The organism is Candidatus Nomurabacteria bacterium (assembly GCA_023898565.1).
In the GTDB taxonomy this organism is placed as follows: domain Bacteria; phylum Patescibacteriota; class Minisyncoccia; order Phycocordibacterales; family UBA918; genus OLB19.
The window spans coordinates 684836-742506 of record CP060228.1 but is presented as its reverse complement, the minus strand read 5'-3'; the positions used below and the strand labels follow the sequence as shown (position 1 = coordinate 742506).

At 47.0% G+C, this 57671-nt stretch carries 56 protein-coding genes and 1 tRNA gene (2 of these 57 running past the window's edge); 10 read left to right on the top strand and 47 right to left on the bottom strand.

Annotation, left to right across the window (positions count from 1 at the left end):
• From typA to H6780_03875, 14 genes are all read right to left on the bottom strand, one after another.
• Nucleotides 1-356 carry the start of a translational GTPase TypA gene (typA, locus tag H6780_03940; protein ID USN88610.1) on the bottom strand. The gene continues 1429 nt to the left of window position 1, outside the view, so 356 of the gene's 1785 nt are visible here — the first part of the coding sequence; its start codon is at nt 354-356; its stop codon lies off the left edge, out of view.
• 179 nt (nt 357-535) lie between these two features.
• Nucleotides 536-1189 (bottom strand): hypothetical protein, encoded by a 654-nt coding sequence (locus H6780_03935; protein USN88609.1) that lies wholly within the window; start codon nt 1187-1189, stop codon nt 536-538.
• Nucleotides 1190-1274: 85 nt separating this feature from the next.
• On the bottom strand, nt 1275-1871 hold the full coding sequence (locus tag H6780_03930; protein ID USN88608.1) for a hypothetical protein: 597 nt from the start codon (nt 1869-1871) through the stop codon (nt 1275-1277).
• A 158-nt stretch (nt 1872-2029) separates the two neighbouring features.
• The gene (locus H6780_03925; GenBank protein USN88607.1) at nt 2030-2542 is read right to left on the bottom strand and encodes a hypothetical protein; all 513 of its coding nucleotides are present in this window, start codon (nt 2540-2542) and stop codon (nt 2030-2032) included.
• 4 nt (nt 2543-2546) lie between these two features.
• A tRNA-Ser gene (locus tag H6780_03920) sits at nt 2547-2631 on the bottom strand.
• A gap of 30 nt (nt 2632-2661) precedes the next feature.
• Complete coding sequence (locus H6780_03915) at nt 2662-3672, bottom strand: DUF3137 domain-containing protein (protein USN88606.1); 1011 nt, start codon at nt 3670-3672, stop codon at nt 2662-2664.
• Nucleotides 3672-4568: a M48 family metalloprotease gene (locus H6780_03910; GenBank protein USN88605.1), complete on the bottom strand. Its 897-nt coding sequence runs from the start codon at nt 4566-4568 to the stop codon at nt 3672-3674. The genes H6780_03915 and H6780_03910 overlap by 1 nt, the downstream gene beginning before the upstream one ends.
• A gap of 29 nt (nt 4569-4597) precedes the next feature.
• Complete coding sequence (locus H6780_03905; GenBank protein ID USN88604.1) at nt 4598-4981, bottom strand: nucleoside triphosphate pyrophosphohydrolase; 384 nt, start codon at nt 4979-4981, stop codon at nt 4598-4600.
• Nucleotides 4982-5017: 36 nt separating this feature from the next.
• On the bottom strand, nt 5018-6748 hold the full coding sequence (locus tag H6780_03900; protein ID USN88603.1) for a DUF2207 domain-containing protein: 1731 nt from the start codon (nt 6746-6748) through the stop codon (nt 5018-5020).
• A 2-nt stretch (nt 6749-6750) separates the two neighbouring features.
• On the bottom strand, nt 6751-7326 hold the full coding sequence (locus tag H6780_03895; protein ID USN88602.1) for a LemA family protein: 576 nt from the start codon (nt 7324-7326) through the stop codon (nt 6751-6753).
• Nucleotides 7327-7423: 97 nt separating this feature from the next.
• The gene (locus H6780_03890) at nt 7424-10861 is read right to left on the bottom strand and encodes a hypothetical protein (protein ID USN88601.1); all 3438 of its coding nucleotides are present in this window, start codon (nt 10859-10861) and stop codon (nt 7424-7426) included.
• 117 nt (nt 10862-10978) lie between these two features.
• Nucleotides 10979-12790 (bottom strand): hypothetical protein, encoded by a 1812-nt coding sequence (locus tag H6780_03885; protein ID USN88600.1) that lies wholly within the window; start codon nt 12788-12790, stop codon nt 10979-10981.
• A gap of 335 nt (nt 12791-13125) precedes the next feature.
• Nucleotides 13126-14778 (bottom strand): chaperonin GroEL, encoded by a 1653-nt coding sequence (groL, locus tag H6780_03880; GenBank protein USN88599.1) that lies wholly within the window; start codon nt 14776-14778, stop codon nt 13126-13128.
• A 21-nt stretch (nt 14779-14799) separates the two neighbouring features.
• A complete protein-coding gene (locus tag H6780_03875) occupies nt 14800-15126 on the bottom strand; it encodes a co-chaperone GroES (protein USN88598.1) in 327 nt (108 codons plus the stop codon).
• A 164-nt stretch (nt 15127-15290) separates the two neighbouring features.
• Between H6780_03875 and H6780_03870 the strand changes: the two genes are divergently transcribed.
• The 6 genes from H6780_03870 to H6780_03845 all read left to right on the top strand — a co-directional run bounded on the left by H6780_03870 (nt 15291) and on the right by H6780_03845 (nt 21478).
• Nucleotides 15291-15665, top strand: coding sequence for a hypothetical protein (locus H6780_03870; protein ID USN88597.1), 375 nt, complete (start codon nt 15291-15293; stop codon nt 15663-15665).
• Nucleotides 15666-15746: 81 nt separating this feature from the next.
• Nucleotides 15747-15986 (top strand): preprotein translocase subunit SecG, encoded by a 240-nt coding sequence (gene secG / locus H6780_03865; GenBank protein USN88596.1) that lies wholly within the window; start codon nt 15747-15749, stop codon nt 15984-15986.
• A gap of 95 nt (nt 15987-16081) precedes the next feature.
• On the top strand, nt 16082-17821 hold the full coding sequence (locus tag H6780_03860; protein USN88595.1) for a peptide ABC transporter substrate-binding protein: 1740 nt from the start codon (nt 16082-16084) through the stop codon (nt 17819-17821).
• A 39-nt stretch (nt 17822-17860) separates the two neighbouring features.
• Nucleotides 17861-19834, top strand: coding sequence for a ribonuclease J (locus tag H6780_03855; GenBank protein USN88594.1), 1974 nt, complete (start codon nt 17861-17863; stop codon nt 19832-19834).
• A gap of 84 nt (nt 19835-19918) precedes the next feature.
• The gene (locus H6780_03850) at nt 19919-20197 is read left to right on the top strand and encodes a hypothetical protein (protein ID USN88593.1); all 279 of its coding nucleotides are present in this window, start codon (nt 19919-19921) and stop codon (nt 20195-20197) included.
• A gap of 75 nt (nt 20198-20272) precedes the next feature.
• The gene (locus H6780_03845) at nt 20273-21478 is read left to right on the top strand and encodes an MFS transporter (GenBank protein ID USN88592.1); all 1206 of its coding nucleotides are present in this window, start codon (nt 20273-20275) and stop codon (nt 21476-21478) included.
• On the opposite strand, the gene H6780_03840 is transcribed toward H6780_03845, so the two are convergent.
• The 16 genes from H6780_03840 to H6780_03765 all read right to left on the bottom strand — a co-directional run bounded on the left by H6780_03840 (nt 21479) and on the right by H6780_03765 (nt 37481).
• The gene (locus H6780_03840; protein USN88591.1) at nt 21479-22291 is read right to left on the bottom strand and encodes an A/G-specific adenine glycosylase; all 813 of its coding nucleotides are present in this window, start codon (nt 22289-22291) and stop codon (nt 21479-21481) included.
• Entirely contained in the window at nt 22291-23655 is a 1365-nt protein-coding gene (locus tag H6780_03835) for a deoxyribodipyrimidine photo-lyase (GenBank protein ID USN88590.1), read from the bottom strand. Before H6780_03835 ends, H6780_03840 begins: the two co-directional genes overlap by 1 nt.
• Before the next feature lies 1 nt (nt 23656).
• Nucleotides 23657-23884 (bottom strand): PspC domain-containing protein, encoded by a 228-nt coding sequence (locus H6780_03830; GenBank protein USN88589.1) that lies wholly within the window; start codon nt 23882-23884, stop codon nt 23657-23659.
• Between the two features lie 11 nt (nt 23885-23895).
• Entirely contained in the window at nt 23896-24582 is a 687-nt protein-coding gene (locus H6780_03825; protein USN88588.1) for an HAD family phosphatase, read from the bottom strand.
• 32 nt (nt 24583-24614) lie between these two features.
• On the bottom strand, nt 24615-25742 hold the full coding sequence (locus tag H6780_03820) for a hypothetical protein (GenBank protein USN88587.1): 1128 nt from the start codon (nt 25740-25742) through the stop codon (nt 24615-24617).
• A 6-nt stretch (nt 25743-25748) separates the two neighbouring features.
• Nucleotides 25749-26534: a DUF389 domain-containing protein gene (locus H6780_03815; protein USN88586.1), complete on the bottom strand. Its 786-nt coding sequence runs from the start codon at nt 26532-26534 to the stop codon at nt 25749-25751.
• A 360-nt stretch (nt 26535-26894) separates the two neighbouring features.
• On the bottom strand, nt 26895-28079 hold the full coding sequence (locus H6780_03810) for a trypsin-like peptidase domain-containing protein (GenBank protein ID USN88585.1): 1185 nt from the start codon (nt 28077-28079) through the stop codon (nt 26895-26897).
• Nucleotides 28080-28086: 7 nt separating this feature from the next.
• Nucleotides 28087-29106, bottom strand: coding sequence for a beta-galactosidase (locus H6780_03805; GenBank protein ID USN88584.1), 1020 nt, complete (start codon nt 29104-29106; stop codon nt 28087-28089).
• A 21-nt stretch (nt 29107-29127) separates the two neighbouring features.
• Complete coding sequence (locus tag H6780_03800; protein USN88583.1) at nt 29128-30060, bottom strand: EamA family transporter; 933 nt, start codon at nt 30058-30060, stop codon at nt 29128-29130.
• Nucleotides 30061-30067: 7 nt separating this feature from the next.
• Nucleotides 30068-31297, bottom strand: coding sequence for a glycoside hydrolase family 1 protein (locus H6780_03795; protein ID USN88582.1), 1230 nt, complete (start codon nt 31295-31297; stop codon nt 30068-30070).
• 21 nt (nt 31298-31318) lie between these two features.
• Entirely contained in the window at nt 31319-32491 is a 1173-nt protein-coding gene (locus H6780_03790) for a hypothetical protein (protein ID USN88581.1), read from the bottom strand.
• Between the two features lie 47 nt (nt 32492-32538).
• Complete coding sequence (locus H6780_03785) at nt 32539-33261, bottom strand: ribonuclease H-like domain-containing protein (protein USN88580.1); 723 nt, start codon at nt 33259-33261, stop codon at nt 32539-32541.
• Nucleotides 33262-33264: 3 nt separating this feature from the next.
• Nucleotides 33265-34044, bottom strand: a complete 780-nt coding sequence (locus tag H6780_03780) for a hypothetical protein (GenBank protein ID USN88579.1) — start codon at nt 34042-34044, stop codon at nt 33265-33267.
• 61 nt (nt 34045-34105) lie between these two features.
• Nucleotides 34106-35410: an ATP-grasp domain-containing protein gene (locus tag H6780_03775; protein USN88578.1), complete on the bottom strand. Its 1305-nt coding sequence runs from the start codon at nt 35408-35410 to the stop codon at nt 34106-34108.
• Nucleotides 35411-35556: 146 nt separating this feature from the next.
• Nucleotides 35557-36810, bottom strand: coding sequence for a hypothetical protein (locus H6780_03770; protein ID USN88577.1), 1254 nt, complete (start codon nt 36808-36810; stop codon nt 35557-35559).
• An 8-nt stretch (nt 36811-36818) separates the two neighbouring features.
• Nucleotides 36819-37481 (bottom strand): thioredoxin domain-containing protein, encoded by a 663-nt coding sequence (locus H6780_03765; GenBank protein USN88576.1) that lies wholly within the window; start codon nt 37479-37481, stop codon nt 36819-36821.
• 72 nt (nt 37482-37553) lie between these two features.
• Between H6780_03765 and H6780_03760 the strand changes: the two genes are divergently transcribed.
• The 3 genes from H6780_03760 to H6780_03750 are packed head-to-tail and all read left to right on the top strand — an operon-like array spanning nt 37554 to nt 41366.
• The gene (locus H6780_03760; GenBank protein ID USN88575.1) at nt 37554-40196 is read left to right on the top strand and encodes a cation-transporting P-type ATPase; all 2643 of its coding nucleotides are present in this window, start codon (nt 37554-37556) and stop codon (nt 40194-40196) included.
• Nucleotides 40197-40256: 60 nt separating this feature from the next.
• Nucleotides 40257-40988, top strand: coding sequence for a methyltransferase domain-containing protein (locus H6780_03755; GenBank protein USN88574.1), 732 nt, complete (start codon nt 40257-40259; stop codon nt 40986-40988).
• 24 nt (nt 40989-41012) lie between these two features.
• Nucleotides 41013-41366, top strand: a complete 354-nt coding sequence (locus tag H6780_03750) for a diacylglycerol kinase (GenBank protein ID USN88573.1) — start codon at nt 41013-41015, stop codon at nt 41364-41366.
• 51 nt (nt 41367-41417) lie between these two features.
• Here H6780_03750 and H6780_03745 read toward each other — a convergent pair whose 3' ends face one another.
• Complete coding sequence (locus H6780_03745; protein USN88572.1) at nt 41418-42050, bottom strand: hypothetical protein; 633 nt, start codon at nt 42048-42050, stop codon at nt 41418-41420.
• Nucleotides 42051-42149: 99 nt separating this feature from the next.
• Between H6780_03745 and H6780_03740 the strand changes: the two genes are divergently transcribed.
• A complete protein-coding gene (locus H6780_03740; protein ID USN88571.1) occupies nt 42150-43151 on the top strand; it encodes an endolytic transglycosylase MltG in 1002 nt (333 codons plus the stop codon).
• Here the strand turns inward: H6780_03740 and H6780_03735 are convergent.
• The 16 genes from H6780_03735 to H6780_03660 all read right to left on the bottom strand — a co-directional run.
• Nucleotides 43148-43696 (bottom strand): hypothetical protein, encoded by a 549-nt coding sequence (locus tag H6780_03735; GenBank protein USN88570.1) that lies wholly within the window; start codon nt 43694-43696, stop codon nt 43148-43150. The genes H6780_03740 and H6780_03735 overlap by 4 nt on opposite strands.
• Before the next feature lie 6 nt (nt 43697-43702).
• Nucleotides 43703-44494 (bottom strand): thioredoxin domain-containing protein, encoded by a 792-nt coding sequence (locus tag H6780_03730; protein USN88569.1) that lies wholly within the window; start codon nt 44492-44494, stop codon nt 43703-43705.
• A gap of 112 nt (nt 44495-44606) precedes the next feature.
• Nucleotides 44607-44972 carry a hypothetical protein gene (locus H6780_03725; protein USN89260.1) on the bottom strand — a complete coding sequence of 122 codons (366 nt, stop codon included), beginning with the start codon at nt 44970-44972 and terminating at the stop codon, nt 44607-44609.
• Between the two features lie 116 nt (nt 44973-45088).
• On the bottom strand, nt 45089-45289 hold the full coding sequence (locus tag H6780_03720) for a hypothetical protein (GenBank protein USN88568.1): 201 nt from the start codon (nt 45287-45289) through the stop codon (nt 45089-45091).
• 12 nt (nt 45290-45301) lie between these two features.
• Nucleotides 45302-46294: a ribosome small subunit-dependent GTPase A gene (rsgA, locus tag H6780_03715; GenBank protein ID USN88567.1), complete on the bottom strand. Its 993-nt coding sequence runs from the start codon at nt 46292-46294 to the stop codon at nt 45302-45304.
• 3 nt (nt 46295-46297) lie between these two features.
• Nucleotides 46298-48112 carry an arginine--tRNA ligase gene (argS, locus tag H6780_03710; GenBank protein USN88566.1) on the bottom strand — a complete coding sequence of 605 codons (1815 nt, stop codon included), beginning with the start codon at nt 48110-48112 and terminating at the stop codon, nt 46298-46300.
• A gap of 61 nt (nt 48113-48173) precedes the next feature.
• Nucleotides 48174-49001, bottom strand: a complete 828-nt coding sequence (locus H6780_03705; GenBank protein USN88565.1) for a hypothetical protein — start codon at nt 48999-49001, stop codon at nt 48174-48176.
• A 105-nt stretch (nt 49002-49106) separates the two neighbouring features.
• Complete coding sequence (locus H6780_03700; GenBank protein USN88564.1) at nt 49107-50198, bottom strand: hypothetical protein; 1092 nt, start codon at nt 50196-50198, stop codon at nt 49107-49109.
• Nucleotides 50199-50348: 150 nt separating this feature from the next.
• Nucleotides 50349-50981: a hypothetical protein gene (locus H6780_03695; protein USN88563.1), complete on the bottom strand. Its 633-nt coding sequence runs from the start codon at nt 50979-50981 to the stop codon at nt 50349-50351.
• Between the two features lie 68 nt (nt 50982-51049).
• Nucleotides 51050-52231 carry an ABC transporter permease gene (locus tag H6780_03690; protein ID USN88562.1) on the bottom strand — a complete coding sequence of 394 codons (1182 nt, stop codon included), beginning with the start codon at nt 52229-52231 and terminating at the stop codon, nt 51050-51052.
• A gap of 2 nt (nt 52232-52233) precedes the next feature.
• Nucleotides 52234-52938, bottom strand: coding sequence for an ABC transporter ATP-binding protein (locus tag H6780_03685; protein ID USN88561.1), 705 nt, complete (start codon nt 52936-52938; stop codon nt 52234-52236).
• A 14-nt stretch (nt 52939-52952) separates the two neighbouring features.
• Nucleotides 52953-54668 carry an HlyD family efflux transporter periplasmic adaptor subunit gene (locus H6780_03680; GenBank protein ID USN88560.1) on the bottom strand — a complete coding sequence of 572 codons (1716 nt, stop codon included), beginning with the start codon at nt 54666-54668 and terminating at the stop codon, nt 52953-52955.
• 150 nt (nt 54669-54818) lie between these two features.
• The gene (locus tag H6780_03675; GenBank protein USN88559.1) at nt 54819-56456 is read right to left on the bottom strand and encodes a multicopper oxidase family protein; all 1638 of its coding nucleotides are present in this window, start codon (nt 56454-56456) and stop codon (nt 54819-54821) included.
• A gap of 29 nt (nt 56457-56485) precedes the next feature.
• The gene (locus tag H6780_03670; protein USN88558.1) at nt 56486-56872 is read right to left on the bottom strand and encodes a hypothetical protein; all 387 of its coding nucleotides are present in this window, start codon (nt 56870-56872) and stop codon (nt 56486-56488) included.
• A 52-nt stretch (nt 56873-56924) separates the two neighbouring features.
• Nucleotides 56925-57173: a YdeI/OmpD-associated family protein gene (locus tag H6780_03665; GenBank protein USN88557.1), complete on the bottom strand. Its 249-nt coding sequence runs from the start codon at nt 57171-57173 to the stop codon at nt 56925-56927.
• A gap of 21 nt (nt 57174-57194) precedes the next feature.
• On the bottom strand, nt 57195-57671 hold the end of the coding sequence (locus H6780_03660; protein ID USN88556.1) for an aminoacetone oxidase family FAD-binding enzyme. 786 nt of this gene lie beyond the right edge of the window; only the last 477 of its 1263 coding nucleotides appear in the window; the start codon falls outside the window, past its right edge; the stop codon is at nt 57195-57197.

Below are 57671 nucleotides of genomic sequence, written 5' to 3'. Positions count from 1 at the left end.
ATCGGCTTAAGACCAAGCTCAAGTGACTTCTTGAGCACAAAACGAGTCTGCGGCATTGGGCCTTCCTGTGCGTCCACGACGAGCAGCACTGAGTCGATTGAGCGAAGTACACGCTCCACTTCAGAACCGAAGTCGGCGTGACCTGGCGTGTCCACGATGTTGATTTTGGTGTCCTTGTAGGTTACCGAGGTGTTTTTGGCATAAATGGTAATACCACGCTCCTTTTCAAGCGCATTACTATCCATAGAAGCTCCCTCTTCTCGGTTTCCGGCAAATTCCATGAGACCGTCGGTCAAGGTGGTCTTGCCATGGTCTACGTGGGCGATAATCGCAATATTACGAATTTCTTGTGACATAAAAATAAATACTAACAACGTCGTGGACTACTAAATGAGAAAGGCGGCGGCCCTTCGGGCCGCCGCCCACGAACATCGCTAGCATACTTACTTTATAGCGTTTTGTCTACATCTCACCAAGAAAAGCCAGGTTCGCAAAATAAAATAACACGAGTCCAGCTATGATTATAAGAATTGCTTTAAGCACGACTAATTTTGTTTCTAAACTTCCACGTGCGTTCAAAAATAATCAAGAGCATGATAATGCCAAATGGATAGTACAGGTACGAAGAAGTAAGTAGACGAACAAATGAATAGCCAAAATGAGACTGAATGGCATGGGCTCGATTCAAAGTAGCAAAATAGCCCAAATGATCAGATGTATCGCCCACCACCAACAAATACTTCCCTTCATTGACCGGCGTACTCACCTCCACTCGATAGGTTCCTGGCTCATACGCAAGCGTCAACACCTCACCATCAAGAAACGTTAGCCCGTATACACGATCTTTATGCGCTTGCCAGTTATTATTCCCGGCAATTTGTCGTGCAACTTCAGTCACGCCACTTCCGTCATCATTCTCACGAACAATCATCAGTGAAAACGCTCCGCCTGGAAGTATATTTGCAAGCGTTCGAAGCTGAAACGAAAGCTCAGTCGACTCTTCAAGAGTAAATTCATACATGATTGGAAAACTGTCCAACGTGCCCATGTGAACAACCTGACTATATTCGTTTGGTGTAATCTTAACCACATCATAAGGCTTCGCCACCTCTGTCGTGGCGACATCAAATGCAAAAGATGTGCCACTCAAAACAAGCCACACCAAAACTGCACCAATCATTATTTTCATATGACCTATCATACCAAACACAACAGGCGCCGTCAGGGCGCCTGTTTGCGTAACGTATGAATTATCGTTGTGAAGTATCTCTGTATCACCGCCACTTATCGTGGCGGTGATCCTCAATTCCTGCCTCATCAAAAATGGCTTGGATAGTTGCTCGATCATTTGACTGACGCGCAACCTGAAGCGCAGCCTGTTGATCGGCTGTAAACTCCGTAATGAGCGAATGACGTAAACGCACTGCATCTTCTCTTAGGTCAGACACAGGAGCGTCACTTAAAGAAGCAGTGTTTTTTGGTGCTTCCGCCAACTTTAGCTCGTGAGCTTCTTTGAATTGTACAAAATCTGCCTCTGATGTGACAATGTCAGCTAATGGCGAATCGGCAATGGCTGCTTTAAACGCTTCATAGTCACCTGCTTCAAGTGATGCAAAAATGGCTGCCTTTGCGCTGTGTGCGGCTTGGTACAAAGCTTGTAAGTCTTCAGCGGTAATGCCGGCTTTTGCTAATCGATTGCGAGCTTTTGTGTAATCTCCTGCCTGACGCAACTCTTGCGCCTCTTCTAGCGCCTCAACCTGTTCTTCGGTAAGTCCCGCCCGCGCATACACCTTCGGACTTGTGTATCCATAGATACCAGTAGTTGCAACCGCAAACGCTGCAATAGCAATAAGTAAGGATTTTGACTGCATAGTTATTTTCTAAATTTCAAATTATCAGTGTTTCAAACTGCAAGGATGCGACTTCCCTTGCCTCTATTACTACGCCAAAGGGTCCGCTAAGGTTTCAAATCGGCCGAATTCCAAAATGGAATTCGGCCGATTTGAAGATGTACGCAGCACTTCTCGTTTTATTTCCCTCGTTCGTAAAAATCCCAAACGGCTGCCAATGCTTGCCACAGTTGCCCATCACTATTGATATCTGTCCCACACGAATCGAGCGAAAACACCTCACCATCAAGAGTAATTTCATAAAGAATATCAATCCCATCTGTATACGAGCTACAAATTGCTGGCTCAATCTCTACAGACTCTTTCAGCAGAGCTTCTTTTGTGAGCGCTGTTCGCAGTCGTACCATCAGCTCGTGAGATAAAACCCCTTGTCTAATGATCTTCTCTGCACCAGCAGCTGGTGTATAAAGGTATCGATACGAACCATCATTTTGCACTTGAAATGATGGGCAGGTGTTGCGACAGCCGCCGTACACATCGGCCACAATTACAAACTTAGAAGCTTTCTCCACATCGGGTGTTTCAAGTTTTGTTGCCAATCCAGCCACATTAGAAATATAAAAATATCCACCCGCAATAAAGCCGATTAAAAAAGTAAATAAAATACTCAGTTTGTCTTCTCGTTTAATCATACGGCGGAAGAGACAGGATTTGAACCTGCGAGAGCTTGCGCTCAACACGCGTTCCAGGCGTGCGCCTTAAACCACTCGGCCACTCTTCCAGGCAAGCACATTCTACACCAACCTCATGATCATGCTACATCGTCAGCCAACACTAACCCGCGCCAAATCGGCCTGGCGAGTGTCTTGGCGTACTTTACAATCTCTGACAGCTTTGCTGACGCAGTACTAGCCTCGATACGTGTTTTCGCCTCTGGCAAAAGCAAATACAGCCGATCGTGCTTAATTGCTATCCGCATATTAAGCTTATGCTCTTGCCACCACTCATAGACATCCTGCATAACCTCAGGACTTAAAAACTCTCGAGCAGCTCGACCATCTGTACTCGCCACATGCAGCACTTGCTCAAAATCATTCCATTCCAACTCTGTGGTTTTCACCTTGCTCATACCCAGCACCACTGTCCAAAAACTTTGATGTGCAAAACCATGCCGGTCACCATCGGTAGAAATGTACGTCTCGGCTTGATGCTGTATTCCAAGCTTTGTAACCATCAACATACCTCTAAAGATTTCTGTCTCTACAGCATCGCGACCAGTACCGCCTTTCGGTTCACGCATACTTACCAATACTTCATGAAACTCAGTCTTCTGCTCTCCAGAAAACACTTCAAAAGAATCATCGGCTGTCACCCACAGTCCTTCCGTGGTCAGTAGTGACGATTCGGTCAGCAGCTGCTTTACTCGTTTCGCCTTCTCCCCATTGTGGGTATACAAAAACAATCGATCAAACACCGCCGAAAACGTCGGCGTCAGGGCCATATTTACCTCACGAGCAAGCAGGCGAGTGTTTCGGAGCCACGACCGACTGCTAACTAAAAGAATCGCCGCCCAAATAATTGACAGCGCAACCGCTATTTGAAATGTCATGCCAGTCCCAATTGAGAGTAGAAAAACTGAAATAAATACCCAAATAGCCACGAAGAAAAAAACTGAAACGAGTACAAACTTAACATTTGCATACACCTTAGATCGGCGATCTTTAGTGTGCTCCAAAAACTCGGTCAAGCCACTCTCCAGAACAGACTCTAGTCGGTTATGTAGTGTTGCAACATCGGGAATGTTGTTTTTTATTAACATCATTATGAACCCATGTTACGCAACCGAGCAATGCGATCTTCAGCTGGTGGATGCGTCTGAAATAATCCGGCAATCTTTTGACCAATTCCCTTCTTGTTACCAGTAAATGGATCTGAGATAAATAAGTGAGCCGTTGCAGTGGACGCATTGCGCATGGGTATGCCTGCAGTATTAATTTTTTCTAAAGCAGAAGCTAATCCTTCTGGGTATCTGGTCAGTAGTGCACCAGAAGCATCAGCCAGGTATTCACGCTTACGAGAAATTGCTAACTGAATAAGCTTTGCTGCAATTGGCGCTAAAATAATTCCAATAATTCCAATAATCAAAAAAATGGGAGAACGATTACGGTCGTTGTCACCACCAAACCAGAGCGCGCGTGAAAACATGTCAGCAATAATTGCCACAAACCCAGCCAAAACCACCGCCACCGTCATAACAAGCATGTCGCGGTTCCCGACATGAGACAGCTCGTGAGCCATGACACCCTCAAGCTCCGTACGGTCCAGAATACGCAATAGACCAGTCGTTGCCGCCACTACTGCATGCTCTGGGTCACGCCCCGTCGCAAAAGCATTGGGCGCAGGATCATCGACTATGTACACTTTCGGCATAGGCAATCCTGCAGTGATAGCAAGGTTTTCGACAATATTATAGAGCTCTGGAGCCTCAGCATGGGCGACGGGATGAGCGTTGGTCATGCGCAAGACAATCTTGTCAGAAAACCAATAGCTCCCCACACTCGTACAAATTGCAAAGATAGCACCAACGTACAGAATAACCGGGTTACCTACGTAGCTAGAAATAAAGTAGCAAATGCCGATAATCATCACTAAGAAAACGCCCATTAACATAAACGTCTTCGTCACATTTCTCGATTGTTCGGTATATAGGGTTGCCATTTACAGTAATTACAATTCATTACTACGAGCTAGAGCGGGATTCCTTGCACACTTTCGTTTGAACGATATCCCACATCGTCGGACCACACAAGGAAATGTCCTTGCTTGTAGCCACCCTTCTTGAGCAGATTATTCCGCCGATGTTCAATCAGCTCCTCTTTACTTACCTCAAGTTGTCGAATAAGCGTATCGAGCACGACCATTAAGTCGCTGTACTCTTCAAGAAATTCTTCCTTTGTACGACACATCGCCAAAGAAGCAGCTTCCTCCTTAATTTTTTTGAAAAGTTCCTGCTGAAGCTCCTGTACATCGGTAATTTTCCGTATCTCGCACGTCTGATGCTTTGCCTCGATTTTTGCTGGAATATTATCTCGCACAAGCTTGTTGTAGTAGATACGATTTATCTCTGACATAGTCTAATTATAATACTATACACGCCGTAAAATAAACTACCATGAACCCCCACCTCCACCTCCGCCACCTCCACCGGCAGAACCACTGCCAGACGAGCCAGAAGAACCAGACGATTGCACAAAAGTTGTTGAAAACGAACCTAGACCTTCAGTAAAAGCTGAGGCGGAAAAAACAGTGGCATTACCTTCGTACCAGTCGGGATTTGGAATCGTGAGATCATCAAAAATTTTTGCCCATTCCTTTTCTACCTTAAACGCAATTGCATACGGAAGAAACTCCATAAATTGTTCAGGTGATTTCCTTGGAGCATTGTGAAACTTATACCGCTCAGCCTCTGTCACCGAAAGAAACTCTCTAAAGCCCTTGAGATAATGCAATGCTTCATAGCCATGTGCAGTACGCCGTTCTGCCGTAACCGTAAAGTAGATCAACACGACAGAGAGTGTAATCACGATAGTGAATACGACCATCGTGTTTGTACCCAGAGATGCAAGGAGCGGTGCAGAAATCTGCACGAAAATGAAAACCAAGAAAACACTGATAACAACTGCCACTCGAGGAAATCGTTGCTCCAAAAAACCATTATCGACCATGTCCTTCACGACTGATTTTTTAAGCTCGCTAATTACTTTACTATTTGACCTGCGTCTAGACATGTCTTTTTTAAGCTCAGAAAGAGAGACAATACTCCCCACTTGATTTGCATCTAAAAACAACAAGTGAAGTAATTCTCCCTGCGAGGCAAGCTCAACTTCAGATTTTGGTCGTAAAAGCTCAATCTCGTAGTCCTTGGCCGTAAAGAATAAAATCTTGTGCTCTTGTTGTCTGATCTTCAAAAAACCCTGCTGCGCTAAATAAATAATTCCTGCGGAAATATCACTCGCATCAAGCCTACCGTCAATAAGCACACCAGTAAACATGGGTTTGAAATTTTCGTATGGTTCATATTGTGCAACAACCGTTGTGTTTCCTTTGTACCTAGTGCGCCACCGATAGCTCGCAAAGGCTGTATAGAGTAACGCAATAACACCAAATGGAATAAGAATAAAACCCAGCTTAAGCCGTTCTAGTGGCACTAAAGGTTGCAACAACGACACTGTTTGCGCAACAGTAAGCTGTTGTCCTGGCGAAATACTTTCTTGTTGGAAAATTGCCACGCCGTCTTGCAGCGCATTGTGGCTACATTGTGTCCGTGTCCCGGAGCTGCCAGCATAGCAGTATTGTTTGGTGCCCAAAGCCACCCCTGAAGCAACAGTGATATTGGCTAAAACCTTCTGCATTGTTACTTGCCATTCGTCGCCGGTTACATTCCAATACAACTCTGGCCCGTCTGTCGAATTTGAAAGTGCGCCTTGTACTCGATAGACAATCTCATACGTGTGTACACCCTGAATTTGAGTCGTCGCACTGCCAATTTTGATTGAAAGACCATCCTTTTCGGCTGTGGTATACGGTTCAGGACTTCCGTCTCGTGTAACTGAAATTACTGCGTATGAAGTATATCGTTCCTTATACCACTTCGTTGGCATCTCAAAATGACGTTCACTCAAATTACGATATATTCCGTGACGCAGCGAGTTGCCAAAATCATACGTAATTGTTTCGGTCACTAAAAGGTCTCCATCTGCCTGAATTTCAATATCAGAAGTAAACAAAGTGATGGTTTCAGTGGCAGAAACGAAAGCAAAGAGCGCCAGCCAAAGGCTGGCGCTCAATATTGCTACTGTCAACGCGCTACGCAAACCTGAGACGGAGCGAGCAAACATGATTAGAACTGCACCTTAACCGCTTCTCGTTCAACACTATTTTCCTCAAGTTCAAAGTACGGCTCCTCCTTGAAACTGAACATTGAAGCAACTACATTTGAAGGAAATGATTTGAGGGCAATATTCAAATCACGGACGTTACCATTGTAGAAGCGACGTGCTGCCTGAATCTTGTTTTCAGTATCTGAAAGCTCGCGCTGCAATTCCAAAAAGTTGGTGTTTGCTTTAAGGTCCGGGTAATTCTCTGCAATCGCCATCAAGCGGCCAAGTGCGCCAGTAAGGGCAGATTCTGCTCCGGCCATAGCAGCAATGCTGTCCGCGGTTAAATTCGAAGGATCAACGTGTGTCTGCGTGGCAGCTGCTCTCGCCGCTGTCACCTGTTCGAGTGTTTGTCTCTCGTGACCAGCATACCCCTTTACAGTCTCTATCAAATTTGGAATAAGGTCGTAACGACGTTTAAGCTGTACATCAATATCTGCCCAAGCTTCTTTGGCTTGCTGCGTGAGCTTTACAAACTTGTTGTATGCAAACACAACGTACAGCGCCAGCAGAACAATAACTACAATAGAAATTCCCATAACTACTCAAATAAACAAATAATTAACTGTGTTCTATATAGTACCACAATCTGACACGCAAGAAACAAAAGCCCGCGGCTTCGCCGCGGGCTTTTGTTTATATTTCCTGCACCGTTCCTGTTGTCCCCACTACTGCAGACACTGAATATACACCTCCTGTATCCGAACAACTAAATACATACTCTGACTTGGCAGCGATTGCACCAGTCGGTACCGTACCGGTCGAACCAGACACTGAAGGATTGATAGCAACATTCACTCCCGGCCCCTTAATGGTACAGCTAGAAAGGTACGTGGCGCTTGTTGCCCAGGTAAGCACCGCGGTGGTCCCCGCGCGGACAAAGTCATCTGAAACGTCGAGCGTCAGCGATGGTGCCGGAGAAGTGAGCGTTAACGTTCGTTGGTTGTTTGTTTCATCAGTCTCGTCAATTGAGTTATCGTAATCAACATCAATCAAAATAGTGTGTGTTCCGAGCGGAACATTTGTTCCAACCACGACAGTCTTTGGAGCAGACACAGAGCCAACCGATAATGGTGCCAGGCTAAAATCAGTAGCATCATACTGCTCATCTGCAGCAGCGTAACTACCATCATTATTGCGATCAAGGCCAATATAATTCTCTGAGGCTTCATCAACTTGAACGTCACCATTATTTTCAATTGAATACTCAATCACCACCTGAGGATACACACCTAGAACTGAGTCAAAGACGGTTAACGGACTAATCGAAGCATATGGTACTAAGTCTGGCTTTGGCGGTAAGCACGTAGCACCATCCCAGGTGTAACCTGTATTGCAAATTACAATCTGGTGAGAAGCAAACTCCGAACGCCCACCATTAATATCCTCTGCTAAGACCTGAAATGATTTTATGCCGGCCGTTACCCACGTTCGCGCTGTTGTTACGGAAGTTCCGCCCGAAACATGCCCAATGCCAGGCAACCACTGATCAACTACACCATCTTCATTCCAATCCACTCCATAACGCAACACATCACCATCGGGATCATCTGCTACAACACTGAAGGTTTGAGCGTCACCCACCATGTGGGTCTGGGGGAGTGCGTTAGAAATACTAGGAATTTCAGGTACCGAGTTCTCCGAAACCGAAATAGCATTAAAGGTAAAATCTATAGCTTGCTCGGGAATCTGTAAAAAATAATCACTACCACTTGGCACAATATTCGCATAAAATGCATAATATACACCCATGTACGTAAACGAATAATCTTCTGCCGTGAAAGTTCTCAAAGGTACATTGTTCCCACCACAAATCCAATTTCCCCAAATTTTTCCCACGTACCGATGATAAAATCGACCGACAGTTTCAGGAAATGACATGCGAAGGTTTATTGGTCCTGGAGCAGTTACGTCACACACCCCGCCAGCATCGCACGACAAATTAGCACTGACAGGAAGCGGCAGTGGTGTCTTGGGGTCAACATGCAACATGTTGTATGTATGAATTGGATCTTCGGCTAGAATTAAACTGGCAGTACCTGTATAGTCACCAGGAGAACAGCCGATGCTCGTCAAAGGACCAGCAGCAGCGACCCAGCGACCGTAGGGACTATCACTCGAATGTCCAGTTCCGAACCATGAAATATCAGTATTGATTTTAGGGATTTCTCGAATTTGAAGCTTTGTTCCAACCGGCACCACCGCTCCATCAGCCAAAACATTTCCTGTTGTATAGTCATAAACCTCAGCTTTATAAGTGACAGAAGCCAGAGCGTTATCTAACGCTAGTTGAAACCCACAGCCGCCTGGGCCTGGGTTTACACACCCTACCGCACCGGGGGTCATTGCTGAAGTCTGCCACGCTGAGTGTATGTTTGCCCAATAATAAGCCAGCGGGGGCAACATCGCACTGTTCCAAACGACACTTTTCGCTTCCGCCTGGCCCGCGCCAAACACAAAACTGCCAAAAGCCAAGAGCAGAAGTATCATCGGCCCCATCGGTGACGGGCCGTTTGAGTTTCCAAGATCATCAGGTGTGTGTTCGCCGGTAATATACTTTTCTTCTTTGAAAAAGATTTTAAAAGCAATAGCAAGTAACGCCGCAAAAATAAGTGCCATGGCAAAAAGCTTCACCACAATGCCGGCGGCCTGCCCCTGCTCACCAGGCGAAACTGACGCTGGAACTTGCGTACACGTTTCTTGGAGCGCAGTGCAGTCATAAACCATGTCTACCGTGTCAACAAGCTGATTATCTCGGTAAAGTGCTGCCGAAAGTGTAAATTTTGAATAATCACGTTCTGGAGTAAAAACCTCAGCAACACCCATCATTGCTCCAGTGACACCGCCTTCGTACGTGTAGGCATGGAACGGATTCCCTGCTTCGTCTTTGAGCGTAAGCTCCAGCTTTCCTCCCGCGACCATCTCCATAGTGCCAGCTGCATGCAAACACGAGAACACAGTTGCTTGCTCGCCTGCGCGTAGTGGGTATGACGTGACAGCCGGGAAATTAATGCGTGTGGTTGGCACGTCACTACGCGTGAACCGAACATTAAGAATGCTTTTCGTATCCAGGTATGAAGACTCAAATACCACAAGATAGACTGAATTTCTTGTGTCGGTAACAACATGCCGCAACGGCGAACTCTCTCCCGCTGCCAAAGTAACTGAAGTGGTCGTGGTATCAACAACATTTTCAGCACGCTGTTGGTCCCAGGCATACGTGGTAATTGTGATGGGCACAACCTGCTCTTTGTCGGTGGTATTTACTAGCACAGCAGCAACTTCTACAGGCGCAACCGTATCTACCTTTGGCGTAAAGGCAGCAAAAAAGTAGTTATTGTCAGCGACGGTCACACTATCTTTTTGAAAGGTCACCGTATCCGTAAGCTCACCAGTGACAGCGAACGAGACGGTGTTGCCCACAACATCATCGGTAAAGGGTAACCCGAGCAGGTTGAAGCGCTTTGCAGACGTATAGAAAAAAGCAGCTTGATATTGCCCTGACGGTAGTGCAGCAGGAATATTCCAACTAAAATTGATTGGCATTGAACCACCAGCAGGTAAGGACAACCCCTCTTCTACAAAACCTTGGTACACCACATCATAGCCATTTACTGGTGTTGAGCCATCTCCTGGCTGACGAAAAATCTTCATGTACACCGCGCCATCAACAACTGGATACGGGTTCTCGTTATCAATTGTACCGGTGAAGGTGAAGGGTACTCCCGACACCGTTGACGCTAGCACACCTTGCACATTTACCTTAACACTGCCGAACGTGTAGTAGTCAAAACACGACACTGTCCCGTCCGGCGAAGCTGTATTGGCAGTAGTTAAGCCTGGTCCAAAAGAAGCAAAGAACGCCGCTGCTTCAGCCTGCTGCTCAGGCGTTAAAGCATTCCAATCATCTTCTGACTGCACGGCATCCAAGAATGCTGGCGGTTGCAGCGCAAGCTCGTTGGGAGGTTCATTAGTGTTTAGCTGGGTAATTCCAGGTGCCTGTGCCAAAACTAAAGCTGGCAGAACCAGCAAGGAAAAAAACACGCCACTTAAGACTCTTGTAACTAAGTGCATAACGAAATATTAATCGATAAGTACATACATTGTACCAACTGATAAGAAAACACGCGAGACGTTTGTACACAAAAAGCCCACAGCTTTCGCCGCGGGCTTTTTGTGTACAAACTCGTACTAAATCTCCTCAACTGAACCAGTCGTCTCAACCGTAGCAGTGGCAGTGTAGGTGCTTCCACCTGGCACCGTACAGCTGAACACATATTCAGACTTGGCCGTAATAAGACCGGTTGCTATGTCACCAGACCCTCCCACAACAGAAGGGTTGATAGCAGCATTTACACCCGGACCAACCACTGAACAGTCATTGAGATACACCATATCAACGGTCCAGTGTAGTGTAGTTGTTGTTTTGAAGCGTACAAAATCGTCATCGATGGTGAGAGTAAGCGTTGGCACAATCGGATTAAGCGAAACTGTTGTGTCATTGTTTAACTCACTCGACTCGGTAACATCGTCATTTGTATCAAGATTAATCTTAATAACATGGTCGCCTGCCGGTACGTTTGTCGCAACAGTAAGAATATGATGACCCGATTCGTCATTTGGATTGAGGTTGTCACTCATCGGGTCAGTTTGCTGATCACCAGCAGCAATCGACCCATCGTTGTCTCGATCGAGCGCAATCGTATTGATGAAATTATCAGTGACGATATTTCCACCAACATTTTTCGCCCAGTACTCAATCACTACAATGTCGAAGATGCCAGTTACACTGTTGAAGACCGTGCTTGGGTGCAACATTGCGTACGGAGTAAGATCTGGTAACGGCGGCTGACAAGCTGAACCATCCCAAACATAACCAGCGTCACAAATTTTGATTGTGTACGTACCCCAGCCAGACTCTGCACCATGCACATCAATTACTTTAGCCTTAAATGAATAGGTGCCGCCAGACAACCATTTCTTTGCCGCACCTTGTGGCACATTTGGAACAACATACCCAGATGATGGCACCCACTGATCAACCGAGCCATTATTATCCCAATCAATTCGGTATGACAATGCATCGCCGTCGAGATCGTCAGCAACAATTGTAAAGTTTTGATACTCGCCAGCCAAGTGTGAGTTTGCTCCAGCGCCAGTAATGACCGGCGTCTCGGGAGGATTGTTTCCTGACGGAGCATCAGCAACAGTTATGTTATACGAGATACTTGCGCCGGGAACCGGATGATTGTAGGTCGGATTAAACCCAAACCAGCTACCCGAAATACTCATCGGACGAAGATCCCAAGAAGTAAAGCAGCTACCCGGTGCGTAAATAGCAGTCGTTGAAATGTATTCATAGTAAAAGCGACCAAACGTGGGGTCATACACAAACTGAGCAACAACTGACCCAGGTGCAGTCACCTCATAGACGTTTCCACCCAAATCATTCAGACCAGCTGTTGATCCAGACAAATCAACAGTCATTGTCTCCGGATTCACAGAAAACGGAATGTACACTGGGGTTGGAAGATTATTATACGGATTAATTGGATTATCTACCCAATTTGCCGCTGCACAAGACCCCGTTCGAAACGTGTACGACCAGTTTGTACCAGTCACCACTTGAGTACCAGTAAGCCCTGGACGCGCAGCGCCGGGCACCCATTGTCCAAATGGTGTATCAGAAGTATATCCAACACCATTCCAACTAATCTCTCCACGCGTTGGCTCAAAGCGAAGTTTTGTACCAACAGACACAGTGCCATTTTCTGGAATTAAGTCACCAGAAGTAGCATCATAGACATTTGCATTATATTTTACGTACACATCTACCTGACCTAGTCCGGCAAACCAGTAGTTGGTCCAATTGCTTGCAGTGGCTTGATAATACAAAACACCACCAAACGAGCTTGGCACCACCTCACTCTTTGCATCAGCTGGACTCACTCCAAGCACAAAGAACAGTGCCAGCACAAAGCCAGCCAAGGAACCTTGGATCATATGTTTTTGCTCAAAAGCTTGCAAAGTCATAAAATTTGTTGCTTGATTTGTTAATGAGCGGAATAATACAACATATTTGTAATTTAGCAAGTGTTTCTGAGACGAGTCTTCCCTGTTCTTGCAAATAATAAAAAACAGCGGTAATCCGCTGTTTTTTGATTGGGTTATGTAAGAATTTCGAACTAAAGAAGTGAGTGCGAGGTAGTGCACCGATGATTTGCGCTAGGAAGCGCGCAAATCACTGGCGAAGCAGTAAGTCTCCGACGAGCGCCCTAGGAAGGCGCGCTCTTTCGGAGAGCTCAGAAAATATAGTCGCGTCGCTCCTTATTTTCTGGCTACATACCCATGCCCATGCCGCCCATACCAGACATATCTGGCATCGCTGGCTTGTCCTTTTCTGGAGCATCAGCTACTGCTGCTTCTGAGGTAAGAAGAATCGCCGCCGCAGATACCGCATGCTGTACGCCAGCACGCTCTACCTTTACTGGGTCGATGATACCTGCCTTGATCATATCGTCGATCATTTCAGCCTTGGCAGCATCGTAACCAGCATTACCACCAGCCGTCTTTACCTTCTCCACAATCACTGCACCATCATGCTTGCCGGTATTGTCAGCAATTTGCTTCAACGGCACCTCAAGTGCTTTAAGCACAATATTGTAGCCAATCATCTCTTCACGTGCCAGCTCCTTCTTGGCCAAAAGTTCCTTTTCAACAATTCCAGCTGCACGAGCTAGTGCCGTACCGCCTCCTGGCACAATACCCTCATCAATCGCGGCCTTGGTCGCGTTTACCGCGTCTTCAATCTTAAGCTTGAGGTACTTCATCTCAGTCTCAGTCGCTGCACCCACGCGAATCACTGCTACGCCACCTGAAAGCTTCGCGATACGTTCTTCAAGCTTCTCCTTATCAAACTTAGAAGAAGCCTGGTCGAGCTGTGACTTAAGCGCCTTCACGCGATCGTCAATCGCTTCCTTGGTACCAGAGCCGCCAACAATCGTAGTGTTGTCCTTGGTCGCAATTACGCGTTCAGCCGCACCAAGCTGTGCGAGCTCGGTGGTTTCAAGCTTGAATCCAAGCTCATCAGAAATTACCTCACCTCCAGTAGTCACTGCAATATCAGCCAAAATTTCCTTCTTGCGATCACCGTAGCCTGGCGCCTTAACTGCCAAGACTGAAAAACCGCCCTTTAGCTTATTGACCACAAACGTAGTAAGCGCCTCACCATCGACATCATCGGCGATAATGACAAGCTCCTTCTTCCCAGTCTGGGCGATTTTCTCCAAAAGCGGCAAGATTTCTTGTACTGAAGACACCTTTTTATCGGTAATCAAAATCTGCGCATCTTTAAATTCAGCCTCCATGCGCTCTGGGTTGGTTACCATGTATGGTGACACATACCCTTTATCAAACTGCATTCCCTCAGTGAGCTCGGTCTCAATCCCAAATGACTGTGATTCCTCGACCGTCACTACACCATCCTTACCTACCTTATCGATAGTTTCAGCAATCTTTTCACCAAGTTCTGCGCTTTCGGCTGAAATGGTCGCCACTTGCTTGATTTCATCGACTGAAGAAATCTTGGTCGCCATTTTCTTGAGGGTTTCCACCACATCAGCAGCTGCATGCTCCATACCATTTCGCACTGCCATTGAATTGATGCCCATGGTGGTCTGCTTGAGACCTTCGTTTACCAACGCCTGCGTAAGTACGGTAGCGGTAGTTGTACCATCACCAGCGAGCTCATTAGTCTTATTGGCCACCTCCTTGATGATTTCGGCACCCATGTTCTCGAACTTATCCTCGAGCACAATTTCCTTTGCAATCGACACACCGTCATTGGTAATTGTCGGGCCACCAAAGCCTTTATCAAGAATGACGTTTCGTCCACGTGGACCAAGCGTCACTTTTACTGCGTTCGCTACGGTATCTACCCCCTTCTGCAAACGCTTCTTTACATCCTCTCCAAAGATAACTTCTTTTGCCATATGCTTTCCTTAAATAACTAATTAGCCGTTGAAAATGCCTAAAATAGACGATTCAGACACGATAAAGTACTCCTTATCTTCATATTTTACTTCGTCGTAACCATACTTCGAAAAGACTACGCGGTCACCCTCCTTTACTTCCAGTGGAATACGCTTTTCTCCGTCCTCATCCCATTTACCAGGCCCCGTCGCAATCACAATTCCCTGTTCTGGTTTTTCCTTTTTGGCTGAGTCTGGAATGATAATTCCTGACGCTGACACGGTTCCTAATTCCTCATCGGTAAGGGGTCGTACCACTACGCGATCGCCAAGTGGCTTAATTGGACTTTTTTCACTCATATCATGCATTACTTAAGAACTTTATAATGTAGTAGAAAATCAAACTACGACTGCCAAAACAACCGAATCACCTCCGTCGCGCCGGTATTATACCGACACTAAAAACTGATTGCAATTGAATGGCCTGACTGCTATAAAGACCGCAGTACATTTGTTCAAAGAGGAGAACACAAATGGCAATTCGATATGTCTTGGTTTGTAAAGACCTGCTTGTACTGCACGATGGCAACATAATCGAGAAAGTACCCAGCAAATTACTGGCACACATCGCAGCGGTCATTTTGCCAGAAACATTTACTTGGTGGAGACGCCAGTGGACCAACTGGGATGGCCTCCTGACTGGCGAGGGCGCCTGTTTCAAGTTTGTCTCGTCTCAATTCGACGGGGCCATCAATCGACTCATCCAAGAACACACCTGGCAGCAATTGCCGATTGCGACCCTGCTCAAGGGCGAGAGTCGTTTCATTGAGATCGACTACTTCACCCTGACCCCCACCAAGTACAACATCAGCCATGTATCAGGCGCCCACAAATATGCGCTCAAGTAAGGTATCTTTTCACAGCGGCTAGCAGCCGCTGTTTTCCTTTATACTTGCCTCCTTAGACACTTTCTGCTACTATCACTCGGCATGAATATTATCGATTTAGTGCTTCCAGCACTGCCATATATCCAGATAATTCTCTCCATCCTCCTCGTTGCAGCGATTCTACTCCAGCAGCGCGGTTCAAGCTTGGGAGGAGCATTTGGTGGCGACAATTTCAGTTCGGCCTTTCACAAACGTCGAGGCGCGGAGCTTTTCTTGTTCAAGTTTTCAGTCGGGATTGCAATCTTGTTTGTACTCACGGCATTTCTCAATATCCTCGCGTAAACAACCGAAATTCAGTTCGGCTTGCTTTTGCAGTAAAAAATGTGTGTTTTCTCTTGAAAACACCGTCGCTCATTTGTAATCACTAATCATTTTATATGACATCTCCAACCAATCCGTCGTTAGGACTTTTGGATAAACTTCTCCATCGCATTGAAGGAACGCCGCCAAGTGACCGTTTGTTTTTGCGAGTCCTATTTTTCTTGGTTATTGCCACCGGCATTTGGTTTGCTCTATCTTTCAATGACGACCGTTCAGCAATTACACCAACTCGTGGCGGCACAATCACCGAAGGAATCGTTGGCACCCCTCGCTTTGTGAATCCCGCCTTGGCTTTGACTCGGGCCGACCAAGACGTAACCACTTTGGTGTATAGCGGGCTTATGCGCATTGATAACCAAGGTAATCTAGTGAATGATCTTGCAGAAACGATTGTAGTATCTGATGATGGCTTAACGTACAACGTAGTTCTCAAGAAGGATGTAACCTTCCACGACGGCACTCCACTTACTGCCCGAGACGTTGTCTTCACCATCAAACTCATTCAAGACCCAGACCTTAAAAGTCCACTGCGTGGCAACTGGAGTGACGTGACGATTGAGGAAATCAATGAATACGAACTGAATGTTGTGCTTGAAGAAGCATACGCACCATTTATTGAAAACTTCACTTTTGGCATTATGCCTGCACACGCCTGGAGCAGCTTGCCGATTGAGCAACTACCCTTTAGTCAGCTCAATACTGAACCAATCGGTTCTGGACCATTCAGAATTGAAAGCGCCAAGCGAGACACCTCTGGACTTATTAGCAATTACAACCTCGTAGCATATCGTCAGACGACGAGTGACTCAAAAATTGATGGCATTAAGCTTAATTTCTATCAAAACGAATCGGCGCTACTGAATGCTCTAGACGCTCACGACATCGACGCAACGGCATACCTCTCAACCAATCAAATTGAAAAGGTGCTCGAAGATGGCTACAAGCTGGTAGAAGAACCTTTGCCTCGTGTTTTTGGTATTTTCTTTAACCAAAATCGCTCGGCTGCTCTTCGGGACACGACCGCACGCAAGGCATTGACAATCGCGCTTGATCGACCTGCACTGATTGACTCAGCACTGCATGGATATGGTGTCCCCACAGCATCACCTACCCTGCTCGGAAGCACTACGCTACAATCAAATGACGGCATCACTGATACCGCAACATCGACGCCAGCGAATCAAGCGATTGCCCTACTAAAAAGTGGTGGCTGGACACAAGATTCACTTGGCACTTGGGAGAAAAAAATAAATGACGAAATGGTGCCACTACGCATCACGCTCCGCACCAGCAACACCCCGCTATTTGGATCATTAGTCGATTCTGTATCAAAACAATGGGAAGCCATTGGAGTGTCAGTGACCACCGAGCAGTTTGAACAAGCAGACCTTGTACAGTCCGTCATCCGACCACGTGACTTTGAAGCCTTACTTTTCGGGCTCGACATGAGTCGCTCGTATGATTTATACCCATTCTGGCACTCATCACAGCAAGATGATCCTGGACTAAACATTGCTCAATACGCAAACGTTGAGGTGGACAAGCTGCTTGAAACAGCTCGAACAGAAGCATACGGACCACAACGACAAGCAACACTGCGAGAAGCCAGTGACATTATCACGAGCGAACATCCTGCCGTCTTCTTGTTTCAGCCAACGCTAACGTATGTTGTGCGAGAAGATATGACCATTACCCCAATCGCCCGCCCTGGACGCCCAGCTGATCGATTCAACAATATCACCGAGTGGCACACTGAAAGTGATTCGTTATGGGAGTTTTTCAGAAACGATATGTAATTTGTTAATTAATTGAAATTTTATTCAGTAAAAGTAAGTATGAACACAACAGAAAAAACAGAACAGACAAGCAACCATCGGCCTCGCCGCAATCGCAATCGACGTGCACCAGCCCACGCTAGTACCGGTCGATCACCGCGTCCGCACGGACGTGGTGTGACCGGAGGCCAGAAACGCTCAGATAATAAACCAGCTGGAAACCGAAATGGCGGAAAGAATGGTCGCCGCAATAATCGTAATCGACGCAATAATCAGCGACGGCGTCCAGACAAGGCGCCGGCGCTCACCCACCGACTCGACACGAACGAAGCACGCGTACACATTCCTGAAATTACAGATGAAGATACTGTACGTATCATTCCAGTATCTGGCGTCGAGGAGATTGGTCGCAACATGAACATCATTGAAACCAAGGATGACATTATTGTTATTGATGCTGGCTTCCAGTTCGTGTCACCAGAGGCGGGCGCTCCTGGTATCGACTACATCCTGCCCAACACACAGTATCTTGAAGAGCGTAAGCACAAAATTCGCGCCCTGGTTGTGACTCACGGCCACCTCGACCACATTGGCGGTATTCCATTTATTATGGAGCGTATTGGCAACCCACCAATCTACACGCAGTATCTTACGTCGCTTATGATCTTGAAGCGTCAAGAAGAATTCCCACAGATGGAGCCTGTCCAGATGAATGTAATCAAAGAGGGTGAATCATTTACCGTTGGTAAGACCAAGATTAAAACCTTCCGTGTAACTCACTCAATTCCTGACGCTATGGGCGTCTGTGTTGAAACGAAGCACGGTGATGTGGTCATTACTGGTGACATTAAGCTGGTCCACGAAGATGGACAGGTGGTCGTTGAAGAGCGCGGCCAATGGGAAAAGGTTGGTCTCAATAACAACCTCGCCCTTCTCTGTGACTCAACCAACGCTGACCGAGCTGGCTTCTCTGCCACTGAAGCACGTGTATTTGAAACCCTCGAAAGCATTATTCACAATGCCACTGGCCGTCTCATTATTGGAACTTTTGCTTCTCAATTTGACCGCCTCATCAGCGTCATCAAGGTCTGTGAAGAAATGGGTAAGAAGGTCGTCATGGAAGGCCGAAGCATTAAGACCAACATTGACATTGCGATTCAAGCCAAGCTCATGGAAGTAGATCAGCGCACCTTTATCAACGCTGGCGATATGAATGATTATCCAGCAGATCGCATTGTTATTCTTTCAACTGGTGCCCAAGGTGAGCAGTTTGCAGCCCTGATGCGCATGGCTACCGATAAGCATAAGTTCATCACCCTCAACGAACGTGACACTATCGTGCTTTCGTCATCGGTAATTCCAGGCAATGAAGTGGCGGTGCAAAATCTGAAAGATAACATTTACCGCAAGAATGTACGCGTCATCAACTACCAAGGCTCGCACGTACACTCTTCAGGGCATGGTAACGCTGGTGAACTCGTTTGGGTACACCAGGCAGTGAAGCCGAAGTTTCTCATTCCGGTCCACGGTCACCACTTCCACCTCAAGAGCCATATGTATGCTGCTGTAGAAAATGGCTTCCCACGCGAGAATGTAGCTGTACCAGACAACGGTACCATCATTGAGATTAAAAACGGCACCGAAATGACTGTCTTGCCAATGAAGATTCCAAACGAACTCATGATGGTAGACGGCTTTACGGTTGGCGCACGTCAGGAAGTAGTGCTTCGTGACCGCCAGACTTTGGCCGACGATGGTATGTTTGTGATTATTGCGACGGTAAACACCAAGAACGGTAAGCTCCGCAAGTCACCAGACATTATCTCTCGTGGATTTGTCTATCTTCGCGAAAACCAACAGCTTCTCTCTGAAGCCCGTGTCCTCATTAAGAAGACCGTTGAGCGACAGACCGAGCACATGCACCCAATCGACCTCGAACTCGTAAAGGACGATCTTGCCGACGTAGTCAGCAGCTTCCTCCTCCAAAAGACTCAAAAGAGTCCAATGGTAATTCCAGTTTTGATTGGCATTTAAGAAAAACAACCCTTGCACACCAAGGGTTGTTTTTTTATATATCTATGTTTTAATAAAAATCGGACAAACCACTGGAGAAAGAATATGCGTTTTGCACCAGCTCGCCTTAACGAAGTTGTCGAGCTTGGACAGATGGTAAGTGCTGTCATTGGCACACTGCTCGCTGGGGCCATCATCACCTGCTTTAGTAGCCTGGTTGTGCCGGTACCCGACACCTTGTTCTATCTCGCTGCCGTCTATCTACTAATCGCACTAGTATGGCTTGCGATTGGATTCAGTCACGGCCGAGACAGAGATGCTGCCATCGCCAAATTCTGCCTCATTTTTGCCGTGATGATTGGTATCATCACGTACCTTCACTAATCAGCCGCCCCGAAGGGGCGGCTTGTTAATTAGATTGATAGTATCACTATTTAAGACAGGTATAATGTGAACACTATGCCTCGATCTTCACACTTTGGTGCGCACCACAAACGTAACGTTACGCGCCGCCACATTATTCCGATTTACGCCGCTTCCCTGCTCCTCATGCTGCACAGCTACCTAGTAGCATACATAAACTCTTCATATCTAGAGCAGTTTCTTTCCACCGCAGAAGTTGGTACGATGTACACCCTTGGCTCGGCACTCAGCGTACTCATCTTCCTGTTCGTTTCTCGTGTACTACGGCGAGTGGGTAATTTTAAGCTTACACTACTTCTCCTAACCATGGATTTCGCGGCTGTTTTAGCAATGGCATTTGCAAATGAACTCAAGCTAGCCGTCCCTCTTTTCTTAATTCACGTTATTACTGTACCACTCATCATTTTCAATCTCGATGTCTTCATGGAAGACCAGATTGATAATAATGAAACCACCACCGGAAGCAAGCGCGGTCTACTGCTGATGCTCGGCAGTATTATTGGTGCCACAACTCCACTCGTCAGTGGTATTTTGGTAAACGGAAACGAAGCCACATTTGAGTATCCATACCTATTAAGCGCGGTCACCCTCATTCCGATTATGGGCATACTCCTCTTTTACTTCAAAGACTTCAGTGACCCAGAATACAGTGAAATTGACCTTTTCTCATCAATTAGAACGTTTTGGCGGAATGCGAATATCAAAAATGTATTCTTGGCCAACTTCACGCTTCAGATGTTTTTCATGATGATGGTAGTGTATGCGCCAATCTACCTTACTCGTGACATTGGCTTTTCATGGACTGAGTTCGGTATTATCATGTTTTTTGCGCAGCTTGCCTACGTAGTCTTCGAATATCCTATTGGCCTCATTGCAGACAAGTACATTGGTGAGAAAGAAATGATGGGCTTCGGCTTCCTTATTATTGCCATCGCCACTTCATGGATGTCATTTGTGACTGTTGCCAGCCTACTCGCTTGGTCAATTATCATGTTTATCAGTCGCGTTGGTGCCAGCTTGGTAGAAGTAACCACAGAAAGCTACTTCTTCAAACAGACAAAAAGCAGCGATGCTCAGATTATTAGCTTTTTCCGCATCACTCGGCCACTGGCATACGTTCTTGGCGCCATGCTTGGCTCACTTGCCTTACTTTATTTTCCATTTAATCTCGTCTTTATTATTTTTGCATCACTCTGCATTCCCGCCATGTTCTGCACACTCAATATTGAAGATAGTAAATAACTATTTCAAGAAGTACCCACCTTGGTCCACTGAAATTAAATCTTCCGCTGCAAGCTTTTTTAGCTGCCTGACTATCTTAGTTTTGTCTAATTCACTCAACTGCCGCATGAGCTGCTGTTTTGGTAGCCGAGACACTTCAGCTAGTTTGCGTAAAATCGCACCGCGGATTTCTCGGTCGCTGCCTCTAAACGTTGACTGCTTGGTGTAGTGCTTGCTTTTGGTGTTTATATTCCCATGCAAGCGCTTTAGATGTGAACCATAATCCATCAGCGCCCAATACCACTCTCGCACTCGCTCAGTCGGGCAGGTTTGCTCAATAAGGAATAAAAGCTCAGCATCAGACACTCCAACAGAATCCTTATAGAAGTGGTGAAGGTATGCCTGACGAATATTAGTCTCTATCATGGTGGTCGGAATATCATACGCAAACGCCATAATAGCGCTCGCCGTATACGGACCGACGCCCGGTAATCTCCGCAAGCCGAGCTCACCTTTTGGAAACGTTCCGCCCTGCTCCATCACTGCTTTGGCAGCCAAGTGCAGAAACTTCGCCCGGCGATTATACCCCAGACCTTGCCACGCTCGCAGCACTTCAGCTTGCGGTGCCACAGCTAGCTTAGCGACGGTTGGCCATGTTTTTATGAAAAGTTTAAATTTCGGTAGCACTCTATCCACTTGCGTCTGCTGCAACATAAGCTCCGATACTAGAATTTTGTAGGGCGTAATAGCCTTTCGCCACGGCAAATCATGCCGGCCATTCTTTTCATAATGGGCCCACACGGCGGCAACGAATTGTGCTTCTTTTTTAGTCATCAAAACAAGCTTTCTTTAGGTAGCCACTTTTCAACATAGTCATCGACTTTAAACTTTCGCTTTGCTCCAGCGAAGTTCATGTAGCGAATTTTGCCAAAAACTGGTCGCTCTGGCCATGCCCGGTCATGCACGCCACAGATCGACCACATGACGCCCACAATGCCATTTGGGTCATTACCGTCAATACTGTACGTGTCATTAAGATAGAGCGCGATTTCAACCGCTTCTTCAGCTGACCTGGTCCATTCAAGCACTTTTTTTGCCCAGTACATGCGACACCAACCATGCATCTTACCAGTTGTCACGAGCTGCGCCTGCATCGCATTCCAGAACTCGTCATGTGTCTTACCGTGCACAAATTGCTCTTTGGTGTACAAATACTCCCGCTCGTCATTTTTATGCTCCTCAATTGTCTTCTGCGCCCACTCATGAGCACCAGAGACCTTATCTGGCGTCTTGCTGTAATAGCAGTAATTATCTGCTAATTCCTTGCGCACCACCAGTTCTTCTAGGTACGCTTCACGACTTTCTTTATCCATGTCGTAGGCTTGACTGACTTCGTATGCGACTCGCTGAGCAGAGAGTTGCCCAAAGTGCAGATACGGTGACAAATCTGACTGTCCATCCTTGGTCGGATCATTTCTATCTGTAGCATACCCGTCTAGTTTTTCCGAGGCGAAACCCTTCAGTGCAACCGTAGCCGCTTTCATGCCTGGCGTACACCAATCAATCTCCCCAATCTCACGATTAGCAGACACTCCAGCAATCACAGTATCCCAGTCAATGCTGGTGGTTTTTGCTTCGCCATATTTGTGTGTAGACAATTTTGGTAGATTAGTGAGGTACTGCCGCAGCACTTTATGTACTTTTGGCCTGAACGTATAGGCAGCAAATTCTTGCTTATCACTTGCCGCAAAACACGGCACCACGTTGTGTGCGTCTACCTCAGTGACTCGCTGCTTAAGCTTCTGTAACACTTCAGATTTCCACCGCGCAGGCAGCGGCATAGGGTTAAAATCAAGCACCAATTCGCCTGCGTCAATACGTTCTATGTACGAAACAACCGTCTTTTCTGGTGCTCCCTCAAGGAGGGCAAACTGAATATTTTTACTCAGTAAATCTTGTTCTACTTCGCGCAAACCGCGAAGCATAAACGCAAACTGCCGAAACGATGCCTTACCATACGACTCAACCAGATTAAACACCACATGGAGTGCCACCTGACGGGCATCAGCTTGCTCTTTGGCATACAAAAGCGCCCAGTTATCTACTGAGCGCTGATCGCGCTGCATCCAATACACTACCGGACCAGACCCGGCTTCTACTTCATTTAGAAGTCTGGTACGAGACTGGTCAATCAACATATTACTCCACCACTTCGTAATCTACCTGCCGGCTGTCACGCTTCGGCATGACCACTGCAGCAGCGAGGTAGATGATTAATCCAGGAAAGACACCGGTCAAAATCAAGAAAGTGATTGCCACTACACGAAATAAAACCGGATCCTGATCATAGTAATTAGCCAGACCAGCCAGCACACCAGACACTACCGCTTTTTCTTTGTCACGTTCCAACTTTCTTTTCCGTTTCATATTACTACTATTTATAAATGATAAATGACATCCTTTCGCTCAACCACAATCTTCCACTGCATACGCTTTGCATAGTCATGCAACTTCTGATTTGGATTAAAACAAATTGGTCGTTCAACTGACTCTAGCAACGAAATGTCTCCTTCGGTGTCACCGACCGCAATAGAACCAGAGCGAGTGAGTTCGTCGTTCTTGTCGAAAACGCGTCTGACAATATTTGCCTTACTCTCTATTAGATGCTCATCTGTCACAACACCGGTAAAGCAATCTTGTGGACCAATCTCGTAAATTCTACCGTAGACCTTATCAAACCCATATTGATGACAAAATTCATCAAGAATAGTTTTCGGCGATTGCGAAATTGCCACCACATAATACCCTTGCTGTTTTAAATCAGAAATGAGATCGCGAGTATACTGATATACGTATTTACTCTGCTCTTTAACAACGTGTTTACCGATTTCAGCGAAGGTGCTGTAATGAACACCCTTAATATACTTCATAAACGTGTTAATGACCGCCTTGATGTATGCATGATAGTCACCTTCTCGCTCCTGCCACTCCTTGAGCTCCGTTTCATACATAAGAGCAGCCTCTGGCGGGAACACTTCTTCCTCAATCAGTTGTTCAACTAACTCGATTAGCAAGCTCGAACGAAAAAAAGTGCCGTCGATGTCAAAAAATGCTACTGGTTTCATAACCTTAGTGTACCAATTTACTAAGGTGATGTTTAGCTATTTTCGCCCGCTGGCGAACCTGGACGGAGGAGCACGTCGATAATGGCACCAAATGTCAATATGAAGACTACAGCTAATGCAATCTGACCAATCACCGGAAGCAGCAGTAAGAGAGCCACGACAACCGAACCAGACACCAGTGCCAAAAGAGTAATTTGTTCATCTGATTTAGTAAAGAGGCGCATAAAGAGCTTTCCGAGCACAGCAGCAACTCCAATCACGCCAAGCAATATAAAGAGGAGATATCCCAGTAAAAGAATGGCTCCGACAATAGCACCAATCATACTCACCAACAGAAGGCTAATTGCAATTGGCGCAAACAAAATAGTCAGCACACCAAACAATAGTGGTCGCGGACTTTTTGACAATGCTCGAGCCGTGATAGTGCTGAGCGTCTTACGAGACACCAGGTACCAAACCGCTATCGAAAAAAGTAGCACAATGATTGGCACCAAAGCGGCTTGAGCCGAAGGCTGACTACCTGGCAACACCGGATCACTACGGGTTAGGTCACCAACAATCGAGGCTTCGGTGCCACGGATTACAACGGTCTTGCTCACATAGCGCACCGAACCATCTATCACAGCTCGATCACCGAGTGTCAACTGGTCTACGGTCACGTCCACATCGCCAGCTACCTGCGAGTCGACTCTAAGGTTTGCGACGGTACCCATCACGTCACCCCCGACTGAACCCTCTATCACTGCGTCACCTGCGTAAATAAGCACATCACCAGCCACTGAAGCGGTTGATAAAATGTTTACCGTTCCACCAACTACGAGCAAGTCGCCCATCACTGGGTCTGCGATTGTTACCTCCCCCGACACAATGCGCAAATCGTCGCCAATAGTACCGTGCACATCAGTCTGACCCGCAACAATAAAAGCGTTGTCACCGACTGAGCCGTTTACAACGACTTGCCCGGCAGCCACTACCAAATCTTCCCCCACTTCACCAGATACGTTTATCTTGCCTGCAGCTGAGTAAAAGTCACCTTCAATGAGCTGCTCTTCAGGAATAGATACTGTGTCACCCGAGCGCACCACCGTTTCCGCAAGGGCCGTATGCGCAGTAACAATCATCAGAAGTGAAGCAACGGTGAAGCTGGTTAGAATTTTCATAGACACTTATTCAACCTTAATATTCTCTTTAATAATAGTAGTCTTGTCTCCGCCACTGTTTACAGTAATCTGCTGCGCCACTTCCGCAATCACTTTGTTTTCGCTTTCAATTTTTTCATCTTCGCGCTTTACAGTTGATTTGGCAATACTCTCTTTTTCAGACAGATTCATAAGCAAAAAGATGGTCACAGCTACAGCGATAATGCCGAAGAGATTGAGCAACAACATCATAGCAGCTCCTTTAATAATGGTGGCACTTAGCGCCGCAATTCCTACACCGATAGTTGCAAGTGGTGGCACCAAAGCTACCGCAATCGCGACTCCTGGTAGCGCATCGTCCCACTCTGGTCGAGCCAGCATGTACGCCACCGCAGCACCAGCTACGATAGCCACAAGTAAATGCAGATGGCTAGGACTTGTACGAGCCATCACTTCAGCAGTAGTGTACGAAGCTTCGTTTCCAAATAAAAATGCAGCAACAACAGAGAGACCTAAACCGACCGCAAGTGATTTGATGAGTGTATTAAAAGCACGCTGGAACAAAGAAGCATCCGTTCCCATCATTACCAAACCAAGCGCTACACCAAGAATAGGATACATGAGCGGTGCAATGAGCATGCTACCAATCACGATTGAGCTGCTATCAAGCAGCAGACCAAGAGTGGCCATGAGGGTTGAGAGGCCAATTAAATAGAAGTAATCGAAGTCTGGCGTGCCGTTCTCCACCAACTTACGAACTAAAGCTGCCTTATCTTTATCTGGCAAGGCACGAAATCGAGCTAATACAGGCATAACATTGAATTATAAGCCTAGTATACGTTGGTTATGCTCCTATGTAAACGCAGCTACCCACGAATTATAAATCCCCGACCCCAGACACCTTAAGCCACAAAAGTACCACGAGAATGAGGGCAAGCAGCAATAACGCAGCGTTGGTAATCAGGAATTTCCTCATACCGCTACATACACCACCGGTGTCTGTAAGACACTAATAATAGCAAGTCCTAAGACAAGCAAAAAAAGCCCACCACAGAACACTGCTACTCGCGGCCTCGATAACTCCTTTTGACCAGAGTGCCAGTTGCGAACATACAGAAATGAAAATGCGAAACGAAAAAAACTCATGCAGGTAACCTAATTTCCTTGTGATTATTATAACGCCTTCTCAAGAGTTACCGAAACGACTTTCTCCTCTTTGTCCTGTAAAATTGTAAGTGTGATTGTCTGCCCCACTTTTTTCTGACGCAGCACTGCCGCTAGATCCATATCACGCAACTCCTCACCATCAATTTCTAAAATGATGGTGTTTTCTGCAATACCAGCCTTGTCCGCTGGCGAACCCGGCAGCACAGCCAATTCATCTGCACTCTCGCCACGAAGTACCAACACCCCATAATCAACTGAAAGATTGTTCAACGTAGCCAACTGTTCAGTTACTTTCACATACCTCACACCCAAAAACGGGCGAACTATCTCTCCATACTCTTTTACTGATTCGACGACTCCACGCACCACATGCGCTGGCAGCGCAAAGCCAATGTTATCTGCGCCTCGCGATGTTGCCACATTAACCCCTATGACCTCACCCGCGACATTTAGTAGCGGACCACCTGAATTGCCTGGATTAATCGCAGCATCTGTTTGGATCACCTCGTCTAATTGTTCACTATGTCCCATGCCGTCTGAGGCCATTATTGAACGCGACAAACCAGACACTACTCCCACTGAGACGGAATTTCGAAATTCAGCCAGAGCGTTACCAATCGCGATGACCGGCTCCCCGAGCCGTAATGATTCTGAATTTCCAAACGTGAGATACGTAAGCGCGGCCTGCAGAGGCTCATTGATTTTCAGAATTGCAATGTCTAGCTGCGGATCACGCGCGAGAACATCAACCGCATATGACGTGCCATCGTTTAGCAAAACAGAATAGCGTGCAGCTTCGTCTTCAACAACATGACGATTAGTTACAATCAATCCGTCATTGCTCACAATAAACCCTGAACCACCACCAACTTCTCGCTCTTCGGTGCCATTTTCGCGTACCCGGGGAATACTAAAGCCACCAAACACACCCCAAGGGTCGTATGATTCATAATAGCGTTCATACACCGGTACATCTTTCGTAATAATCACTGACACAACTGCCGGATTGACGGCGGCAATTGTATCGATAATTAGATCCTGGCCTGAAGCCGACACACTTGATGGCTCTGACACAGCCGGACTAATCAATTGCGCTATCTGAACACGCGCAATATAAAGAGCCGAAAAGACTACCAGAACGCTCGTGACACTACTGACAAAGATTGCTTTTGCGATGTTTCCAGATTCCATACGCTTTCTATATACGATTAGATTCCTGCTCGTCTTTCATAAACAGCTGCTTGCCGCGCTCCCACATTTCGTCTCGTCCTTGCAGCTTTAGCCAATACCACCACTCCGCACCCCAAAGATACTGCTGTTCAAATCGAGTTTTTCGCGCATAGGTTAAAATGTCTTCAAACTTCTCCAAATTCATACGGGTAAACTGCACCTCAAGCGGCACGTCCACCACTGGCTCTAGGAGCCATGGTTCTGCCGATAATTCAATCAACACACTCGGCTTATTGCCATAAACCATCTGCATAAAATTGTCTTTCACTCGATACGCAAACGGTGGCAAAATCGTCCTAAATTGACCAAGCTCGGGATTCCAAAAGTGGACGTATACGCTCGTGCCGAACATATCACCTCGCTGATACGCACCGTGCCAGGTACCCAAATTACCGCTGTCGGTTACCAAAACCAACCGGGTTGGATCCAGCTCATGCGCCAGTGCAATTTCTTTTTCAAGAAACGCTACATCAAGCTCGCCACAATGCTCATACGCAAACACTTCAAGAAACGGTTCGTTTTCTATTTGCCACACTGTTACTGCCGGACTCCGTTTGTACCGCTCGATAACCTGCTCCATATAGCGCAGTTGCGCCGCCTGCCGCTCGCTACGCTCTAAGTCTGCAGCCCATCTAGGAACATGACACTCAGGCCACCGAGGCAAACGCCGCCCCACAGCAAGCACTACTTCAGCCCCCACTGCTTCAGCTCGTTCTACCTGATAGTCAAGCTCCTCAAAGTTGTAGACGCCAGGCATCGGCTCAATCATTGGCCAGTGCGCCGCCAACCGTAAGTGCCGTACTTGCAAATCATCGAGAATTGCATCGTATGTCTCACGCCAGTTTAGACCAAGCTCACGTGCATATGGCGTGTTAAATGACATGCCATACGTGATATGTAGAGGCGTGGGTTTTTGTGCTAAAAGCACTAATGTAAAAACCGTTACCGCAGCCAAACCAAGTACAACATAAAATAGTTTCTTCCACATGATCACAATCGCTTAATGGTATCACGTAAAAAGTACGACATACCCAACCAAAATCACCACTACATACAACATGCGACGAAAAGTGGTTTGAGGTCGAGTGTCTTTGTCTGTTGCGGATTCCGGTAACCAGTGAGCAAACAAAAATCCAATCAGCAAAATAAAAACGTACTGCAAGCCACCAAGCGCCTGCACCACTGAAGCATCACCTAAGTCAGTCGCCTTCAGCAACATAAATGCAGCTACGCCAGCAAATACTTTTGCCAATAACACGATCATGCCTGTCTTTTTGGTTGCTTGTTTCGTTTGGGTACGAACCTTATCGAAATACGCTGGCACCAAGAGCAGAGAAAGCGTAAAGATAACAAAACCGATACGCGACCAGAAAAAACCATCATCAAAACCAGTCTCAATGAACAGCCCCTTCATCGTAATATAGTGCAACGCAAAAAAAAGTCCGCTATGGAACACTTGCACCACCGTGTCTACTCTCGGCAAAGTCTGTGCTACCAATAAAGTACCAACTGAAAGAAGTACGACGCCGACAATAAACGTGTCATGCAGTTTTGTTTCTAAAAAAATATGGCTGAGCCCAAACGAGGATAGAGCTGAAACAGCCCCAATAATTGGCATGGCAGTTGAAGCATCCGCTCGTCGCAGTGCATCGTACATCGAAACTAGTGCAATAAAAAATGTGTACGCTGCCAACATTGCCATGCTCACCACTTGAATCGTTGGCTTATGTACGTTCTCAAGAGACGGCACGCCGAGCTCCGAGAGCCCGGGTATCCAACCTAAGAAAAAAATGATTACCCAACCACCTGTAACCAAGCATGAGTAAAAAGCGTACACAAATGGTCGCGGCAACACCTTTTCGTCAGAAACAATATATTTATCGAACAGAGCAACAATCGCGTTCAAGAACTGTCCAGCCGTAGCAAGCAAAATCCATCCCATATCACCCTTATTCTACTACGGCATTTCCTTCGATTATTTCTTTGTACACGTAGGCGGAAGGGCGCACTTCTCGCTCGAGCGTATCATAATTGATCTTAATTAGACCGAACTGTTTTTCAAACCCAAGTGCCCACTCATAATTATCCATAAGCGACCAATACAAATGACCGCGTACATCTGCTCCGTCTTGAATTGCTTGCCAAGTAGCTGCTACTTGTTTCTTGATATACTCAGCTCGGTCGGAATCGTCGTGATCAGCCAAGCCACCTTCTGAAACAAACAGTGGCTTCTTGTATTTCGCCAACATCATGAGTGCATCATAGATATGCTCTGGGGCAAAATTCCAATCCATATCAGTCTTTTTCCAGTGACGCTTGTCACCAAACTGCGTGTAAAAATAGTAATTAAGTCCAATTGAATCACAATGACGCTGCGTGCGACTCATAAAGATGCTTGTCCAGGCGTAATTGGCAATGGCCGCTTTGATTTTATTAAACGGGTTCCAGTTCGCTGCGAATACAATCACGTGCTTCACCACACTCACTTCAGTGTCTGGCGATACTTGTTTAATCGCCTGGTACGCTGCATTATGCGCCAAAGCCAGATGCTTCATAACACGCCAATACAGTAGAAGCGGTCGAAGTCCACGACTGGCCTGTGCCTCATACGTACGACCGGAGTTGGTAATAGATACTAAATCAGTCAGAGCAAATCGCTTGAACGGCGGCCAACTCCCACGAAGCCAGCCGTTGCTACCAAATACATTTGGCTCATTCATGGTTGAAAAATGGCCACACAAATCCCCCAGCTCTTGTACAACAAACGCTGCGTAACGCGCGAATATCTCTGGTGAATCACTCCTCTCAAAACCACCTGTTTCTGAAAACCAAAGCGGTAGTGTGAAGTGCCAAATGGTTACAAATGGTGTAATATTTCGTTTTTTCAAAGCGCGTAATACCTGACGATAATGCTCGATTGCATCAGTGTCAAACTTCCCTTCTTCCGGCTCAATCCGTGCCCACTCTACAGAAAAACGGTGCGCCGTGTGACCTAGTTCTTTAGCCATATCAAAATCTGCTTCGTAACGACGATAGTGGTCACAAGCCGTTCCACAGGGCGGCACGCGCTTCGCGCGTGCCGCCGCCGCCCAATCGGTATTTTCAATATCTCCCTCTACCTGATACGACGCAGTCGCCGCCCCCCAATAAAACCCTTCCGGAAATCGCTTTTCACTCATATCTGGCAGTATAGCAAAAAACTAAATGTCTTTTGCTACCTCGACTACGCGTATTGGATAGCGCTTGCGCGCACTCCAGACACCAAGACCTTTATTAACCAAGTACCCAAGTAGTGCCAAAGCAAAGAAGTACCCGACTCCAACCAGCGTAAACTGTGGCAATGTCTTAGTGGTAAAGAGCCCAATTAACGTAGCGCCTACACCCATGGACGTCACAATGGTGAGATTTTTTACTGAATTTCCTGTACTCTTGGCGGCCAAATCTGAAAAGACCTGCGAAGCCGAAGCAACGTATTCACGTGTCAGCGTCCAAATATCCTTAATGTATTCGAGCGTATCACCAAGCGCTTCATGTTTATATCCGAGTACTTCTTGAAATCGAACAAGCTTTGGATCGCTGTCAGAAACATTCTTTCGTGTAAGCAGGTAGGTGTCCATCTGATTAATACGAGTACCGATGAAACTAATAGTCTTTGCATACTCATCTACTTTACTCTTAAAGGCAGGTATATCAGAACCAATCATTTCACCACGCTCCACCACATCAGCGATACGCTCCCAGATAGTACGATGCAAATTCAAGTAGCGGTGCAACTGACCACGAAATTCACGTACAAAAATCTGTTCTCCAACAAAGCGCTCAACCTCATCGTCAGAGACACTGTTCTGGTTAATAATATACAACTTATCTCCGCGATAAATATCAAAAGACTCACCGTTTACAGTGAAGTAGCGTTCTTGCGTAAATTCATCAAACAGTTCATTGACTCTTTTTTCTGAAGCATTTGTAGTTGTTACAAAATACGGGTAAACCGTCTTTATATTTGCCAACTCCTTCGGCACAGGCGCACCCAAGCTGAATATGTAGCCAATAGCGGGTGATAACTGCTCCTCATAGTATGACGTCAGTCGTTTTATATCTGCCTGAAGATCATGTGAATGATGCGTCCCTAAGACAATCAATCCGTCTTCAAAAATCTTTACCTTAACCTCACCACTAGTGAGCATGATGTATTCGAGCTGGTCAACCTGAAGCTTTAAAGTATCAATTTCTAGAGAAGCTCGAAGAGATTCAAGCCGCTTTTTATCAAGCGCAAGTGGCGATTCAGCTACGCGCAGAAAGTCGTAAATTTCACCTAAGTGCAAACGAGTACGCTGAAACCAGCCGCCAACAAAAATCTGCTTAATCTCCATTTGTATATACTAACAAGTAAACTGTTTGTAAAAACCTATTTCCCACACTACAGAAATGAATTTATGAATGATGTTGGAGCAAGGTACTGAAGCCACTTATCGTAGAGCTTGGTTATTGCCTGTACATCACCGACGTTTTTTTCAGCAATGACGCGGTACCGCTCCTTGGCAAATGCAGCTGCGATTTCTTCTCCACCAAGGACGCTCGGATTTTCAATACTATACGCACCACACAAAAGCTGAAGTGATGGTCGATGCTGCATAGCGCCATAAAAAGAGAATTCATCCATAAGATCAATATGATATGGCATATGTTGCTTGGTTAGATACCGCTGTTTCGCGATATCTGCAGTTGGTTTAACTCCTAGCGTAATTGATCGGTGATAGATGAATGGGACAGTAAATGATCGTCCGTTGAAAGTTACAAACACATCGTAGTCTTTCGCTCCTTCCCAAAAATCCTCGAGAATTTCTTTTTCCGTTCGCTGCTTGCAGATAAAACCATCAATCTCAAAACTCTCATCCGGTGTATCTGACACGAAGTACACCGCACCACTTCTGCGCTCCACATCATACACCGCAAGCGAAATAATTGATGCTGTGAAGGGTGACAATGCTGTACGCAAATGTATCTCGTCGAGCTTTCTGCGCTTTTCGTCAGGCTGCATATCTGTCCGATCAATCCTGTGCGTGAGCGCAGCGCGCGTAATTCCTGGCAACTCCTTCCAATCTTTCCCTTTAGTCTCAATGTCAACAATCAAAGTAGCCATACTCTACATTTTAACTGGCGTTCCTGAATAACAGTTTAAAATAAGTGGCCGATTATCACTCAAATAGTATCGATAGGTGCCCACCACCGCACCACCGCATTCATCGGTAGCCACACTTGAAACACCGTAAATCGGAAATCCGTCGAGGGCGTATCCAATAAGCGTACTCTCTCCAAAAACCGAGTACAAACCAACTTCAGTATTGCGGATAAGCGAACCGTCTTGTGCTATACCAATCACGTCATTGGCTGGGCAAGTAGGGTTAGGGGCTGGACCAAACGGAACTGGCAATTGGAGGACCACTTCTTGCGCAGTCGTGGTCTGCGGAGTGCCAGTACCAATCGCGGGCTCCACTACTGTAGATTCTGTATATAATACTCGAGCACCTTCACGTAACTCAAACGAAACACCACGAGGCCATATGCCGCCATACGGCGTTGGTGCCGGACATGAGACAGCAACTGACACAACACCACCATCGGTTTCGCTAGCTGATTCAGCTGTCGATTCCTCCTCTGACACTTCAGTGGAGGCAGCAGCTAGCATCAACGATTCGCTTTCAGCAACTTTCCTACGCATTTCGGCCAGCCGCTCTTGACGAGACAGCGTCTCTGGCAAAACCACCGTAGCAGTGTACGCATCATGCACTGCCGTGACAGGTTGCAAAGGTGAATCTTTGGCACTTGAAGTACCAGTCCACTCCGAAAAGATTGTTGTTCCGATAGCAACTATCAGAAAAACGATCGTGGTGAACAACAGCAAAAAATCTCGTGTTCTGAACATGTGTGTATTATAGCAAAGGGCGGCAGCCGAAGGCTGCCGCCCTTTGCACAGTCGCCCCGCCCTACACAACCTTCTTCTTACCACCCGTACGTGCTGCCACCTTCACCTCAACCAACTTCTCTGCACGCCTAATATCAGCCAACAACTTAGAACGATCATCGTTATACAAGAAAAGATCAAACACTGACCGACCACCGTTGCGCGCAAACACTGCTCGATCGCCCACTTTCTTTTTTACGTCAATTTTGTGGAAAGACTCAAGCGCTTCAATTTTTTTGATACCTTTAAGTTCAGTAATCTTTCCCTCCTTAGCCGCAAACCACTTCATCGCGCAAGCGTACCCCTTACATTTTTTAGGAATAATTGGCTTCTTTGGAATGCGAATTAAAACATCATTGAGCGCATGGTTAATATCACAGCTAAGCTTATGAAGGAGATGTCGGTACCCACCCATACGCGCAGCCACCTCCACAATTTTCCACTCGTCATCTACCTTCATAAGCTCAGAGTGCACAATCGAGCTGCGCAGCCCAAGGGCATGAGTCGCCTTTTCTGCCGCCAACTCTGCCTTAGCCACCGTTTCTGATTTTAAGCCAGACGGGGTCATTTGCAGATAATTATAAAAATCGTCATGGCCATTTTTCTTGGCAGTAATTTGGCGCACTAGCGGGCAGTGATATACCTTACCGCGAGAATCCACGTACGAATCAATTGAGTACAAATCGCCGTCCATATATTCTTCAGCGATTACTTTAGGCTCTTCCAGTCGGTTGTCATTTTCGTACGCCCTTTTAATCTTTCGAAAAATTGTCCGGAGTGCATAATCCAGCTCTTCTTCGTGATAACAAATGGTCACAAAAAGACTAGCTGCCATATTAGTTGGCTTAATAATCATCGGAAAGCCGATTTTCTTAATTACCCGATCACGCTCCGGTTTGGAGTTCTTTTTGACTAGCGTAAACTTCGGGGTAATTTTTGGATCATACACCTTGAAACGCTTACGCATTTCATATTTATCACTCGCCCAACGAAGGGATTCTGTCGTAGGAGTGCGCAAGTACGGCACATGCGGAAGCACATCAGCAAACCGCGCCATGCTCTGCTCCGAGCGGCAGGTAATAGCCAGAAGTTCGTCTTCATACGGCAACAGCGCCTCGGCAATCTTTTCTGGCTTGGAGAAGTCGCATGAAATTAGAATATCTAAGCCTGGAGTACTCGAAAGACCCTTCTTATCTGGAACGCGAGAATCACGCAACAACATAATCTGCAGTTGATGTCCTAAAGTCTTTTCGTACTCACGAACCGCTTCTACCGTACCAGCAGGCAAGTTCATAACGTACACGATGATGTTCTTCTCCTTCTTCATAAGAATGCTTAAAAAATAAAAAAGCAGTTATTCAATCACACTGCATATCCAGAACGCTGTATTCAGACAGCTAAAAGCATACACCGGAATTAGTGTAAATTCCAATGCCAACACACATCTTGTGCAGTGACAACTCTTGACAAAACTTAGACAAAGTCAGCACCAAAGTATTCTCGCAGCCAATTGACCGATCGAGTGATGTCGTCATTTACAATATGTACGACCACGTCGCCCGCCCTCGCTTCTTTGGCAGCAAATGTAATCGCTTCATCTTCACGAAGAATTCGATCAACCTTAGCAGCACCATTGGCCGAAAGCTGATCCGCTAAAAGCTCTGACACCTTTCCAACCTCCTGTGTGAAGAGCTTACTCTGAAGCTGTGTGTTTGGCAGCCGGTAATATCCGTCAATCTTGTCATATACTACGAATCGATCGAAACTTTTAGCAATCCCTTTTGCGGTCTCCGCAATATGCTGCTCGGTGCGATCGTAAGCCAAACGAACAACACCTATCACCTGACCCCCATCGCCAGCCAAAGCCCTCGCCAGCTCACCGACAGCGCACAGTGATTGTTCTTCATGAGCATAATCAGCCAAGATTCTGACACCTTCCTTGTTACGCAGCAGCGTTAACCTACCACCATACGGGTCAAGCTTAATCTTGGTCAAAATCTCACTGAGCACATGTGGCAAGTTGCCTTCATGAAACGCAATTACCCCGGCTACCACAGCCAAAAGATTATAGACCGATGGCTCATACAAACCCTGAAACGTCCAAGAAACATCGGCAAGCGCAACCACAGAAACTAAACGCTTGTCGGCAGTGCGGTACGTTACCATCCCATCTTTAACAAACACATGTCGCTCACTAGCAGCCACATCGGCAAGTCCAAATGAAACAAGCCTTACTGAGGGATCAATGTCGGGCACAGCAGAACAAATAAGAGCGTCGTCGGCATTGTAGACCCCCCAACCCTCGTGTCGTCTAATACGAGTAAAAATAAATTTTTTTGCCTTGAGAATATCCGCTTGTGACTTAATGCGACTCGAATTTCCGATATGGTCTTTAAAGACGTTTAAAAAAATCCCAACTTCATGCCAAGAGTATCCCATTCCGTTAATACTGCTACTCCCAAGAGATGACTCGAGGACAGCAACTCCTCTTTCCTTGAAAGACAAACTTTCATATAGGTACCGCCCCGGACAGACCGAAGGAACCAAACCCCATGTCGCTAATGATTCATCGAGCGTACTTCGACGCTCCCCGTTCACAAAATGTCCCGTCGTGGTGACGTGAATCGTATCCTTTTTGGTAAGCGCACGTAAAACTTCTGCGAGAACAGTGACAACAGTCGTTTTTCCTTTAGTTCCAGTAACCGCAACTACCTTAGACTGCTTCATAAGGCACCTTAGAAACCAAACGTAACACCTGACTCATCATTGGTGCTCGATGCCGTTTCAGGATTTACTGCTAGTGCAATCTGCGTAATAAAGTCTTGATATGACTCCATCTCCATCTTCTTGCCATTAAGAAAGAAAGTTGGAGTACCAGTTAGACCAAGCTCACGAGCTTCATTGAACTGCGCCTGCACTTTATCTTTTAGGTTTGGCGCACGGAGCTGCTTGCGAAACAAATCAACATCCATACCAAGTTCATCGGCATACTTTACAAACTGCGTCTGTGGCACAGCCATACCTGCCCACTCCTGCTGTCGCTCAAAGAGCATATCGCTAAACTCGAAGAATTTACCTTGCTGTGCAGCTGCTTCAGAAGCCACGGCCGCTTCTACTGAATGTGGATGAATCGGTAGTGGAAAATGCCGATACTCAAAGCGAAGATTGTCACCATAAGCCTCAAGTACACTACTAAGTGCTGGCTGAAACGCAGCACACGCTGGACACTGCAAATCACTGTACTCCAACAGCACCACCGATGCTTCCGAATTGCCCTTTACGTGTTCTGTTTCAATCAAACCTTCATTATATTGCTCCGCCGAAGAGCCTGAATACCAAATCGCTCCGCCGAAGAGCGCGACACAGATGATGCCGATAATTACCCATGGATTTTTCATATAAAAAGCAGTGTACCACACTAGCCCACATCTGCTCACCCTAGACAAAAAGTAGTTTGGTACACTTAACCTATGATTAGCACACCGCATAGACCTTGGTCAGACGCTGAGGAAGAAGTACTAAACGCGCTTCACACTAACGAGCAACATGGTCTCACAGAAGTTGAGGCAGTCACTCGCCGCAAGGAATTCGGCGAAAATATTTTTGAATCAGAACAAAAGAAGGGGCCGATGACCATTTTACTGCAACAATTCACTAGCCCGCTTATCATTATCCTTTGTATCGCGACAGTCATTACTGCCGGCCTGCAAGAGTGGCTCGACATGTCGATTATCGCGTTTGCTGTAATCGTGAACGCTATTTTGGGCTTTATACAAGAGTACAAAGCAGAGCGAGCCATCGACAGCCTCAAGTCGTACATTACCCATCGCACCTTGGTAATTCGTGACGGCCATGAGTCAGAAATTGATCCAAGGTATATCGTGCCTGGCGATATCCTCCATGTTACTCACGGTGCCCGCATCACGGCCGATGCGCGTATCATAAAAGAAATAAACTTCACCGCTGACGAGGCCATTTTGACTGGCGAATCACTTCCGGTGGAAAAAACTATTGAGCCACTCTCGGAAACTGCCACCCTGCCCGAACGCACCAACATGCTCTACGCCGGCACACTCGGTATCGACGGTTCCGCCTATGCTGTTGTAACCGCAACCGGCTACGACACCGAGATTGGCAAGCTTGCCCGCATGGTTGACGAAACCGAAGCTGAGCTTACTCCACTCCAGAAGGCACTCGCCAAGCTCACGTGGGTCATTATTATTTTCACCAGTATTGCAGTAGTGGCGCTTTTTGCCATTGGCCTATGGCAAGATCGTGAGCTAGTGGAGATGTTGGTCATTTCAATCGCAGTGTTTGTCGGCTCGGTGCCTGAAGCTCTCCCCATTGGCCTCACCTCAATTTTGGCTATTGGCGTCACCCGCATTGCAGAAAAGAACGGCATCATGCGCAGTCTTACCGCAGCTGAAACGCTTGGTTCAACGTCTGTGATTATCACCGACAAGACCGGCACCTTGACCCAAGCTAATATGCAGCTTATCGACATTGATTCGACCAAGCAGCTTCTGGAGCCTGAATTTACACCTTCAGATAGCGAAGGACAGTTTACCGACATACAACACGACATTTTGCTTCTTGCTCGCTCTGCCTCCGACGTAGTCATTGAAAACCCTGAGGAAGATCCGAGTGTCTGGGTTATGAATGGATCAGGCCTAGAAACCAACATTGTTCGCGCCGCTGGAGCACACGGTATAAGACAAACCGCGGCAGATCGTTCTGACATTCAGATTCGTATCCCGTTCAGCTCGAAGTATAAGTTTTCTGTAGTACGTATCCCCAGCGGTTATCTTCCAAAAGATTTTGCACAATTCGAAGACCCTCACGTGGTCATGGGTGCTCCAGACATACTCATCGATCGTTCGTACTACGAGCACGAAATTAAGGAACAGTTAAAGGCATCGGTTAATGAACACAGCAAGTACGGCCGGCGAGTACTCGGCATTGCCCTCCTTACTCCGCACACAGACCCAACTGCTATTACTGTCGAGCATGTAACCAACCTCATGTTCCTTGGTGTACTCAGTTTTCATGACCCGATTCGACCGGAAGTGCCAGAAGCCCTAAAGCGCATCAGCTCATATGGCACTCGCGTGGTCATGGCTACCGGTGACCTGCCTGGCACAGCGCTGGCAATTGCTCGCGAAGTTGGCTGGGAGGTGAGTGAAGCAAACGTCCTTACCGGAGCTCAACTACAACAACTCTCAGATGAAGAGCTCATTGACCTACTCGATCGCATCAGCATCTATGCTCGAGTAACACCCAAAGATAAGCTTCGTGTCACAAAACTCTTCCAAGCCCGTGGTGAAATTGTGGCAATGACTGGAGATGGTGTAAACGACTCCCCATCGCTTAAAGCTGCCAACATTGGCATCGCTGTTGGCTCAGGAAGTGACGTAGCCAAAAGCGTCGCTGATCTTATTTTGCTTGACGATAACTTCAAAACAATTGTCGCGACCATTGAAGAGGGCAAGCAGATCTTGGCCAATATAAAAAAAATGTTCGTGTACTTAATGTCAAACGCGCTGGACGAGCTCATTTTGATTGGCGGCGCAATCCTGGCCGGTGTCGCACTGCCACTTTCTGCCGTGCAGATTATCTGGGTCAATCTCTTTACCGGCAGCCTACCAGCTATTGCTTTTGCCTTTGATCGCCAAAAGATGAAAGAAAGTGAGGTGACCAGCAAAGATTTCTTCAATCCTCGCGTGGTATTTCTTACTATTTTCATTGGCATTGTCGTCTCACTGATGCTCTTTGGCCTATACCTTGCACTCCTCAGTCTTGGCTTAGCAGTTGAGCTGGCTAGAGCCATCATATTTGCCAGTTTTGGCTCGTACACGCTGTTTATTGCTTTCTCATTCCGCGACCTCAGCCGTCCCGTCTACCAGTATTCACTAACCGAAAACCACACACTGCTAGCAGGTGTTGGCATTGGCGCCTTGATTCTCATTGCCACTTTCACCGTACCCTTGTTGCGCGAAACATTTGCTGTTGAGCCGCTGCCACTGATTTGGGTCGGCTTTGTACTGGCATGGAGCCTTGTAAACATTGTAGTGGTAGAAGCAGCTAAATGGTTTGCCAACCGCTTTTTGGTGTAGAAGAGCCTGCCAGGGCAGCAGTGTAGACAGACGTATTAATTTATTGTATTTTTAGCGCTTATGGCAATGAAACCAAACTTCACTCGCAAGAAAAAGCGCAAGGTACACGGCGCGACATTTTGGGATAAAGAATATACCAACCCAGAGCACTTAAAACTCTCAGAAAACGTCAGTGAGGATTTGGCAAAATTTACCCGTTGGCTTAATCGTACTCGTCCTGACTTACTCCAACCAGAACTGCACGCACTCGATGCAGGTTGTGGAAATGGTCGTAATTTGATTTTTCTAGCGCAAGAGTTTGGCATGCACGGCACTGGTGTCGATATATCCTCAGCTGCCATCGCCCAAGCCAAACAACTCTCAAAGGCGCTCCCTATCACCTACCATGTCGGCAGTGCCGGAAAGCCACTACCAGCAACAGACGAAAGCCAGGCATTGGTACTCGACATGATGGCATCACACTTTTTAAATAGAGAAGAGCGTCTTGCATTGCGGGACGAACTTTTCCGCGTACTCGTTCCCGGCGGCCACTTTTTCATGAAAACCTTCCTCAAGGATGCTGATTTACACACCGCGCGCCTCCTTAAAGACCATCCTGGCGCGGAAGAAGGCTCTTATATACACCCCGTCATGGGCGTGCCAGAGTATGTCTACAGCGAAAAAGAGCTCGTTGACTTTTTGAGTGAAAAATTTATCGTGCGCAAGATTTATCGTTCGCACAAGCACAGCTACCACGGCAAAGCTCGTAAGCGTCGCACCATCTCAATCTACGCCGAGAAGGATTTTAAGTAGAAGTCTGAGTTATACTAAATGAGTATGATTACACGCTATTTCAACCGGTTTCCCCATGCGATTCGTGGGCTTACGTACGGTTTTAAAAACGACTTCGGCATTCGCACCCAGCTCTATCTGGCGATCTTGGTCGGAATGAGTACCTGCTACTTTTTGACACCGCTTAGCTCCACTGAGCTTTTGTTCGTTGTTCTAGCTTGTACCCTTATTATTATTACCGAACTCCAAAACTCCGCCCTTGAAGCAGCACTCGACAAACTCCACCCCGAGCTACACGACACAATCAAACACAGTAAAGATATGGCAGCTGCCGCTGTATTGGTAGCCGGGATATTTTTACTAATCACCCTCGTAGTGGTAGCGTTACCACGCTTGTGATTACAAGGTAAAAGCCGCGCCCACGAAGTGGGCGCGGCTTTTACAAACCAGCTAAAATTCGGGCGCCATCATTGTCTCACGATCATAAACCGTGCCATATTCCATACCTGATTGCATCAGCGTGCTCATATCCTGGAACATAACTGTTGCCGGTGGCGTAAAGACGGTTCGATCGACATTTGGCCACGGTTTACAGTCATACCGCACAGCCTTATCAAGTGCCACTGGTTCATGTGTATCAACAGCACCATTTGCTGTCAAAGACAAATCTACTTTCATCCCATACAGTTGGCCTTCGATATCACTCCAGACATACATATCTTGCCCATCAATAATCATTGATGATAACACCTTTCCAGTCAAATCCGGAGATTCCGTCAAAAAATCGCCTCGCATACTACCAGCACTAACAAAGTACGTTCCCTCAACCGTGTGCTGCCTCTCAGTATCCTCGTAGAGGATGACACACTCAAGATCTTCTCCCAACAGTCGCAAATACTCCAACGTTCCTGTTCCCTCTCGTGGCTCTGCCACCGCAGGAGTTTTTGTTGATTCAGCCGATAGCTCGTCAGCACTCTCCTTGGCTTCTTCGGCCATGTGCTGTGCTGGAGTAGAAAAAAGTGCAAAGTATCCAAAGCCGGCTATGCCAACTGCCACTAGACCTAAAATTAAAACGTTTCTCATAGAAATATATTACTTATGAATAGGTCACTTCATTGTATCACCAACAGAAAACCGTTTAAAACAAGAGTTTCATAAAAAGAGACGTGGCATAATTAATCGATGTTGAAATTATCTACAATTGTCCGCCTGGTTTACGTACTTGTCTTTTCACTTACCCTGCTTGCGCTCTGCGGCATCGTGTTGTTGCTTGTCTCAAAAAGCATTATTCTTGGTGCAGCCGAGCGCAGAATTGCCACCGAGACCACCAAACCGTTCCCGGTGAGCGTAAATGTACATACCAAGACAATTGCAGAAAACGTCACCGTCAACCAGTTCTACCACAACACCTTAGCGATTGACCCTCGCTCAACCGACCACTGGTGGAATAAGGTTGCTGCAGCCTTTTCTGATAAACACTGGTACCAAAACCTCGCTTCACCCGTTAGCCGCATTGCAGTCATTTGGCCAGGTGAACGAAAAGAGGAAGTCAGCAAGCACATGAGTGACATTTTACATTGGGGGAAAGCCGAGCGTGAAGAATTCATGCGCCTAATGGACACTTCAGCTCCAATTCTGTCCGAAGGAAAGTACTTTCCTGGCCAATACGTCACTCACAAAGGCGCGACACCGCTTGATATGTACACCCTCATTAGTAACTCTTTCCAAACCACTATTCTCAATCACTACACCACCGAAGTACGCAATCAAGTTCCGCTCGAAGATGCACTTATTATTGCCTCATTAATTGAGCGTGAAGCGAGTGATTTTGACAACATGCGCGAAGTATCAGGAGTAATCTGGAATCGACTGTTTAACAATATGCCTCTCCAACTTGACGCAACACTACAGTATGTAAAAGGCAGCAGCCCGTATCAGTCAGTCTGGTGGCCGCTGGTACAGCCAGCTGATAAATACCTTGAATCTCCATTCAATACGTACAAGTACGACGGGCTACCTCCAGCTCCCATTGCCAACCCTTCTGCTGAAGCAATTCTCGCGGCACTTAATCCTGTTATAACTGACTGCCTATTTTATTTTCACGACAAGAAAAACTACTACTGCTCACCTACATATGAAGAGCATGTGAGCAAATTGCGCAGCTTGTATGGCCGAGGCTCCTAATCAACTCGACACGTGAGAGGGTCACTGATTTTTTTGATAAGGTACCTGATTGAAACCAGCAACAGAATAACTCCAACGATTCCAAACTCGACACCATGAAGCGGTAACAGTGCAATAAGCCAGCCGGCTCCCAGCGAACTTAAAAGCGCTGTGGCAATCACCGATCCACAGGCAGCACAACCAACGCCAAAAAAGCCACTCAAAATACCACCAACACTGACCACATGCAGCTTGGCGTTTTTTGTAACAACTTGCTGACGTTTAATGTAATACCGAAGTAGAGCCAGATTTACACCCGAAAGAACTGCTAACAGAATTAAATTAACCGCTGAAAAAAGTGTGAAGTTTGTTTCAATTGTGCCGTACAATGAAAGTACAAACGACATTTTTTCCCAAAAACTCAAAGTGGACACACCAAACACCTGAACGATTACACTCAGGTTCGGCAGTAACAACATCGCACTCACCACCAGTAACGCAACAACTGCTGCAAACGTCACGTACCGACCCTCGTAAAACACACGACGAAGAACCGGTAGAATCATATGAGCTTACGCATCACTACGCGCAGCCTCAATGAGCTGCTCGACTGCAGCCTGCGGCAACGCACCGTTGATTGGATATGTCTTACCAGACGGACCAATGATGATGCTCCACGGCGTACCACGACCACCAGTTTCGACTGCATCATTTACATCATCTTGCACCTTGCTGTTATTGCGGCCGCTCTCCAAGCACTCTGTAAGTGCAGCTTTAGTCACCCCCGCATTGGCAGCAAGAGTCGTAACTAGTGTTTCATGAGCAGTTTGTTCACCAGCTCCACGGGCAGCAAAATACGCGTCAGTAAATTTCCAAAAACCGTCATTGCCTGCCAGCTCCGCAACACACTCGGATGCAACTGCTACATACGGCGCATTGGGATGCAACTGCTCAAGCGGCATGTGACGATACACCCAGGCAACATCATCATACTTTGCCACCACCTGGTCCATTACTTCATGGAAACGGCTACAAAATGGGCAGTCGAAATCAGAAAACTCAACCACCTTGATTGGCGCCTCAAGTGATCCTTTGATGTGATCTCCTTCAACCACCGGATCAACCTTACCAGTATTATCAGCCTCAGCTTCGGCTACAGCAGCTGCAGGGACAGGTGCTGCTGAACCGCCACTGAAGTATAATCCAGCGCCAATAAACATCCCTGCAATAACGATAGAAATTGGCACTGCCAAATCTTTTACAAGTGATGACTGATGCTGCGTACTCATTGGTGCAAAATCACTGGCAGTTGGATGCGCTGATACTACAGAACTCTCATTTGATTGTGTGTTTTTTTCTTCCATACTAGGGTTACTACGTGCAATTAATCTAAGTAGTACAAGTATACACGCAAGACAAGTAAGACTCTAGTGAGATATAAAAAACAGGGCCATTAGGCCCTGTAAATGTCATCGGTCAATTGATGATTCTCGCCATAACGCGAGCAACACCATCCTCGACAATGCCGAGTTTGCGTGCAGCTCCATAAGAGAGATCGAAACTGCGTCCCTCCACGTACGGACCACGGTCAGTGACTTTCGCCACCACACAACGACTGCCGTAGCAGAACTGTACTTCAGTTCCACACGGCAGTGATTTGTGTGCGACAGAAATGCCGTACATATTAAAGACCTGGCCACAAGCAGTGCGAGCACCGTGACACTCACGGTCCTTGCCGCACTCGTTTGGGCCGCCGCCGCCATAGTGAGAAACCTCAACGTGCATGACCTGAGGCTCCGCCTGCGCGTCTTTAACACCGACCATTGCCGAAACAGCAACCATCAGAGATAAAGATACCGGGCGGAGCACGCTACATCGTATTTTCACTTTTGTACACCTCGAAAGAAGTTAAAGAACGGATTAAATCCACTTCTTATGACGCACAAAAACAACTTTTCTTACAGCAATCCAAGCAAGTGACCAATCACAAGTACGAGTACAAAGTACAAAAGTGACCAGCCTTTTGCTGGCGGAAAATACTTTGCCATGAAGCCGGTATACTGCAGCCACCACTTCTGTCCGAACCACGACATAATAATGGCACCCATGCTATCAATCAGCAAAAGCGTGTAAACGATTACCATCCAATTTATTTCCATACGCTAAGTATATCACCGCCGACTCAAACGGTGTCGTCTAATCGCCTCGTCACGTTGACTACGCCGTTTTTGAAGCTGGTCGTTAAATCGCTGACTATTAGTCATTCCCTTACTCTCCTGGTACGCACGCTCCATTAAAAGTTTTTGGTAGTTCCGAAACTCCCGTTCAGTAATGTCGCCAGCTGCAATTGCTGCCAACACGGCACACCCCGCGCTTTTTTCGTGATCACAGTTACGGTATCTGCACTGCTCAGCAAACTGCTCAATACGCACAAATACCTCATCTTCAGCATCAGCGTCACCGTCCAACACCCCAAGCTCACGCATACCTGGAGTATCAATAAGAAAGCCGCCCTGTGGCAACACGAAGAGCTGACGCGTCGTGGTTGTATGACGCCCGCGACTATCATCTTCGCGAACACCACCGACCGCTTGCGCTTCAGTATCCAAGAGCCAATTCGTGATTGTTGACTTGCCCGCCCCTGATGAACCAAGCAATACCGCAGTGGTGTCAGCACTCATGTGCTCCATAACATGTTCCATACCCACACCAGTCCGCGCCGAAATTGAGTAGACCGGCACCCCAGCGGCCATAACTTCTGCAGCAGCCACCAAATCCTCCACTGCTTCAGCTAGATCTGACTTATTGAGAAGCACTACTGCAGGTATGTTGCTTTCTTTTGCAAGCAGCAAATACCGCTCTAAACGACTAAGGTTGTAGTCGCCATCAAGGCCCATCACAATAAAAATAACATCGACATTGGCAGCAATTATTTGCACTTCGTCATCCTCTGCACCACGTCGCTTAATAACAGACGTTCGCTCCATGATCTGTTCAATCACCGCCTTGTCATCCTCAAGGAGCTCCAAAGAGACATAATCTCCCACCTTTGGGAAAGCCCCGTCTTCGTGAAAATTTCCACGCACCGTCGCAATCCACGTCTTACCCTCCACGCTAACAGCGTAGTTGGTACGACGAGCTTCAATAACACGACCAGTTACCATACGCTACATTTCATCTACCATTTCAATACCAAGAAGTGCACCGCCATTTTCAATCAACTGCCCTACCGCAGCAACAATCGCAAGCCGGTATGCTTCACGCTCAGTACCATCAAGAATTACCTCCTTGCCGTACCAGCTGTTAAATGCCGCACAAAGCTCAAGCAAATACTGAGCCACATGATGTACCGAGAGATCATCGATTGATTTTTGCACCACATCTTCAAAATAGAGCATGGTACGTAGCAGTTCAGCTTCCACACCTAGTTCGGCAACGGCCGGAATGGTTTCGACCGAAACCATTCCGGCCTTCTTTAGAATCGACTGTGTCCGCACATACGTATATTCGACATACATACCGGAATCACCCTGCACATCCACCGACTGTTGAAGATCAAATGATATATCTTGCATACGATCAGACTTCAAAAAAGCAAACTTCACCGCTGCCAGAGCCAATGTTTCAGAAAGCGCTTCACGAGTAGCGACATCATGTTTTTCTTCCGCTTTGAATCGTTCGCAAATAGTTGCCTTAACGGTATCAATTACATCATCTAAAAGCACCACCGTACCTGCGCGCGATGACATCTTCTTAAATGAACCATCTTCATTCTTAAGTCCCACGTACCCATATGAAACATGAGTAAACTCATCAAGAGAACCAATACCGAGCTGTTCACAAACCGCAAAGAGTTGCTTCAGTGCCAGAGATTGATCAGGACCAATCACCCACACGAGGCGGTCGGCACCATACGTGCGCTTCTTAAGATCAGTGAGTGCAATATCTTGAGTAATATACAATGAAGTGCCGTCGTTTTTAAGAAGAATTGTGTCTGGCAACTTGTACTGCTTCTCAAGATTCGTCAGGATTGCCCCATCTTCGAGTTTGGTAAAGAGACCGCTCTCTAAGCCGCGCTCAATATACGCCTTACCGGCCTGGTAATGCTCATGCTCATACCACACCTTATCCCAATGACTTCCAAGTCGCGCTAGCACACGCTCGTTGCCGTCATATGCAAACTGGAGTACATGGCGCCACAATTCCCATACCGCAGCATCTTCAGCTTCCCAAGCAACCACCATCTGACGCACTGCCGCATCAATTTCAAGACTCGCTTTCGTATCAGCTTCGCCCAGCACGTAACACTCCGTAATGAACTCATCCGGCTTCATGCCTTTTGCTTCTGGCGTCAACCACGCTTCCTTGTGTGAAATCCAATATTGTATATCGGTTGGCACCGCGTCATTTTGCTTCATGTGAGCCAAAAAGCCGTACATTGCCTTGGCAATTGAGATTCCTCGGTCGTTGTACACCGCGTCAGCAATTACTTCCGCCCCGGCCGCTTTCATGAGCTGCACAATACCCATGCCGACTAGATTGAGACGTAGGTGGCCAATATGCATGGCTTTATTTGGATTAGGTGAGGTATGCTCAATGACCCATTTCTCACCAAGGTGTGATTCATTGCTGCCAAATGCGCTACGTCGTTCAAGAATAGTACCGACTTGTCCAATCTTAACCTCCGGACTAAAATGCAAATTCAAAAAACCTGGACGCACCGCTTCAGCAGTCATGAGCCCGGGAATAGACAAAGATTCTAAATGAACCGCGAGCGTTTCTGCTAGTTCGAGCGGGTTTTTGCCTAGCTGCTTGGCGTAACGCATAGCCGCATTTGAAGCGTACTCGCCAAACTCTGGCTGAGCCGCCCGCTCAAAAACCACCTGTGGCGCATCCACTCCGGCTTCAACCAGCCATGCAACAATTGCCTGACGAATCTTTTCTTTAACCTCTTGCATCATATGTAAAACGTTTGTTTTCATTACCATAGCACAAAAACCTAAAAATCACTGCACGGACAAAAGAAAACCCGCCGTGGCGGGTTTAGTGCTCATCGTCGAGGAGGAGCAGGTTTTGAGCGATGAACGCGATTGTCTTTTCCGTCTGAGCAAAGATTTGCGCAAGCACATTTCTATAATGCAGCTCATCGGCCTTTACGATAAGTGCGTCCTGTACACAAGCAGAGTATTCCGAGTCCAACTGCAATAGATTGACCAAAAGCACAAACAGGTCACTGGGCATCTGCGCTTGGTAGGCGTTGAGCACAGCCACTTTGGGACCTATTCGGCGAGAGAGGCGACGTTCCACCACCCCGCGCGCCACATGCATGGGAGCTTCGATGACTTTCTGCAGAAAACACGCTTTTTCAGCATCAGACAAAACTGAATACCGCGTGCACATTTCTGTGAGATTGTAGTACTTGGCTCGCAAGTAACTAATCAGCTCAGACCAAGACGACTCCGTTGAGAAAACATACTCACTGAAATCACCGCAGATGACTCCTCCATTTTCAAAACCGTACACAAGGTGACGGTAAAACTGAGGGCCCACCCGATGCGCCAATGTTTGCACAAAAGCTGTATTGCACGGAGTGAAGGCAAGGCGTACATTGCGTGCCGCCGCCCACTCTGTAAGCATGCGAAGTGACGCAAACGGTTCGCCATGCATCCCCGCTTTAAAGAGAACGAAGCAATCCATATCACTCCGCAAGCGATTAAAATCACCATGAATGTACGATCCGTAGAAAGTAGCACAGCAAACACCATCAACCTGCGGCAACTCCATTCGCAACTTGGCAGCCACATCGTCATGAATACCATCTGCTGGAAGACGCAGATTTTTAATCTCGTCCCATGTGTATACAACACCCATTTCATTCTCCTCAAGAACTTCACATAACTGCTGCGAAAATACAATATTTTTTATGTTTTGTCTAGATATAAAAAGGGCGCCCTTCGGGCGCCCTTTATAAATACCTCACGACTGCAATCGCTCACGGACTGTCGCTGCCCGCTTGGCGCCCCTTAGACCATCGATGATTCGAGGAGCCAGTTCTTCTGCCGTATTGAGTACTGTATGCACCGCCGAAACCGTACTACCGCTGGCAGCAATACGAGGCACACCACCCTCGTGCAAGGTCGCGACCAACGTAAGATGCTCATTCCCGACGCGGAGCTCACGCTCCAGACCGGTTCTGACAGTCTTTTGCGCACCAACAAGCGCCTCGCTCGGAACGAGCTCGAAGAGACTGCACTGTGCCTGCAATCCTCTGATTTGCTCGCTTACAAACGCAGCAGCTTGCTTAACGGTCTTGTACTGCACAACCATAGCGTACAGCATGCTTTGCAGCTCAACCTCGGTGTATGGAACACTGTGCTCTTCGCGCGCCTCTTGAAGCCGAGCGAGTTCGCACAACATGCCGTACGCAACACCTTTTTTGAATTGAGCGTTGGGGAAGATCTGCTGCTGGAGTGACTTCGGCAATGATGCAAAACGAATCGCTTTACGTACTTTTTCCGGTGTGGAGCGAAACTCGTTTGCAAAGCTGGTCATGGTCATGACCGGATTTTGTCGCTGGTATTCCCACCACAACAGTGTTAGGAAACGAGCTTCGTCATCCTGCGAGAGCGCTTCGTGGGTATTTTCGTGATACTGCAACTGCAGCAATTCCAGAAAATCCCCTCCAAATTGCAGGTCTGCCAAATACTCCCCGCCGACAGTTTTTACCGCACACAGACGCTGATGACCTGCAACCAAGAAAAAGTAGTAAATTTCACCACCCTTCTCTTTTACCGGCACTGGCGTAAATTCACTCATATGATGTCGAACGCCCCACATTTTGTTTACCCGATTGAGGTACTTCTTCGCCTGATTAGCGGTAAGCGCCACAATCAACCCCGGTGTCTTCTGGCCCAGTTTACGAATACTGAGTGTCAGGTCTTCCAGATGCGACTCACTCATAGTTGATCGACCTTGCCGCAACACTCCGATAATGTCAGGCGACAGCAAGACAGGAAACACATTTTCGGGACGCTTCGGGCGCACCGCTTCAAGACTAAGCTCTTTCATGAACGTCTCCTCATTTGACAAAAGTGAAAATGAACAGAATAACTAGTCGCAGTATAGCAGCGAAATCTCATCCTGCAATCTTTTTAAATACTGAAGCACCCTCGTCAGAGCATCTAGCAAAATAAAGGGCGGCCCTTCGGGCCGCCCGCACTACACCACTCCAATCAAACGCCGAAGCTCGGCCTCCACGTGCACCCACTGTGATCCCGGCTGACGCCAGTTACCACAGCGAATCACGTTAAACGGCAAGGTTTTTGATTGATTCCAAGGATGATCAGGCAAGAGCATTGTCATTTCTGACCTTCCGGCAAAATCAGCCACGTGACCAAGGCTGTCATCCACCAACACCGTCGTGCCGATTTCCCGGCAAACCGTCAGTTTCGAGCGATACCGGTCAGGATTTTTAGCCCCGAAGCCATTGGTCATATGGAGCTCTTTAAACATTCCCCTAAAATGCAAATCAAGCATTCCCATAGTGCAGTCGCGCAACGTGTCACAGCGCGCGGTCACCATGTGCGGTACGATGTATTGTTGCAGTCGTCTGAGCGCCACAGCAGCACCGCGCATGGGTAGCTGCTGCCTCCAGTAATGCAGGCAAAACAGTCGAATGCGCTTAACGAGCTCATTGTACTCGATACCAAACACTTGGATGAGATTAAAATCATAAATATCTTCATACAAAATGTTTGTACCGTACTGCCGCATCAGCCAATATGCCAATGGTCGATTGAGCTCAAACCCAACATCATCACAATCAAACGCAACCGGTAACAGTTTCGACATGACTTCCTCCTAGAAGATCTTACCAACCTCGCTACGTTATACGTGATATGACAAAATCTGTCTAACCCCTATTCGCTCCGCAAGGCATCCACCGGCTGGAGGCGCGAAGCATTGCGTGCCGGGTACAGCCCAAAGACCACACCCACCAAAAGCGATACAATCGCGGCAATCGCAATCACCTGGGTATTCACAAGTACCGTAATGAGATCACTATCAGCAAAGACCTGATTGGCCAGTTTACCAGCCCCCAGACTAAGTAAGATACCGATAAGGCCACCAAAGCCAGTCAGCACTACCGACTCAATGAGTATCTGAAGCATAATATCGCGGTCACGCGCACCTACCGCCTTGCGCAACCCAATCTCTTTCGTACGCTCAGTCACGGTAGTAAGCATCATATTCATAGTGCCGATACCGCCGACAAAGAGCGCAATCCCACCAACAATTCCCAAGAACAGACTAATCATCTGCGTAGTCTCCTCCGCACTTTCAATAAATGCTTGCGCCGTCTCAACACTAAACATGTCGCTACTATCGTCTGCAAGCTGCCGAGACGCATTAAGCGACTCAAGGATATGCTGCCCCGCGATTTCATAGTAGGTTGCGTCTTCAAGCAAAATCGCTACCGAAGAAAAGTACTTCGTACTTGTGAGTGTACCAACTGCACGATCATACGGTACCAGCATAAGACCATCCCCCCGCGTAAACATCATTGAGCTCGACTCAATGACGCCAATCACGGTGTACTTACTCCCGCTAATAGTAATCTCCTCACCCAGGACGGAGTAGCCTGTCTCCTCCAGCACCGTATCAGCAAAACCATCCGACACAACCACCACCGACTCGCCATAGCTTGGGTCAGTAAAATCAAATACCTCACCCTCGACCACATCGTAATTTTGCACTCCCTCATAGTCACCAATCACAATCTGCAGTGTTGGTGAAAAATCAGCACCAAAGGCAATCACCTCTGCGCCATTTACTGACTTCGATGCCAAGGCACTTTTTACATACGGCTGTTCTTCCATCCAGGCAAAGTCAGCGTAGCCGATATCACCAGATACGGTTAGGTCTCCAGAAGCAAAGGAACTGAATCTATCCATCACGTTTGACGACAGACCTTCACCAAGCGCCAGCATGGCAGTGACCGAAAAAATCCCAACCACAATACCAATCACCGTCAAAAACGACCGCAACGGATTGCTTCGTAAAGCTTGGAATGACTCAGAAATTAAGAAACGATTTTTCATATCTATTTATTACCCTTCGTTTCAAAGACACGTCCGTCTTTAATATTAATCACGCGATGCACCACTTCGGTCAAAGAATCATCGTGCGTCACCATCACGATAGTAGTACCAAATTTTTCATTCAGTACATTGAGTGAATCAATAATATTCTCGCCCGTCTTCGAGTCGAGGTTACCCGTCGGCTCATCGGCCAAGAGCAATTTTGGCCGAGCTACGAGCGCTCGCGCAATCGCGACGCGTTGTCGCTGACCACCCGAGAGTTGATTGGGTCGTTTGTGCCAATGCTGCTCATCGAGATCTGCCTGCGTGAGCGCTTGGCGAATATACTCATCAAAGTCGCCGGTAAATGAGCGCTGATAAATGAGCGGCAACATCACATTTTGATACACCGTCTTCCCCGGCAGCAAATGAAACGACTGAAAAATAAAGCTAATGTCTGTGGAGCGAAGTTCTGCCAGCTCATCTGAAGACATGTTATTTACGAGCTGCCCGTCAAAGTAATACTCGCCGCTCGTAGCAATATCGAGACCGCCAATAATGTTCATGAGCGTCGATTTCCCCGAACCAGATGGACCAAGAATCGCAATCATGTCACCGCCTTCCACTTTCAAATCAATGTTATGGAGAATTGGAATTTCAGTGCCACCCTGCAAATAGAAACTCTTAGAGATATCCTTGAGCTCCACGACTGTTTTTTGTGTACTCATACGCAGGTGGAAGATTAGTTACTCGGTGGCGCACCGCCGCTATTTCGACCTGGACCAAAGCCGGCCTGCTGCACTGCTGAGCTAGTGTCCGTCGATTCTGCTAGCGACGACGACACAATGACCACACCCTCATCAAGTCCACTGATAATTTCGGTGTAATACTGACCAACAATGCCCGTCTCCACCTCCACATCGTAGGTCGCTACAGGTGTGCCATCAGTACGAACAATGCCCATGCGCGCAACCTGCTGCTGTTGCTGCTCAGTGAGTTCATCCACTACTGTCACCATCGGCACGCCTTGCTCATAGGTAATCGCGGTAGTTGGAATACGAAGTGCATCAACACTTTCCTCTTCGACAATCTCAATATCGGCAAGCATACCCTCTCTAAGGATCACTTCTGATGACGAACGATCGTAGTCTAGAAGTGCCTGCACTTCATACTGCGCCACGCCACTAGACTCTGGCAGTGAGCTAATCTGCGTGATTGTCGCTTCAAAGACTGGCTGGCTTGTGAATGATGTCACCGTCACCTTTACCCGCTGTCCGACTGCAATCTTAGACACATCGCTAGCACCGAGTGTGAACGTAGTTAGAAATTCATCTGAAATGAGCGTACCGAGACTAATGCTATCGCTCGTACCACCCGTTGGTGTAGCACCCTCCACGACGTTTTCCATCCCTTCGACCGTTCCAGCAAACGGCGCCACAATATCGCGCTCCTGCACCACGTCGTAATTCTGACTAAGTCGCTGACGAGCTTCTGCCAAGGCAGTTTCAGCCTGCTCAACACTAAGGTCGCGATAGCTAGAAGCATCTGTCCGCTCGAGGTCAACCAGCTCCTGCTTGGCATTAGCAAGACTCACTTCCGCATCGGCAATGGTCTTCCTGAGGTTCGCCACTGTGTCCTCATAATCTTTCTTGGCTTCGCTATACGTTGCGATTCGATTATTAGGCACATATATAATCCACTTATCACCATTTTTAGTACCACTTGGGAATGTCACCTTCAGTCCACGCGTTCCGATATCCATTGCTTTTCCAAATATCACTTCCTCTGTCGCTGTCTCAAGACCTGAGAGTCGATACGAAAACCCAGAATCTGCACCAGAACCATACACTTCAATCACGTACACTCCTTCAATATTGCTGACATACCGCCCAGACAGTTGCGGCTCGGTGCGCTCCGATAACACAGCTGCCTTATCTGGATGCGCTACCACTTCCAAATCCTCGTTCAAAAAGTCCACATACGCATCAGCAATGTCGGCCGTAGCGTCACTGATAGTTTTTTCATAGCCAGCAATTTGATTTTCTTTCGTGCGAATTTGTGTACTTGGTGTCACGGCACTTGCCTGCTCTTCCTCAAGTGCGAGTGCCGCTTCAGCCACCGCCACACGCGCTGACTGTGTATCTACATACGCATCACTCTTATCAAAAGACAGCAAGACATCTCCGACTTCGACATGACTACCATTTTGGACATTTACTTCATCGATTCGACTCAGCTGCTTATACACATCAATATCAAGCTTCTGAGCAGCTACAATATCACCCGTGGTCTGAATACCTGACGTCACCTCACCACGTTCAACGGTATCTACAACGTAGAAATTAGTGACTGCTTCTGTATCAGTGGTGTCCTGATTATAAAAATAAAGCCCGCCAGCCATGATGACCACCGTACCGACATACCACTTATAGCGTCCAATAAAAGAGAATAATTTCATACGATTCGTTATTGCCAACGTATTGTAACGGTTGGCAGATTAGTAATTAAAGAAAGACTGCATTTCTCTAGATATTACTACACGAAATGATGAGTAGTATTACAAAAGCCGGCAAACGCTGCGCGTTTGCCGGCTTTTGAGCAAACCTACCTACTCAACCTTAAACTGAAACATCATGCCGGCATGTAAATGTTCAGCAATGTGGCAGTGCGCCATCCAGTTGCCAGGATTGCTCATATCCACCAAGAGATCGACAGTCTGACCTTGCGGAATTAAGACCGTATCCTTCCACTGCAGATTATCATTTGGAGCACCATCACGCGCCAACACCACAAAACGCTGGCCATGGAAGTGTAGCGGATGCTGCATTGGATGCATGCTTTCTGGATCGTTATACACCCGCACTTTTACCATATCTCCCGCTCTAAATTGCCAGTCAATCTTTTCATTCTGGAGCTTGGTAGCAGTATCTTCAATCACCCATTCAAGCGTTTCATCTGTACTTGTATTATTCATCATTTGCATAGTATCTTCCCACTCGATACCGTCGCTTACATGACCTTCAGCACTTAAATACGGCTCGCAGCCAGCCATTTGCGGCATCATCTCACAATGCTCTACTGCTTGTTCGTGAGTCATCTCCATGCCCATCAGATTCACTACCCCTTCGCCGCCACTCATCATTCCGCCACTCATCATTCCGCCGCCCATGCCTTTCATGTGCATGGTAAGACGAAGCTGTTTGTCTGGCTCTGCTCCCAAATACGAAGCAAAATTTGTACGAATAGCCGCATAATCATCTACATTATCTCTAAGCACAGAAAAGTCATCAGACACACCTTCGTGTGACTCACTCACAGCAACCTTACCAAGTAACTGACCACGATGTTCAATGATGTATTCACCTGGCTCCGCATACACCACCTCAAGCACATATCGCTCAGCTGGCGCAATTATCTGATGACTTATCAACTCCTCATGCTCAATCCGACCCAAATCTCCACCCACCTTCTTCACTTCAGCACCAGGAAACGCTAGGTCGAAAGTCCGAGTATTGGCCACGTTGGTAATAAAAAGTCTTGTTACATTACCAGCAGAAACGGAGAGTTCATAGTCAGCCTGGTCATTTATGAGCAACTTGTTACCGTACCGACCCATAAGCGTATTGGTGATCACGTCGCTATAAAATCTCCCGTCTTCTAAAATATCGTCCACAATCAGATATTCTTCTGCTGCCACTTGGTTCCAATACTGTTCCTCCTCCACAATAAAATTCCCATAGAGACCGAGCTCTTGCTGGTAATCTTCTCGCACGTGTGGATGATACCAATACACGCCAGCATCGGGGAATTCGAGCTCATACGAAAACGATTTGCCGATTGCGACCGGTGGGGTTATCGGTACCGCCCCATCCATTTTCCAATCACCGCGCAATCCGTGCGAATGAAGTGCGGTATCCATGTCAATTTTATTCGTAAAATTAATAGTCACTTTTGCACCCTTTTCTACCTTAATGACCGGCCCTGGAATCTGTCCATTGTATGCCAAACGCTTTACTACTCGATTACCAACTTCCTGCTTCACAATTGAAGCCGTCAAATCAAACGCGTCACCATCTTTGAGCTCTACGACTTCTGTTGGCTGTACCAAAGGTACGTCATGTTCGTCAAACAGTTCCATTCTCCCTTCCTCAACACCATAGAGCAATTCTCTTGGCGCTTGCTTTGAAAGCATGACAGCGCCACCAATAATAAACGCAGCTACAATAATACTTACTATGTATTTCATATTCTCTTAGTTATCCTTTAAAAAATAAACTAAGATTGTAGGTACACCTTAGGATGTAAAACACCGCTAGCAAACAGCTCCCTAAGAGGATTATGAATATCTCGCCAGTGACGTGCCGTGGGGGAAACCTGTCTTGGAGAATCGGGCCTGATTACTGAGATTAAAAAAAGTGGCAACACCCCAACCGTAACAAGTCCGAAAAATACCATAACCGATGGTACTAAAGTAACGAAGTTAGCCTGCCAGGCACTTATGTGATCAAACAAATCCATCGGACACCACACTTCATGGTTAGCCATGAACGGGCAATCACTCTCACCCGCGCTCATTTCGCCCCTGTCGACAGACAACACAAACAAACCTAGTTGAATGCCTCCTAAGAAAAATAGTCCGATTAATGCAGCTGCCCACTTCATATACTATTAGTATAGCAAAAGCCGGCAAACGCTGCGCGTTTGCCGGCTTTTGCTATCGATGCGGACACCCTGGCCAACAACACGGCCGACGTTTGCCTTTTAACATATCAGCTCGCACTCGCTCAATATGCTGCGCCCTAGTCTCCGCCTTCTTTACCGAAGTTGTCCAACAAATCCATTCGTTGCGCGCCAGTGGCGTGAGCTTATTCCAAGCCGTCAACACTTCCGGTGCCGACGTCAGCATTACCCGCATATCGTTCGGCACTCTGTGCACTACACCTTGTGAAACTCGAGCGGACATATTCTATAGTGTACCAAACTCTCACCCCCTTGCCGCATGCAGCCCTGCCACATACCCAGTACTCCAGCACAACTGCAAGCTGTACCCACCAGACGGTCGGTTGATATTCAAAAGATCTCCCACCACATGCAGCCCTGGTATCAATTTTGATGACATGGTTTTGAAGTCGATTTCAGTTAACTCCACTCCACCTGAAGAAACAATCGCCTTATCTTCTCCGAGCAGTCCATCCACCACAAGCGGCATGCTTTGGAACGCCTGCAACAGCAACCCTCTCACTTCCCGCTCGACACTATGGCACGGTGTTTCACCGTCAATACCAAGCTCACCAAGCAACCCTCGCACCAGCTGAGCCGGAAGCACTTCCGCCAAAGCGTTCTGCAGCTTTTTGTTTGACGTCAGTAATTCTGTGAGCTGTAATTTCAGCACACCAGCATCGACACCGGGAAACAAATTGAATCGAAGCTCTACCGAGCCCTCAGACAGATAATCACCGAT

Bases quoted from the DNA above. Each gene is read 5' to 3' on its own strand.
- H6780_03825 (USN88588.1), bottom strand. From the start codon at position 24,582: ATGAAACCAGTAGCATTTTTTGACATCGACGGCACTTTTTTTCGTTCG.
- H6780_03830 (USN88589.1), bottom strand. From the start codon at position 23,884: ATGAAACGGAAAAGAAAGTTGGAACGTGACAAAGAAAAAGCGGTAGTG.
- H6780_03875 (USN88598.1), bottom strand. From the start codon at position 15,126: ATGCATGATATGAGTGAAAAAAGTCCAATTAAGCCACTTGGCGATCGC.
- H6780_03665 (USN88557.1), bottom strand. From the start codon at position 57,173: ATGTCCGCTCGAGTTTCACAAGGTGTAGTGCACAGAGTGCCGAACGAT.
- H6780_03915 (USN88606.1), bottom strand. From the start codon at position 3,672: ATGATGTTAATAAAAAACAACATTCCCGATGTTGCAACACTACATAAC.
- H6780_03870 (USN88597.1), top strand. From the start codon at position 15,291: ATGGCAATTCGATATGTCTTGGTTTGTAAAGACCTGCTTGTACTGCAC.
- H6780_03860 (USN88595.1), top strand. From the start codon at position 16,082: ATGACATCTCCAACCAATCCGTCGTTAGGACTTTTGGATAAACTTCTC.
- H6780_03670 (USN88558.1), bottom strand. From the start codon at position 56,872: ATGAAGTGGGCAGCTGCATTAATCGGACTATTTTTCTTAGGAGGCATT.
- H6780_03895 (USN88602.1), bottom strand. From the start codon at position 7,326: ATGGGAATTTCTATTGTAGTTATTGTTCTGCTGGCGCTGTACGTTGTG.
- H6780_03925 (USN88607.1), bottom strand. From the start codon at position 2,542: ATGATTAAACGAGAAGACAAACTGAGTATTTTATTTACTTTTTTAATC.
- H6780_03800 (USN88583.1), bottom strand. From the start codon at position 30,060: ATGGGATGGATTTTGCTTGCTACGGCTGGACAGTTCTTGAACGCGATT.
- H6780_03680 (USN88560.1), bottom strand. From the start codon at position 54,668: ATGAAATTATTCTCTTTTATTGGACGCTATAAGTGGTATGTCGGTACG.
- H6780_03750 (USN88573.1), top strand. From the start codon at position 41,013: ATGATTACACGCTATTTCAACCGGTTTCCCCATGCGATTCGTGGGCTT.
- H6780_03735 (USN88570.1), bottom strand. From the start codon at position 43,696: ATGATTCTACCGGTTCTTCGTCGTGTGTTTTACGAGGGTCGGTACGTG.
- H6780_03685 (USN88561.1), bottom strand. From the start codon at position 52,938: ATGAGTACACAAAAAACAGTCGTGGAGCTCAAGGATATCTCTAAGAGT.
- H6780_03850 (USN88593.1), top strand. From the start codon at position 19,919: ATGCGTTTTGCACCAGCTCGCCTTAACGAAGTTGTCGAGCTTGGACAG.
- H6780_03900 (USN88603.1), bottom strand. From the start codon at position 6,748: ATGTTTGCTCGCTCCGTCTCAGGTTTGCGTAGCGCGTTGACAGTAGCA.
- H6780_03890 (USN88601.1), bottom strand. From the start codon at position 10,861: ATGCACTTAGTTACAAGAGTCTTAAGTGGCGTGTTTTTTTCCTTGCTG.
- H6780_03780 (USN88579.1), bottom strand. From the start codon at position 34,044: ATGTTCAGAACACGAGATTTTTTGCTGTTGTTCACCACGATCGTTTTT.
- H6780_03775 (USN88578.1), bottom strand. From the start codon at position 35,410: ATGAAGAAGGAGAAGAACATCATCGTGTACGTTATGAACTTGCCTGCT.
- H6780_03725 (USN89260.1), bottom strand. From the start codon at position 44,972: ATGGTTGCTGTTTCGGCAATGGTCGGTGTTAAAGACGCGCAGGCGGAG.
- H6780_03700 (USN88564.1), bottom strand. From the start codon at position 50,198: ATGAAAGAGCTTAGTCTTGAAGCGGTGCGCCCGAAGCGTCCCGAAAAT.
- H6780_03745 (USN88572.1), bottom strand. From the start codon at position 42,050: ATGAGAAACGTTTTAATTTTAGGTCTAGTGGCAGTTGGCATAGCCGGC.
- H6780_03845 (USN88592.1), top strand. From the start codon at position 20,273: ATGCCTCGATCTTCACACTTTGGTGCGCACCACAAACGTAACGTTACG.
- H6780_03740 (USN88571.1), top strand. From the start codon at position 42,150: ATGTTGAAATTATCTACAATTGTCCGCCTGGTTTACGTACTTGTCTTT.
- H6780_03765 (USN88576.1), bottom strand. From the start codon at position 37,481: ATGAAAAATCCATGGGTAATTATCGGCATCATCTGTGTCGCGCTCTTC.
- H6780_03905 (USN88604.1), bottom strand. From the start codon at position 4,981: ATGTCAGAGATAAATCGTATCTACTACAACAAGCTTGTGCGAGATAAT.
- H6780_03730 (USN88569.1), bottom strand. From the start codon at position 44,494: ATGGAAGAAAAAAACACACAATCAAATGAGAGTTCTGTAGTATCAGCG.
- secG (USN88596.1), top strand. From the start codon at position 15,747: ATGAATATTATCGATTTAGTGCTTCCAGCACTGCCATATATCCAGATA.
- H6780_03805 (USN88584.1), bottom strand. From the start codon at position 29,106: ATGTGGAAGAAACTATTTTATGTTGTACTTGGTTTGGCTGCGGTAACG.
- H6780_03840 (USN88591.1), bottom strand. From the start codon at position 22,291: ATGACTAAAAAAGAAGCACAATTCGTTGCCGCCGTGTGGGCCCATTAT.
- H6780_03930 (USN88608.1), bottom strand. From the start codon at position 1,871: ATGCAGTCAAAATCCTTACTTATTGCTATTGCAGCGTTTGCGGTTGCA.
- H6780_03705 (USN88565.1), bottom strand. From the start codon at position 49,001: ATGGGTGTTGTATACACATGGGACGAGATTAAAAATCTGCGTCTTCCA.
- H6780_03690 (USN88562.1), bottom strand. From the start codon at position 52,231: ATGAAAAATCGTTTCTTAATTTCTGAGTCATTCCAAGCTTTACGAAGC.
- H6780_03810 (USN88585.1), bottom strand. From the start codon at position 28,079: ATGGAATCTGGAAACATCGCAAAAGCAATCTTTGTCAGTAGTGTCACG.
- groL (USN88599.1), bottom strand. From the start codon at position 14,778: ATGGCAAAAGAAGTTATCTTTGGAGAGGATGTAAAGAAGCGTTTGCAG.
- H6780_03720 (USN88568.1), bottom strand. From the start codon at position 45,289: ATGGAAATAAATTGGATGGTAATCGTTTACACGCTTTTGCTGATTGAT.
- H6780_03770 (USN88577.1), bottom strand. From the start codon at position 36,810: ATGAAGCAGTCTAAGGTAGTTGCGGTTACTGGAACTAAAGGAAAAACG.
- rsgA (USN88567.1), bottom strand. From the start codon at position 46,294: ATGGTAACTGGTCGTGTTATTGAAGCTCGTCGTACCAACTACGCTGTT.
- H6780_03675 (USN88559.1), bottom strand. From the start codon at position 56,456: ATGAAATACATAGTAAGTATTATTGTAGCTGCGTTTATTATTGGTGGC.
- H6780_03695 (USN88563.1), bottom strand. From the start codon at position 50,981: ATGTCGAAACTGTTACCGGTTGCGTTTGATTGTGATGATGTTGGGTTT.
- H6780_03835 (USN88590.1), bottom strand. From the start codon at position 23,655: ATGTTGATTGACCAGTCTCGTACCAGACTTCTAAATGAAGTAGAAGCC.
- H6780_03785 (USN88580.1), bottom strand. From the start codon at position 33,261: ATGGCTACTTTGATTGTTGACATTGAGACTAAAGGGAAAGATTGGAAG.
- H6780_03790 (USN88581.1), bottom strand. From the start codon at position 32,491: ATGGAGATTAAGCAGATTTTTGTTGGCGGCTGGTTTCAGCGTACTCGT.
- H6780_03885 (USN88600.1), bottom strand. From the start codon at position 12,790: ATGATCCAAGGTTCCTTGGCTGGCTTTGTGCTGGCACTGTTCTTTGTG.
- H6780_03855 (USN88594.1), top strand. From the start codon at position 17,861: ATGAACACAACAGAAAAAACAGAACAGACAAGCAACCATCGGCCTCGC.
- H6780_03795 (USN88582.1), bottom strand. From the start codon at position 31,297: ATGAGTGAAAAGCGATTTCCGGAAGGGTTTTATTGGGGGGCGGCGACT.
- argS (USN88566.1), bottom strand. From the start codon at position 48,112: ATGAAAACAAACGTTTTACATATGATGCAAGAGGTTAAAGAAAAGATT.
- H6780_03760 (USN88575.1), top strand. From the start codon at position 37,554: ATGATTAGCACACCGCATAGACCTTGGTCAGACGCTGAGGAAGAAGTA.
- H6780_03910 (USN88605.1), bottom strand. From the start codon at position 4,568: ATGGCAACCCTATATACCGAACAATCGAGAAATGTGACGAAGACGTTT.
- H6780_03935 (USN88609.1), bottom strand. From the start codon at position 1,189: ATGAAAATAATGATTGGTGCAGTTTTGGTGTGGCTTGTTTTGAGTGGC.
- H6780_03815 (USN88586.1), bottom strand. From the start codon at position 26,534: ATGCCTGTATTAGCTCGATTTCGTGCCTTGCCAGATAAAGATAAGGCA.
- H6780_03820 (USN88587.1), bottom strand. From the start codon at position 25,742: ATGAAAATTCTAACCAGCTTCACCGTTGCTTCACTTCTGATGATTGTT.
- H6780_03755 (USN88574.1), top strand. From the start codon at position 40,257: ATGGCAATGAAACCAAACTTCACTCGCAAGAAAAAGCGCAAGGTACAC.